Raw genomic sequence first — 55213 nt, forward strand, 5'->3', positions numbered from 1 at the left:
CCCCCCCCCCCCCCGCCCCGCCCCCCCCCCCCCCCCCCCCCCCCCCCCCCCCCCCCCCCCCCCCCCCCCCCCCCCCCCCCCCCCCCCCCCCCCCCCCCGCTGCGCCGTACGAGTGACGTGTACACGTACGCGACCAATCCGACGCGGGTGGCAGCGCCGAATACTCTTACGTCACCGTGCTGCACCCGGCGGTCCCGCGACCGCCACCGACCGGAGGATCACATGCGAGCTGCCGACCCGTCCCGACCGCCTCGTCCGGCCCGGCCGGAAAGCGGGCGTCGATGAGGCAACACATGGAACTGGCCGGAACACCGCAGGATCCCGGCCCCGATCTCTCCGAACTGCTGGGGCACGTGGCCCGCGGCGACCAGGAGGCGTTCGCGCGCGTCTACGAGTGCGTGGCCGGGCCCGTGCTGGGGCTGGTGAGGAGCATCCTCCGGGACCCGGCGCAGTCCGAGGAGGTCGCCCAGGAGGTCCTGGTGGAGGTGTGGCGCTGCGCCGCCCGCTACCAGCAGGACCGTGGCAGCGCCATGTCCTGGGTGATGACGCTGGCCCACCGTCGGGCCGTCGACCGCGTGCGGTCCGCGCAGGCGTCCAGCGACCGCGAGCAGCGGGCCGCCCTGCTGGACCGCACACCGGCCTACGACGAGGTCACCGAACAGGTCGAGGCACGGCTCGAACGGGAACAGGTGCGCCGCTGCATGCGCGGCCTGACCGAGGTCCAGCACCAGTCGATGACCTTGGCCTACTACCGCGGTCTGACCTACCGCGAGGTCGCCGAGCTGCTGTCTCTGCCGCTCGGGACCGTCAAGACCCGCCTGCGGGACGGGTTGATCCGACTGCGCGACTGCCTGGGGGTGAACGCATGACTACCGCGGACCTGCACACATTGACGGGCGCCTACAGCGTGCACGCGCTGCCGGAAGGAGAGCGCGAGGAGTTCGAGCGCCATCTCGACGAATGCTCGGCCTGCGCCCAGGAGGTGAAGGAGCTGACGGCGACCGCCTCCAAGCTGGGGCTGGCCGCCTCGGTGACACCGCCGCCCTCGCTGCGCGAGACGGTGTTCTCGGAGATCGCCAACACGCGGCAGGAGCCGCCGCAGGTGTCCCGCGTGCGGCGCTCCGGCCGTACGGGCGGTGTCGCACGCTCTCTGCCGCGCCTCGCCCTGGCCGCCTCGCTGGCCGCGGCAGCGGCGCTCGGTGGCGTCGCGGTGTGGCAGTACCAGATCGCCCAGGACGCGCAGCAGCGGGCCGATCGGGCGGAGCAGCGCGGCGCGACGATGGCGCAGCTGCTGGCGGCGCCGGACGCGAAGGTCACCGTCGGGGAACTGCCGGGCGGCGGACACGCCTCGGTCGTCGTGTCGCGGGGTGAGGACCGGGCCGCTTTCGTCGCGTCCGGTCTGCCCGAGGCTCCGCGCGGCAAGGTCTACCAGTTGTGGTTCAGCGAGAACGGCGCCATGCGTCCGGCCGGACTGCTCGACGGCGCGTCGCAGGGCAGTTCGGTACTGATGGACGGCCCGGTCGGCGATGCGTCGGCGATGGGGATCACGCTGGAGCCGGCGGGCGGTTCGCCGCAACCCACGTCGAAGCCGCTGGCGCTGATGAACCTGCCCGCCTGACGGAGGGGAGTGCCCCGCGCCGTGGAGCGCGGGACCCTCGAGGCGGCAGTGACGGGGCCGACGACCTCTCCGGGGGAGTCGTCGGCCCCGCGGGGCGGAAGGGGTGACGGATGGCACGTCCGTCACGCGGGAAGACTGCCCGGTTGCCCCTTCCTACTTTCTGACGGGTCGTGTGACCTGCTTCGCGACGCACGGCGGGATGCCCCCGGCTCCTCCCGCCGCGCTGCGCCGGTAGGAGCTGGGGGACTCGCCGACCAGCTCGGTGAAACGGGTGCTGAACGTGCCCAGCGAAGAGCAGCCCACCGTGAAGCAGATGTCGGTGACGCTGAGGTCGCTGCACCGCAGCAGGGCCTTCGCGCGCTCGATGCGGCGGGTCATCAGATAGGCGTACGGCGACTCTCCGTACGCCAGGCGGAACCGGCGGCTGAGATGTCCGGCGGACATGTGGACGCCGTGGGCGAGGGCTTCGACATCGAGCGGCTGCGCGTACTCGCGGTCCATGCGGTCACGGACGCGGCGCAGCCGGGCGAGGTCGCTCAGCCGCTGCGCCTCGGCATCGGCGCGGCTCGGTGCGCGGGGAGGGAGCTGCGGAGTCAGCGGAGTTCCTGGATGCGCACCATGTTGCCCGCCGGGTCGCGGAAGGCGCAGTCGCGGATTCCGTACGGCTGCTCGGTCGGTTCCTGGACGACCTCGGCGTTGCCGGCCTGCACCTTCTCGAAGGTGCCGTCGAGGTCGGGAGTGGCGAGCATGATCCAGCCGTAGGTGCCCTTGGCCATCATCCCGGTGAGGGTGCGGCGCTCCTCCTCGGTGACGCCGGGGTCGGCAGCGGGTGGCGCGAGCAGGATCGAGGTACCGGGCTGCCCGGCGGGGCCGACCGTGATCCAGCGCATCGTGCCCTGCCCCACGTCGGTGCGGACCTCGAAGCCGAGGGTGTCGCGGTAGAACGCCAGGGACTCCTCCGGATCGCTGTGCGGGAGGAAAGTCGCGTGAATGGTGATATCCATGCCCTCATTCTGGATCGGCTCCGTCTCCCGCGCTTCTCGATTCCTGACCGGTCGCGCCGGGTGCTGCGGCTCCGCCGACGGCGGACGGCTCCGTCAGCGCTCCGCGTCGAGGACCAGCAGCAGGTGGGTGTCCGCTCCGTGCCGCACGGTGCCCGCACGGCGGAAGCCGTGCCCGAGCAGCAGCCGCACCGAGCCGGTGTTCTCCTCGTGCGGATCGGCGTACAGCGGGCGGGTGGTCTCCCGCGCCAGGAAGAGGGTCAGGGCGCGGGTGCCGATACCTCGACCCCAGTACCGGCGGCCCAGCCAGTAGCCGAGGCAGCGCCGGTCCCCCTCCCACCATGCGACCAGGTTGCCCGCGGGGACCCCGCCGACCGTGACCGCCTGCACGAACACCGTGGGATCGCCGAGGACCCTGGTGTGCCAGTGGGCCAGGAAGGCCTCCCGCTCCCGAGGCGGGAAGCGGGAGCGGCGCACGGCCTCCGGATCGTGCTCGTGCGCGAGGAAGACCTCCAGATCGGCCGGCTCGACGTCCCGCAGCCGCACCTCTTCATCCATGCCCCGCACTGTGCCACCTCCCACCGACAGTCGGGGGCGGTGCGGGCCGTGCCGGCGCCGACGGGAGCCCCGCCGCTGTTCGTGGCGCGGCGGGGCTCCGGCGGCGTCTAGCGCCGGGGAGGGCGGGGGAAGAACCCGCTGGTGCGGGCGGTGTACTCCCGGTATCCGGGCCGGTCGGCCATGTGGCGTTCCAGCAGCCGCTTTCCACTGCCCCGGATGAGGAGGTAGCTCATCACCAGGGGGCTGACGACGCCGAGGGCCGCGACCGTCCAGTCGCCGGCGGCCACCAGGTACAGGCCCCACCAGACGCAGAAGTCCCCGAAATAGTTCGGGTGCCGCGTCCAGCTCCACAGTCCGCGGTCCATGACCCTGCCCTTGTTGGCCGGGTCGGACTTGAAGCGGTGCAGCTGCTGGTCCCCGACGGCTTCGAAGGTGAGGCCGACGGCCCACAGCAGCACACCGAGGGCCATCAGGGTCCGCGACCCGGCCGCCGTGTACTGGCCGGCCTGCACCGGCAGGGACACCAGCCAGACCAGGGCGGCCTGCAGCAGGTAGACCATGCGCAGCGCGTACAACGAGGGGTTTCCGCGCGCCTTGGCGAGCATCTTGGCGTACCGCGGGTCCTCGCCGTGGCCGGCGCCGCGGCGGGCGATGTGCACGGCCAGCCGCAGACCCCACACCGCGGTGAGTGCCGTCAGCAGCAGCCTGCGCGTGCCGTCGCCCTCCTCTCCGGTGGCCGCGGACACGCCGCAGACGGTCGCCGCGACCGCGGCGAACGCGACGCCCCAGGCCACGTCGACGATCCGGTGGACGCCCTTGACGAGGGCCAGTGCGAACGTGGCCAGGAGGACGGCGAGCGCGGCCCCGGCGGAGGCGCCGAGCGTGGCGCCGAAGGCTTCCCAGGGAAACGGGTTCATGGTGCGCGGCTCACCTCAGACCGTCCGGCGCGTACCAGGCGCCGGTGGTCGGGGGCATCTCCGAGGCGCCGTTGGCGGCCGGGCGGACGGCGAGCAGTTGGTCCACTCCCATCCGCCCCTCCTCGAAGGCCAGGGCGCCGCCGACGAGGTAGAGCCGCCAGACGCGGGCGGTGTGCTCTCCGACGAGTTCCAGGAACTCCGTCCAGTTCTTCTCCAGCGTCTCGTGCCAGGCGCGGATGGTGCGGACGTAGTGCTCCCGGAGGGACTCGGTGTGGCGCACCTCCAACCCGGCGCCCTCCAGCAGGGACAGGGTGTCGCCGAGGGGGCGCATGTGCATGTCGGGGGCGATGTAGGACTCGATGAACGCCCCGCCGCCGGGGGCGTTGGCGCCGCGGGACATCTGCTGGACGAGGGCGCGGCCGCCGGGGCGGAGCATGCGGTGCAGGATGCCGGCGAAGGCCGGGTACTCGGCGTCGCCGACGTGCTCGCCCATTTCGATGGTGGAGACGGCGTCGTAGCCGCCGCCTTCGATGTCGCGGTAGTCGCACAGCCGGACCTCGACCAGGTCCTCCAGTCCGCGTTCCGCCACGCGGGCGCGGACGAACTCGGCCTGCCGGCGGGCGAGGGTGACGGCGGTGACGCGTGTCCGGTGGACCTCGGCGGCGTGGAGGGTGAGCGAGCCCCAGCCGCAGCCGATGTCGAGCATGCGGGATCCGGGGCCGACACCCAGCTTGCGGCAGATGATCTCCAGCTTGTCGTACTGCGCGTCGGCGAGGTCGTAGCCGGCATCGTCGGGGCGGGTCCACACGCCGCACGAGTAGGCCATGGACGTGTCGAGCAGCCGTTCGTAGAACTCGTTGGACAGGTCGTAGTGGTGGCTGATCGCCGCCCGGTCGCGGTTGCGGCTGTGCAGTTTCCCGCCGAGCCGGGCCGAGGGCGCGGAGGGCTCCGGCGGGCGCGGCCCCACGGCGCCCAGTTTGAGGAGTACGGCCGCGGCACGCCCCCGGTCGGCGAGCCCGACGCGGGGTGGGCGGATACCGGTGTCGCGTGCGGCCTGCCACAGGGTGCGCAGCGCGTCGTCGAGGTCTCCCTCGATCTCCAGGTCACCGCCGATATAGGCCTGGGCGAGGCCCAGTTCGTCGGGCTGCCACAGTAGGCGGCGCAGCGCGCGGCGGGTACGCAGGTGGACGACGGGTGCGTCCTCGGGGCCGGCGAGGCTGCCGTCCCAGGCGCGGAGGCGTACCGGCAGGGGGCCGCCGAGCAGGTCGGTGGCCAGGTCGTTCAGCAGGGGTGCGGCCTGTCCGGTGGTCTTCACGCCGCGTCCTCCTCGGTCGTCGTGTGCTGCGGTGCGTCGCCCTTGGTGAGCAGGAGTTGCCGTACGTCCAGGTATCCGGAGCGGAAACCCGCCTCGGAGTAGGCGAGGTAGAAGGTCCACATGCGCCGGAACGTCTCGTCGAAGTCCAGGGCGGCGACCTCGTCGGCCCGCTCGGAGAAGCGTTCGCGCCAGAGGCGCAGCGTCTCCGCGTAGTGGGGCCCGAAGCAGTCGGAGCGGTCGAGGCGCAGGTCGGTGCGGTCAGCGGTGATGTCGGCAATGGCTTCCACCGACGGGAGCATGCCGCCGGGGAAGATGTACTTCTGGATCCAGGTGAAGGTGCGCCGGGTGGCGAGCATGCGGTCGTGCGGCATGGTGATGGCCTGCAGGGCGATGCGGCCGCCGTTCTCGAGCCGGTCGTCGAGGGTGGTGAAGAAGGTCGGCCAGAACTCGACGCCGACCGCTTCGATCATCTCGACGCTCACGATGGCGTCGTAGGTGCCCTCGACCTCGCGGTAGTCGCTGAGCCGGACCTCGACGCGGCCTTCGTGGCCGGCGTCCCGTATGCGCTGCCGGGCGAGTTGCTGCTGCTCGCGGGAGAGCGTGACGGAGTCGACGAGCGCGCCGCGTTCCGCGGCGCGGAGAGCGAGTTCGCCCCAGCCCGTGCCGATCTCCAGCAGTCGCGTGCCGGCGCCGACGCCGGCGAGGTCGAGCAGTCTGTCGATCTTGCGGCGCTGGGCGGCGGCCAGCTGGGGCCGTTGGGCAGGGAACCCTTGGAACACGCCGGAGGAGTAACTCATCGTCTCGTCGAGGAACAGCGCGAAGAGAGCGTTGGACAGGTCGTAGTGGCGGTGGATGTTCTCCTTGGAGCCCTTCAGGGTGTTGCGCTGTTCACCGGGCTGCCGCAGTGCCCACAGGCGGCGCATCCGCTGGAGGCCCGAGGGTACGAGGGTGCGTACTTCGCCCGCGAGGACGCTGAGGACGGCGACCAGGTCGGGAGCGGACCACTCCCCTGCCATGTAGGACTCGCCGAAGCCGACGAGTCCGCTGCGGCCTATGCGGGCGTGGAAGGCCCAGGGGTCGTGGATCTCGAGCTGCGGGCCGCCGAGGCCGAGGGACGAGCCGTCGGGGAAGGTGGCGCGCAGCGGCAGGCGGGCGAGGGCGTGGCGCACGAGCCGGGTGGCGAACGCGGTGCGGGCGCGGGAGGCGCGCGGCGGTTCGGCGACGTCGGGCCATCGCTGCGGGTCGACGGCGGAGCTCGGGGTAACGGTGGACACACTCACTTCACGCCCTCCTGGGGACGGTGTCGGGGACGGGGTTGCACCGGCAGTCCGCGCAGGTAGAGCAGGATGCCGTGCATCCGGATGGCGGCGGAGACGGCCGCGGTGGACCAGCGGTGGCGGATGGCTGCGCGCAGCAGTGTCGCGGGACGGGCGTCCCGGCGGCGGCCGCGCACGGTGGCGGTGAACGGGCGCCGGCCGTCGCGTTCCAGCTGGACGGTCAGGTCGAGGGCGTCGTCCGGTTCGGGGAGCCGCATGCGGTAGGCGCCGTCGACGGGGAAGAACGGCGAGACGTGGAACTCCTTGCGGACGCGTGCCGCACCTCGTGCGTCGGGGGCGAGGACGTAGGCGTGCCGTTCGCCGTAGGTGTTGTGCACCTCGGCGACGACGAGGACGAGGGTGTCGTCCTCGTCGTGGCACCAGTAGAGGGTGAGGGGGTTGAACACGTGCCCGAGGACGCGGGCGTGCGCGAGCATCACGACGCGTCCGGTGGGCGGCGTGATGCCCTGGCCGGACAGGAAGCGGTGCAGGCCGGTGCGCAGGTCCGCAGCGGTGCCGGCGAAGTGGTCGCGGGCGTCGAAGCGGGCCAGGGGCCGCAGCGGGCGCGGGAGCCGCGGCAGGTGGTCGAGGTCGACGAGCCACAGGTAGGTGCGGTGCCGGAACGCGTACCGGAAGGGCCGGGTGCGGGTGTGCCGGACAGTGCAGGGGTACAGCGCGGGCGCGGTGGGGGCGGTCACCACCGCACCCCCAGGGCGAGTGCGGCCTCCACCCCCGAACGGCAGCCGTCCTCGTGGAAGCCCCAGCCGTGGTAGGCCCCGGCGTAGGCGGTGACGGGTCCGGAGAGTTCGGGGAGCCGGTCCTGCGCGGTGACCGACTCGGGCGTGTAGACGGGGTGTTCGTAGACCATGCGGGCGAGGACGCGGCCGGGGTCGACGCGGTCCTCGGCGCCGAGGGTGACGACGTAGTCGTCGGCGGCGTCGAGACGCTGCAGGCGGTTCATGTGGTAGCTGACCTGTACCCGGTCGGCGGGGGTGCGGCAGGACGGCATGAGGTAGTTCCAGGAGGCGCGGGCGCCGCTGCTGCGGGGCAGCAGCGCGGTGTCGGTGTGCAGGAGCGTCTCGTTGCGGGAGTAGCGGAAAGCTCCGAGGACGGAGTGTTCGTCCTCGGTCGGGTCGCCGAGGAGGCGCAGCGCCTGGTCGGGGTGGGTGGCGATCACGATCTTGTCGTAGCGGGCGGTGGTGCCGTCCTCTGCGGTGAGCGCGACGCCGTCGGGGTGGCGGTGCACGGCCCGCACGGGTGTGCCGGTGTGCACGGCGCCGAGTTGTTTGACGACGCGTTCGACGTAGGAGCGGGACCCTCCGGTCACGGTGCGCCACACGGGTGATCCGGTGACCGACAGCATGCCGTGGTGGGCGAGGAAGCGGAACAGGTAGCGGGCGGGGTAGCGGAGGGCGGTTCCGGGGGCGCAGGACCAGACGGCGGAGACCACCGGGGTCATGAAATGGGTGACGAAGTACCTGGAGAACCGGCCTTCGGTGAGGAACTCCCCGAGCGTCTGCCGGGTGTGCTCCTGTTCGGCGGGCTCCTCGCGCGAGAGCAGCGCGGCCGCGCTGCGGTGGAAACGCCGGATCTCGGCGAGCATGCGCAGGTAGGACGGGTCGAGCAGGTTCCGCGGCTGCGCGAGGACGCCGCGGAGGCCGCGGGCGCCGGCGTACTCCAGGCCGCACCCTTCGCAGCGCACCGACATGCTCATCTCGGACTCCTGGGTGGGGACGTCCAGTTCGGCGAAGAGCCGCAGCAGGTGGGGGTAGGTGCGCCGGTTGTGCACGATGAAGCCGGAGTCCACGTGGTGCACGCGTCCGTCGCTGTCGGCGAGTTCGTGGGTGTGGGCGTGACCGCCGACCCGGTCGTCGGCCTCGTACAGCGTCACCTCGTGCTCCTTGTGCAGCACGTAGGCGGCGGTGAGTCCCGCCACGCCGCTGCCGATCACGGCCGTCCGCAGCCGTCGCTCCGGCATCTTGCTCCTTCCGTCACGGTGAGGATCGTTGCCCTCACCGTTGGTTCGTCGATCGAACCATTCACGGATGCATTCGATGCCGGCCTTGGAGCGGATTGGTCGCCCGCACGAATGTGTGGGCATGAAGATTTCCCCGGAGTTTTTTCGGCGTCGGACCAATCCGCCCGTGGGGCCGGACCGAATTGCCGACGTGAGCCAAGATCGAGAAGCGACGCGGACACTCCGCCCCGTGCTGGGTGCGGTGAGCGGCCTGTTGGCCGGCTTCACCGCATTGGCCGTGGCGCAGCTCGTCGCCGTACCCGTCCGCCCGGAGGCGGCCCCGCTGAACGCGGTGGGCGACGCGGTCATCGAGCTCGCGCCGCCGTCGGTCACCCAGTTCGCGGTGGACACCTTCCGCTCCAACAACAAGCTGGTGCTGGAGATCGGCACCCTTGCGCTGCTGGCGCTCTTCGCGCTGGTGCTCGGGGTGCTGGCGCTGCGGCACCGGCGGCCCGCTTCGGCGGGGGTGCTGGTGTTCGGTGCGGTCGGGACGGTCGCCGCGCTGAGTCGCGTCGGAGCGACGGCAGCGGATGCGCTGCCGTCTGTTCTGGGCGCCGTTGCGGGCGCGGGAGTGCTGTACGTGCTCGCGGGCCGGCTCGGTTCGGCCCCGCAGCCTTCCGCCCTGTCCGGGGCGGAGGCGGCGGACGCCGGTGAGCAGCCCTCCGTGATGCGGCCCACCGGGGCGGCGCAGCAGGGCTTCGATCGGCGCGGCTTCGTCGTCGCCGCGGCGACGGCGGCGGTCGCGTCGGCCGGTGCGGGCGCCGTCGGGCTGGAGCTGTCCGGCGGGTCGGGGGCGTCGGCCTCGCGCCGGGCCGTGCGGCTTCCGGGGCCGGCGGATCCGGCCGCACCGATCCCGGCCGGGGCGGGTCCCGACGTGCCCGGCCTGAGTCGTTTCACCACGCCCAACGGGGACTTCTACCGGGTGGACACCGCCCTGGTGGTGCCCAAGGTGGACGCCACGCAGTGGCGCCTGCGGCTGCACGGCCGGGGCGTGGCGGAACCGGTGGAGTTCACCTACCGGGACCTGCTGCGGCGGGACCTGGTGGAGCGCGACATCACGCTGACGTGCGTGTCCAATCCGGTCGGCGGCGGCTACGTCGGCAACGCCCGCTGGATCGGCGTTCCCCTGGTGTCGCTCCTGCGGGAGGCCGGAGTCCGTCCGCCGTCCGAGGGCGGGCCCGCGGACCAGTTGGTCTCGCGTTCGGTGGACGGCATGACCATCGGCACTCCGGTGGAGGCCGTGATGGACGGCCGGGACGCGATGCTGGCGGTTGGTATGAACGGGCAGCCGCTGCCGTTCGACCACGGTTTCCCCGTCCGCATGGTGGTGCCCGGCCTGTACGGCTACGTCTCCGCCTGCAAGTGGATCGAGGACATCGAACTCACCACGTTCGACGCGTACGACGCCTACTGGGTGCGCCGGAACTGGGCCCGGCAGGCGCCGATCAAGACGGAGTCCCGCATCGACACACCGAAGCCTTTCGGCTCGGTCGAGGCGGGGACGACGATCCCCGTCGCCGGTGTCGCCTGGGCTCAGCACCGCGGCATCCGCCGTGTGGAGGTGCGGGTCGACGGCGGCCCGTGGCAGGAGGCCCGGCTCGGGGCCGAGGCCACGGAGGACACCTGGCGGCAGTGGGTGTGGGAGTGGCCCGCCACCAAGGGCTCCCACACGCTCGAGGTGCGCGCCACCGACGGCGACGGCGTCACGCAGACCGCCGAGCGCGCGGACACCGTCCCGGACGGCGCGACCGGCTGGCACTCGGTGGTGGTCGATGTGAGCTGACGGCGGCCGGCTCCTCGCCGTCCCCGCCGCTTCCCCGCCGCACGCAATCCGTGCGGCCCCGCGGACCGAATTCTCCGGCACCTGCCAGTACGTAACGAAACAAGGAGTACCGAACATGAACGCCACCCGCATGCGCCGCGCCGCCATCGCCGCCGTTGCCGCCGCCGTCCTGCCGCTGACCGTCACCGCCTGCGGCAGCGACAACGGTGACAGCGGATCCGGCTCCTCCTCGTCCTCCTCGCAGGAGAAGAAGGAGAACCAGCAGGACGACATGCAGGAGAGCGACGACGCGATGGCGTCGGAGCCCTTCGGCGCGGCCTGCCAGTCGGTGCCGAAGGACGGCCCGGGCAGCTTCGACGGCATGGCGGAGGACCCGGTCGCGACGGCCGCCTCCAACAACCCGGCGCTGTCCACGCTGGTGACGGCGGTGAAGAAGGCCGGCCTGGTCGACACCCTCAACAATGCCGAGGACATCACGGTGTTCGCGCCGGCCAACTCCGCCTTCGAGAAGGTGCCGGAGAAGGACCTCAACGCGCTGCTGGCCGACAAGGAGAAGCTGACCGAGGTCCTCACCTACCACGTGGTGGGCGAGCGTCTGGCCCCCTCGGACCTGGAGGACGGCAGCTACAAGACCCTCGCCAAGAGCGAGGTCACCGTCTCCGGCTCCGGTGAGGACTACACCGTGAACGACGACTCGAACGTCGTGTGCGGCAACGTGCAGACGGCCAACGCGACGGTCTACATCGTCGACTCGGTGCTGATGCCGCAGAAGTGACGGCACCCGGTCCGGGCCGACGGTGAACGGCCGGCCCGGATCAGGTCGCCCCGTGGCCCGCCGCGATCCCCGCGATCCGGCGGGCCAGCGTCGTGTCGAGCTCGGTGATCCGCCCGCCGACGCTGTGCGTGTTCATCGTGATGCCGAGGCTGCGGTAGCCCAGCGTCATCTCCGAGTGGTGGTTCAGCTCGTCCTGGAGGGTGGCGACGTGCACGGCCATGGCCGCGACCGCCGTGTGCCGCGGCAGCGAGTAGGTCCGGGAGAGGTGGTCCCCGTCCGCCTGCCAGCCGGGAAGTTCGGCCAGTGCCTCGTCGAGCTGCTGCGGGGACAGGGGTTCGGGTGCCATGGGGGCGCCTTCCCTTCGATGTGCGGCAGGGTCGGCTCCCAGCCTGCCACGGCCCGTCAGCGGTGTGCGGGAGGCGCCGCGGCGTCCCGTGCGGGTCGCGGGGCCCGCCGGGAGACGGCGACGGCACGCTGCGCACCGGTGGCGCGGACCTCGCGCAGCCACCGGCGCAGGACCCGGTGCACCCGCTCCGCGCCGACGAGTTCGCGCGAGCCCGACGGGGCGGAGAGCACCAGCGGGGAGAGCAGGAACGGACGGCTCTGTTCGCCGCCGAGACCGCCGTGCGACCCCACCTGCTCCTCGAAGGCGTGCACCCGGCCGGTGTCCGGGTCGGCGGCGGAGTTCACCATGATGTCCGCGCAGTGCGGGAACCCGGAGGCACGCAGCACGATCTCCGGAGCATGCGGCCCGAACGGGGCGAGCGGGTCCCCTCCGACGATCTCCCCCGTCCGCAGCCGGTGTTCGCCGCCGCCCCTGCCGAGAACCACCGAACCGTGCTCCGCACTGTGGACCAGCAGGAAACCGATGCCGGGGTGGTCGGCCAGGGCGCGCAGCAGCGCCGGGTGGCGTTCCTCGATCTGTTCCCGCGTCATGCGCCCGGGCACGTCGGGGAAGGAGACGAGTCCCAGGTTGCCGGAGGCGAGGATGACCGGACCCGCTGCTTGCGGCACGTCCTCCTCGGACACCGGGTGGCGCCCGTCCTCGGGACGCCCCAGTGCGGCGCGGGCCGCGGCGCGGGCCTCGGCCCCGCTGCGGGTGGCCCGCGCCCTGCGGGAGACGGGCAGGCCGCACCCGGCCCGCACGAGGTCCTCCAGGGTGAGCCCGTAGGCGCTGCGGAACGGCTCGCCGGCGCTCTGCCCATGATCGGAGAGCAGCACCAGCCGGTACGGGCGCGGTGCGTGGTCGGCGACCTGGGCGATGAGCGCGACGGCGCGGTCCAGGCGCTGGAGTACCTGCCGGGTGTCGTTGCCGCGGGGCCCGCTGTGGTGCGCCACTTCGTCGTACGCGACGAGGTCGGCGTAGACGGCGGCGCGGCCGTTGAGGATGTCGCCCATCACGGCGGCGACCACGACGTCGCGCTGCACGACGGTGGCGAAGGCGCGGAGGAACGGGTAGAGGCCGCCGCGGCCGACGCGGGGGCTGTCGCCGCGGAACCTCGACCGGAGCGACTGGTACACCTCGCGGCAGACCTCCGCGACGAACGACAGCGCGGTGCGGGTGGCGTTGGTCGGGTCGGAGAAGTACGCGAAGTATCCGGCGCGGGACCGGGTGTCGCGGCCGCGGCGGGCGGTGACGGAGAGCACCAGGGCGAGCTGGCGGGCGCCGCCGGCGAACAGGTTGCCGCGGCTCGCGCCGTCGGAGGCCAGGAGTCCCGGATCGCCGGTGCGGTCCGCGGCGCGGCGCTGGAGCTCGGCGGCGGCGCTGGGCCGGTTGCTCACCATCACCTCGCACCGCTCCTTCTCGTACCAGCGGAACGCGGGCACATCGTGGTTGCTGCCGTGGAGGATGCCCAGTTGGCTGGCGCCGGTCTGGCTGGACCAGTCCGTGTGCCAGGCGGTGAGCCGGTGGGTGGTGCGGCGGAGCGCGGCGACCGTCGGCATGAGCGGTTCGGGCCCGGTCGTCGCCTCCCGGAGCACGTCGTGCCCCACTCCGTCGAGTTGCAGGAAGACGATGCCCGGGGTTCCGGGAGCGCGGGCTCCCTCGCGGCGGCGCCTCCGGTCGGCGAGGCGGGCGAGGCGGCGACGGTACGCGCCGTCGTCGCGCACCGCGAGGAATCCGCTGGTCGCGGAGGAGGCCGCGGACATCGCGGCAGCGACGACAACCGCCGTCCGCGGATCGGCGTCTCCCCGCTCGGGGATCAGGATCAGCGCGAGCCACAGGAGCGAGCCGTTGAGGAAGAACACGAGGGTGCCCAGGACCAGAGCGGGCACCAGCAGCAGTGCGCGCACCAGCACCGGCCACACCAGCGCGCTGAGCACACCGAACACGCCTGCGCCGAGCGCCGCGGTGACGGCGGTGCGGGTGGCGCTGTCGCCGCCGGGCTGCTGGAGGCTGAAGTCGGGCAGCCCCGCAGCGAGGACGAGCATCGTGAGGGTGCCCGCCGCCCACACGGCGAGGACGCGCAGGGCGGCGGCGCCCATTCCGCGCCACGGAGGCAGGAGTCGCACGCCGGTTCCTCCTCGTCGTCGCGTCGTGGGCCGCGCACGGATCGCGGGCAGTCCCGCCGCATGTGACCCGAGCGGAGCACACGACTTCCTCCACTTTTTCACAGTGGCGTCACCTTCGTGCGGTCCACGGCGAAGGAGACATACGCTCGAAGGGGTGCGGCGTGACCGGGACGGGTACCCGCCGCTCCCCCGAGCGAGAGGAGCCCTCGTGCCGGTGGAAGTGACGTGGTGGGGCCATGCCACCGCGACCGTGCGGGACTCCGGGGCGACCGTGCTCACCGATCCGGTGCTGGTGCGGCGGTTGGCGCATCTGCGCAGGCGGCGCGGGGCGCTTCCGCCGGCGTCGGTGACCACCGTCGACGTGGTGCTGGTCTCCCATCTGCACGCCGACCACCTGCACCTGGGGTCGCTGTCGCGGCTGCCCGCGGGCACGCGGGTCGTCGTGCCGCGCGGGGCGCCGAACGCGCTGGCGGGGCTGCGGCGGCTCGGGGGATGGCTGGACCTGGTCGAGGCGTCGGTGGGCGAGACGCTGCGGGTGGGGCCGCTGCGTATCCGCCCGGTGCCGGCGGCGCACGACGGCCGTCGCCTGCCGTACGGTCCGCGGCAGACCCGCGCCCTGGGCTATGTGGTCGAGGGCGAGAAGCGGACGTACTTCGCCGGGGACACCGGACTGTTCGCGGGCATGGCGGACGAGGTGGGGCCGGTGGACATGGCGCTGCTTCCGGTGGGCGGCTGGGGCCCGTTCCTCGGCGAGGGACACCTGGACGCCCGGCGCGCGGCGCAGCTGCTCGCCCGGCTCGCGCCGGGCGGCGCGGTGCCGGTGCACTACGGCACGTACTGGCCGATCGGCATGGACGCCGTACGGCCGCACGAATTCCACTCGCCGGGCGACGAGTTCGCCCGGCTCGCGCGCCGTCTGGCCCCGCAGGTCGCGGTGCACCGGTTGCGGCACGGCGAGACCGTGCGGTGGGGGGCGGCGGAATGATTGGTGATCTGGGAACCATAACCGTGGGGCAGCTCGCGGCGACGGCGGACGGCCTGCCCCTCGACACGCAGCGCGCGATCGGCTATCCCACCCTGTTCGTGCTGGTGGCCTTCGGCGCCCTGGTCCCGGTGCTGCCGACTGGGGCGCTGGTCAGCAGTGCCGCGGTGGTGGCGTTCCACCACGGGATTCCGGTGCTCTCGCTGTTCCTCGTGTTCGCGGTGGCGTCGCTGGCGGCGTTCACCGGGGACGTGACGCTGTACTGGCTGGGGCGCCGCGGCCTGGGGTCGCCCGGGGGTTCGCGCTGGCTGGAGCGGCTGGAGCAGAAGGCGCCCCCGGACCGGCTGGCGCAGGCGCAGCGCGGGCTGGAGCGGCACGGCATAGCGGTGCTGGTGGTGTCACGCCTGGTGCCCGCCGGACGTATACCGGTCATGGTGGCGTGCCTGCTGTCGCGGACGCGGACGCGGGACTTCACCAAGGGCGACATCCCCGCCTGCCTGGCCTGGGCGGCGACCTACCAGCTGGTGGGAGTGGCGGGCGGTTCGCTGTTCCCGGAGCCGTGGGAGGGCGTGGCGGCGGCTGTCGGCCTGGCGCTGCTGGTGAGTGTGGTGCCCTCGCTGTGGCGTCGCACGCACCGTCGGTCGGAGGCGGCCCGCGACGCGTAGCCGGGGCCGCCCCGCGGCGGTCGAAGCGGTTGCGGGAGGGGCGTCAGCCGGTGGTGAGATCGGCGAGGACGCTGCGGAGCGTGTCGAGGGCGTGGCGCACGTGGGGTGCCCGCAGCGGATCGGGGGCCCGGGGGAGGTCGGCGCCCGTCAGCAGCAGGGTGGACAGCCGTACGCGGAGGAGGCGCGGGGCGTCCCCGAAGTGTGCGCCGCTCACCGCGCCGGGCCCGATGCGGCGGGTCAGTTCGGCGGCCAGTTCGGCGGCGTCCTCGATGCCGTGGGCGGCGAGCGGGCGCCGCAGGGGTTCCAGGTCCGCATACACGGACCGGCCGGCCTGCGGCGGGAGGCACAGTCCACCGGCGGCGACGACGGCGTCGTGGAGCGCCGTGGCGAGTGCGCCCTGCATCCGGGCGTCGGCTGCGCGCCGCTCCCGTGCCTCGGCGGACTCGCCGAGCGCGTCGGTGGCGGCCCGGGCCGCGGTGGCGGGCAGGTGTGCGTGGAGTGCGGTCAGCACGCCCCGCACTTCCCGCGCCAGGGTGTGCCCGCGGGAGGTGTCGGGGAAGCGGGCGAGCGCGGCGGCGGGGGCGCCGTACCCGGTGGGCGTCCCGCCGGCACCGGCGAGGGCGGCCGAACCGGTCAGACCGGTCAGACCGGTGAGGACGACGACGGAGTCGATGTGCTCCGCCCGTTCGGCCCCGACGATCTCGGCGGGACTGACGGTGACCGTGCCGTGCGGGTCGTGGGGGGCGTCGCGGCCGCTCTCGTCGCTGACGACGAGGAGGCCCTCGTCCCATGCCGCCTCGCACACCTCGCGCAGCAGCTCGGGAGCGGCCGCCGTACCGGTCGGGTCGTCGGCGACGGACACCAGCACGATCCGGGGCGCGTCGCCGGCGGAGCGCGCCCGCCGCACGGTCTCCAGCAGCACGAACGGGTCGGGTACACCGCCGCAGTCGGCGGGTGCGGGGATGCGGTACGGGGTGCGGCCCAGCAGCCGCACGGGGTGCTCGTGCCACGGGGCGGAGGGCCGGGTCAGCAGGACGCCGCCGCCCGCCGGGTCGGCGGTGGCCAGCAGGCCGAGCAGCAGCAGCGGCGCGCTGGGCGCCGCCACGACCTGGCCGGGGCCGGTGTGGAGGCCGCGGCGGTGCCAGTAGCCGCCGGCGGCGCGCAGCAGCTCGCAGCGCCGCTCGCGGTGGCGGTCCTCCTCGCTGTGCCGCATGGGACTCCGTCTCGACCGGTGGATGCCTCCGGGGGCACACTCCGCGGCCCCGTCCGCAGGGCCACTCTGGCAGAAGCGTTCCGCTTCGGCGACGCAGTGGCGCTCCTCGCCGGGCGTGGGCCGTCCGGTCCGGTCAGGCGGGGGTGAGCGCCCCTTCGCGCGAAGCGGTCCGCCGCCCGTCCGGGACGCGTGGGGTGTTGTCGGAGACCTGTTCCTCGACGTGGTCGTGGATGCGGTGGCAGGAGCGGTTGATCAGCCGGGAGACGTGCATCTGGGAGATGCCGAGCCGGGAGGCGATGCGGCTCTGCGTCATGTCCTCGAAGAACCGCAGGTAGAGGATGTACCGCTCCCGCTCGGGGAGGCGTTCGAGTTCGGGCTTGACCGCTTCGCGGTACAGCACCAGGTCGAAGCCGGGTTCCGAGTCGCCGAGGGTGTCGACCAGGGCGTAGCCGTCCTCGGAGCCGGGCAGTTCGGCGTCCAGGGAGAGCGTGCGGTAGCTCTCCAGGGCCTCCAGGCCGGTGAGGACCTCCTCCTCGGTGAGGCCGCTGTGCTCCGCGACCTCCGCGACGGTCGGCGCGCGCCCCTCCTGCGCGAGGCCGAGTTCGCGTCGGCTGGAGCGCACCTTGTTGCGCAGTTCCTGCACGCGGCGCGGCACGTGCACGTCCCACATGTGGTCGCGGAAGTGACGCTTGATCTCACCGACGACGGTGGGCACGGCGAAGCTCTCGAAGGCGTGTCCGCGGTCCGGGTCGTAGCGGGTGACCGCCTTGAACAGTCCGAGGTCGGCGACCTGCCGCAGGTCCTCCAGGGCCTCGCCGCGGTTGCGGAACCGCCGCGCCAGCCGGTGCGCCACCGGCATCCAGGCGGTGACGATGCGGTCGCGGACGGCGTCCCGCTCCGGCCCCTCCGGGAGGGCGTGCATACGGCGGAAGTCGGCGTCGGTGTCCGGGGTGTCGTCGTGCGTGCGGCTGCGTCGGGTCTGCTGCGCGGACGTCATGGCTGCGAACTCCTGTGCGCGGTGTACGGCTGCGAGCGTTCACCGCGGAAGCAGGCACAGGCGGGACGGGCGGCTGCAGCCGCTCCCGCGGACGTGCCTTCAGGTCCGAAGCACACCAGTCGGGTGCCCGCGTCGTACAGGGCCAAACGGGTGACGGCGATCCGATGTGCCGCGCGTTCCCGCGAGGCCGGGGCCCGCCCCCGCAGCAGACGGGCCGCCATCAGCAGCCGCCGCGCTCCCGGGCGCCCTTGCGCGTGCGGCCGGCCGCGACGGGACGCTGCGGATTCCGCCGCAGGTACTCGCCCTCCAGCTCGGCCATGCGCGCGTTGTGCGCGGTCAGCGCGTCGGCGGAGCCGTGGAGCAGCGTGTCGTGACGGGTGCGGTGGATGGTCTCCAGCTCTTTGAGGAGCTGGGCGTCCGACAGCTCCCGCGGGTCGATCCCCATGGCGCCTCCCTGATGCCCCTGCCGGATCGCACCGGCCCGTGTCGGTCTGCCGGGGCCGGGTACCCGGCTCGCGCCGTTGCAAGGAGGGAGAAATGAACCTCGCATTCCTCGAGCCGCTGTACGACCGCCCGGGTCCGTGGGCCTCGGTGTACGTCGCAGGCCGCGCGGCACCGGAGGACGCGACGGCGCGGCAGCGGACCGGTGCACGGGCGCTGTCCGACCGCCTGCACGGGCAGGGCGCCGATGCCGCGACGTGCCGGGCCGTGTACGGCGCGCTCGACGCGCTCCCCCGCGCCTCCGGGCCCGCCGGGTACGCCGTGTTCGCCGCCGACGGCGAGGTCGTGCTCCGCACCCCTCTGGCGTCCGCGCCGTCCGGCGAACCGGGGGCCAGCTGGGGTGCACTCCCCCGTGTCGCGCCGCTGCCCCGGCTGACGGCGGGCCCGCCGTCGGCGCTGCGGCGGGCGGCGGAGGCGATGGAACACTTCCTCTCCGCACGGGTGCCGGACGACGAGGGGCGCACGAACGCCACCGAGGGCGTGCCGACCCTGGTGGAGGCGGCGCGGGAGCACCGCATCGACGCGCTGCTGGTCCGCCCCGACGGACCGGACCTGCACCGCGAGGTGTGGGTCGGTGACGATCCCGACCAGCTCGCCGTACGGCACTCCGAGCACCGGTACCTCGGCGCCCCGGAGCCCGCCGCCTCCCGCGCCGACGACGCGCTGCTGCGGTCCGCCGCGACCACCGGCGCCGACGTGGTGTACGTGCAGGCGGAACATCTGGCGCCCGGCACGCCCCGCGGCCTCCCGGCCGGCGGACTCGGGGCGCTGCTGCGGTGGCCGTACGGGGGCGCGAAGGAAGAACCCGGAGAGGCCGGAGAGGAAGGTGCATTCCGGTGACGGACGGCATGCAGCGCGGCAGCGACCGGTTGAGCGTGCACCGGGACGACGAGATGAAGCACGAGTTGCAGGGTCTGCTCCGCTCGGGGCACCCGACGCGTTCCGAGACGTGGTACGACCCGGAGCCGGAGGCCGACGACGACCCTCGCCTGACGACGGGCGGCCCGGTGCCGCCCGAGGGCAGCCCGGAGCGGGCCGAGGCGGAGGCCGAGGCGCTCCGCTCCGACCTGGCGCGGCATCTGGGGCGTTCCACCTTCCCGGCGGACCGGCGCACGGTGCTGCGCACCCTGCTCGCCGACCACGCTCCGGACGAACTGGTGGAGACGGCACGGGAACTGCCGACGGGCGGCCGCTACCGCAACGTACAGGATGTCGTGACGGCGCTCGGGAGGCGGCCGCGGGCGTGAGCAGGTGCCGTCGCCGCTGGTAACCAACTAGGCTGCCCGGCATGAAGATTCACGGGACCTCGCTCAGGATCTGCGTCGACGATCTGGACGCCGCCATTCCGGTGTACGAGAAGCTCACCGGGGACGAGGCCCACCGCTTCACCACGGGCCCGGTGTCCGTTGCCGCCGTGGGGCCCTTCTTCCTCATGAGCGGCCCGGAGGGCCACGTGGAGGTGCTGCGGAAGATCGCCGCGACGATCGCGGTGGAGGACATCGACGAAGCGCTCGCGGATCTGGGCGCCGTCGGCGCGGAGATCATCGCGGGTCCGAAGGCGACCCCGGGCGGCCGGAACGTCGTGGCGCGCCACCCCGACGGCGCGGTATTCGAGTACGTGGACCGGCGCGGCGACGGCGCCTGACACCCGCACCACGCTGCCGTACCTCGTGGGCGTGCCGTCCCGTCCGGTGGCGCGCTCGGTCGGGCTGTTCGGCGGCCCGTCGAGCGGCGGCAGTCCGTGACCGGACGGCCCGTCGGCCCCGGCCCCGTCGCCGCCGCACGCCGGTGGGGACGGAGAGGGGGGTGGTGTTCTTCTGCCGCACCGCGCAGGGGCCGCTTCGCCACTACGGAGACGAAACGTGCTGTGACCTAGCGTGCACCGCGCGCGGAGGTGCCTGCCGCGAAGTCCACGAAAGAAGCCCAGGCCAGAGCTTCCACGGCCACCTCCGAGCCACCGGTCGACTTGGAGTCCCGCACCCGGACCACCCCGGCGCCCTCCGCGACCTCGACGCAGTCGTCGCCCGAACTGCCGCTGTAGCTGCTCTTGACCCAGACCGATTCACTGCTGCTGCTCATGCCGCTCCTCGCATCCGCCGCATCAGGGACAGGGACTCCTCCAACGGGAGGGCCTGCGACCTGAGTCTGGCATAGCGCATCTGGAGCATGCTGACGAGTTTCCGGTCGGAGACGAACTGGCCGCTCTCCTGCCCCTCGCAGTAGCCGAACCACCGGGTGTCGGCGGTCTCCAGCAATCGCATCGGGCCGTCCATGCCCGCGTGCGACTCGCGGGACAGCGGCAGGATCTGCACCTCGATGTTCCGCAGCTCGGCCAGGTCGAGGATGTGGTCCAACTGCTGAGCGGCGGCCGCATCCCCGCCGGTGCGCCGCAGGAAGACGTGTTCCTCCACGATGAAGCTGAAGGCGGTGTGCGGCCGGGACCGCAGCAGCCGCTGCCGCTCGGTGCGGGCGGCGAGCCGGGCGTCGATCTCGGCATCGTCCAGCGGCGGCAGCCGGTCGGCGAACAGCCGCCGGGCGTACGCCTCGGTCTGCAGCAGCCCGGGGACGAGCCGGCACTCGTACGTGCAGAGCGTCACGGCCTCCGCCTCCAGCCGGGCCCACTGCAGAAACCACCGGGCCAGCCCCGGGCGCCTCGACAGGTGGCGGGCCGCACCCTCCAACGCACCGAAGGCGTCCAGGACTTCCTCGGCACGCCGCACCAGGTCCGCGGGCGGGAACCGTCGGCCCTGCTCCACGGAGGCCACCGTCGGCACCGAGTACCGCACCCGCGGCGCGAGCTCCTCCTGCGTCAACCGCGCCCGCTTGCGGAACGCCTTGAGGACCTCGCCGAACGCCTTGAGGCTGTCCGAGCCCTCCGGCTCCCCGCACACCGGCGGCGCCGCCCCGGCACCACCGCCACCGCTGCTCTGCCCGCCCGCCATCCCGGTCACCCTCCGCCCGTGCACACGCACTTCCCGGCCATACTCCCCGCCCGGACACCATTGCCACCACCCACGGCACCCGTACGCTCACCGAGCGTACGGGTCGGCACCGACAGGCGATCAGCGACAGGGGCGCCACCCCGTCCACAACCCCGGCGCCGCCGCCACCCAGCCGCCACTCGCGCCGACCACTTCCATCCTTACCTTGCACCACCTATCGATATTCGATAGATTCCCATCGTGATTCGATGGAAGGAAGAGCCGTGGGAAAACTGACGGTGGGGGCGCTGCGCGCCGTGCTCGTGCTCGTGCTGACCGGCACCGTCCTCGTGCAGACACTCCTGGTGTGGGCACTGGCCACCGACCAGCAGGAAGGATCGCTCCCGATCACCCCGATGCGCGTGATCGTCCTGCTGGGCATGGTGTCGGTCCAGGTCGCAGGCGTGTGCGTATGGCGGCTGGTGACGATGGTGCGGCGCGGAACCGTCTTCTCCCACGCCGCCTTCCGGTACGTGGACATCGTGATCGGCGCGATCGTGACCGCCGCGCTCCTGTGGTTCGCGATCACGGCCGTCAACGCGCCCGGCCAGCGGGAAGATCCGGGCGTCACCCTCATCATGGCCGGGATCGGCGTGGCCATCCTGGGCGTCGCACTGATCGTGCTCGTCCTGCGGATGCTGCTCGCACAGGCCGTCGCGCGCGACGTCGAAGCGGCCCGAATGCAGGCCGAGCTGGACGAGGTGATCTGATGCCGATCGCCGTCGACATCGACCTGATGCTGGCCCGGCGGAAGATGTCCGTGGGCGAGCTCGCGGACCGGGTGGGCATCACCCCCGCCAACCTGGCCGTGCTGAAGAACGGCCGCGCGAAGGCGGTGCGCTTCGCCACCCTCGCCGCTCTCTGCGAGGCACTCGACTGCCAACCGGGCGACCTGCTCCGCTGGGAGAAGGAGGGCCTCACGGACGAGTGACGCGGTCCCGCCGGCACCTCGCACACCCTGCATGGTCACGGGCTCTGCGACCTTTGCACTCACGGTCGGCGCAAACCAGTCGGAAGTGCTCACCGGGCTTGCAGCAGGTCATGCCTGCCCCCGAGCCCTGTCCGGAGCCGCGGCCCCGGACACCCCATCTGTTGCCTGCGGCCAGACCTTCTTCTCCCACAGCTCCACCACATCATCGTCCCGCTCGATCGCACGCCGGGACGGCTGCTGCCAGCTCCAGCCGTTCGACTTGAGCAGCAACCAGGTCTCACCGTGCAGAAGACGTGGAACAGTCAACCGATCAACTTCTCGATCCGAGCCAGTGTCCACCGCCGCCCCGCCCAACCATGCACCAGCGGCCCCCGCTGCAGCTCACGCTCCGAACGTGCCCTCTGGGCAGTTTCCCGCCTCGACCGGCCACGCCTGTTTTCGACAGGGTGAATGGGAGCCACAGGAGCAACGAGGACGAGGACCACATTGCTCCGTCTGTGGTGAGCTCGGACCGTGCGCTAGGCCATGATCGGCAATGGGAACGAGAGCCAACTCTTCCGGGTGACTCCCGGGGGCGTGCTGGCTTCGGGGTGTCTGCCCCTTCTCGAGAGGGGAAGGCGATAGGTTCGAGTTCCGGGGCTCTCGGAGCTGTGTCCCTGACAGACTTGGCACCGGGGCCCCGGTCTATTGTCGAGGTCCAAACAGAGGGTGCGGCCGCCGCAGTGGGCGACCGCACCCGAAAGCTCCGAGGGCGTCACGGGGCCAGTTGCCCCGCTATGGAGCTTGTGTTGCCTCTTCCTTGGGTGCCTTGGGGCTGTCGCTTCCGGTGCCGGTGGTGAAGCCGCTAACTACTAGCACCAGTCCCACGACCAGCGTGATGGCCCCCGCTACGACGAAGAGCAGTGCCTGCTTGACGGCCTGCTCCTGCCGACGCTGGTAGATGCCGATCAGCAGAGCGACCGCTCCGGCCAGAATTGTTCCTTCTGGGGCGAACATGGCCGCGATCGCCAAGAGCGCGATCAGCAGCACTGCGTTCGCTATGCTCCGGTTCAACAGTTGCCCCCTCATCCTGGCCCGTCGCGTAGCCGGTCAGGCTACTCGTAGTAGAGTTCCCCGTCTCCCTGGGCCTGCATCATGATGCGTGGATCCTGGGTCTGGGCGCAGCCGACGTTGTCGACGTCGAGGTAGCAGAAGTGCCCCTGCGAGCTGACTTCCCAGATGTTCCAGCCCACGCCGTAGGACTTCTCCAGGGTGTCACGGCCAGTGTAGGTCCAGCCGGGCCAGTGCGTTGTGCCCCAAGCGGAGGCCTTCGGCGTCGCGGTGATCCACTTGCCGTCACCGCACCAGCCGAGCTTCTGATGGTACTTCCACAAGTAGGAACCGAACACGTTCTTGCCCCACTTGGTGACCTTGGATTCCCAGCAACCGGACGCCTGAACTGCTGCCTGGAGCTCCTGTTTCGTGGCCGGGTCGCCGCTCTTGCGCGCGATCTCGGCGTACTTCTTGGCGGTGATGGCCTCCGGCTCCGGTGCAACGGTTACTCCGACCGTCGCGACCTTCGCGGCTTCCGGAACCTCCCCGCCGGGACTCACCGACTCCGCAGCCGCCGGCGCTGTAAGGGCGGTGACCCCCAGCAGCGCGGTGACGGCGACCATCACGCCTCTGCCAACCAGTGATCTTCTTGACTGCACGTACTCTCCTTCGGGTTCCTGACTGTCGTGGTGCAGGAGTAGCGCGGGAAGCCCTGCGCTCCCTGATGCGTGCAAAGGAGAGACTGGCAAGAGGGGATAAATGTTCGATGAACGCCCTGTTCGGGTGGCTATCGGCCCCGGGCAAGACGCCTGCGCGGACGAGTCATCGACGCGGAGCCGTTCGGTGTTCGGACTCTGTGGTTTGGAAGCGGTAGGAGTCGGTGCCGGTCTGGAGCAGGGTGCAGCGGAAGGTGATGCGGTCGGCGATGGCCGCGCAGAGCCGGGGTTCGTTGAAGATCCTGTCCCACTCGGCGAACGGTGAGTTCGTGGCGACGGCGGTGGCCTTGCGCTCTTCCCGTTCGGTGAAGATCTGGAACAGGAGTTTGGCGCCCTTGCGGTCGAGGTTGAGGTAGCCGAATTCGTCCAGGCAGAGCAGGTCGACTTTGCTGTAGCGGGCGATGACGGGTGACAGGCGCTTGGCGGCATCCGCTTCAGCGAGTTCGTTCACCAGGGCGGAGGTGGTGGTGTAGCGGACGGTCAGGCCCGCTTCGGCGATCGCGGTTCCCACTCCGATGAGTAGGTGGCTCTTGCCGGTGCCGCTGTCGCCGATCAGTACCAGCGGGCGGCCGCCTCGCACCCAGGAGGGGTTCTTCAGCTCGCCGATGATCTCGGGTGAGACGTTGGGGTTCTTCTCGTATTCGAAGTCTTCCCGTCGTTTGGGGCGGGGGAACTTCGCGGCTCGCACGAGTCGCTGCTGGCGGCGGACTTCCCGGTCGGCGACCTCGATCTGCAGCAGCTCGAGCAGGAACCGCTTGTAGGACGCCTGTTCGCGCCGGGCCGTGGCGGCGATCTCGACGAACCGTTCCCGGAACGCAGGCAGTCTCAGGTCCCGGCATGCCTCGTCGATCAGGGCGTCCTCGGGGTCGCCGGGCAGCGGCATCCGCATCCGTGTGGTCGGCACCTGCTCCACGGGTGGTTCTGTGGCGGTGGTCTTGGTGGAGGTCATGCGGTTGTGTCCTTCGTCGTCGCGGTCTTCACTGGCCCCAGCAGCCGGTCGTACTTGGTCATTCCGGGAGAGATGAGCGTGGGTCAGCTGGCAGCCGACGCGTATGCAGAGAGATCACCTTGGCTCCGCTGGCCTGCTCGGCCCAGCCGTCGGGGAGATCGTCGATCTCATCGGTTTCGACGACCGGTTCCACGTCGCTGATGTCCTGGCATGACTCCAGGTGCTTGCGGGCCTCGATGGCCACCAGGTCGGTGCTGACCGAGCCGACCTTCGGTCTGCATTCCCGGTGACCACGGCTCGGGCGGGCAACTGGCGGTGTAGCAGCAGTACCTCGATCAGCATCCGGGTGCCCTCCCGGTCGCCGGCCTTCTGCTTCGCCGCGGCCCAGAACGCCTCGTGCGTCCGGGTGAACCCGCCTTCGGCCCGGGCCTGCGCGAGCGCGGCTGCCCCAGCGAACGCACCGGGCTTGACCAGGAGAACTTCCAGGTAGTGGTCGAGGATGTCGTGGTAGGTGTAGCGGCGGGTCAGCCGCGGATGCCGGGCGATGACCTCCCGGCCTTCGAACACCCAGACCTCGTTTGCCTTCAACCTCACCTGCACCTTCGTGCCGATGAACCGGGCGGGCACGAGTAGTAGCACTGCCGCACCGTGATGCGGCCGTTGCGGTGCACCACCGGCGTCAGGTCGATCCCGGTGTCGTACTTGTCGGCCGGAAGCGGCCGCAACAGATACCGCTCCTGTTCGAAATCGAAGCCGATCGAGGTGGGCCGACCGTGGATGTGGCGGGCGTCTTCGGCGGCGTCGATCGCCGCCAGGCGATCGTTGAGGTCGGCCAGCGTCTCCACTTCGGGCGGCGGGACCAGGTGCTTACGGCGGAACCGGCCGCCCTCGTGCTCGACCCCGCCCTTCTCGTGGTTGCCTTCCTCGCCGGGGAGGCAGTAGAAGGCGGAGAACCCGTACCAGGAGCGGAATGCGACCCACCGCGCGGATTCCGTGCGTGAGCGGCCGAAGAGCACCAGCCGGACGGCGGGCTTGAGGTTGTCGTACCGGATGTGGACCGTAGGCACCCCGCCCAGCGCGGTGAATGCCTCCACATGCCCTTCGAGGAACGCCTCCTGCGAAGCGGTGGCGAACACGCGGTGCACGGCCTTGCCGAGTAGGACAGCCGCAGCGTGAACAGCACGCACTTTCTTCGCTGCCCTGCCAGGTCCAGCCACACGTCCGCGAAGTCGACCTCGGCCTCCTCGCCCGGCCGCTTCTCCTGCGGGACTGTGCCGTCCAGGTGCCGGCGCCCTTGCTTGACCTCCAGCTCGAGCTGCGGACGACGCTTGCGCATGTAGTCCCGCACCGTCGAATACGAGGCGTGCTCAACGTCGTGCTCCGCTGCCAGCCGCTGCAAGACCCGGTCGACGGTGTGCTTCTGCTTCTTCGGCGCTTGAAGGTCCTCGCGGAGTATCGCGTCGATGAAGCCCTTCACCGGCTCCAGCACACTCTCCCGCGGCGGTGGCTTCTTCCGCTTCAACGGCACCGGATGCCGAAGAGCCTTCGCCACCGTGTTCCGCGACACTCGGTACTTCAGGGCCAGCGCCCGCCCCGAGATCTCCGGGTTCCGCCGCTCCCGCCGGATCCGCTCATACAACAACTCACGCGATCGGTACACCCACAGTCTCCTGACACGACCGTGATCAACCCGCACAGCGTGACCGGCCAAACAGCCTAACCCACTCATTACGCCGAAAGCGGCATGTCACACACCATCACACAGGGTGGCTCCCATTCTCGTTGCCGAAACCGTGGCTCCCGGTCTGGCCGCCCCTCCCCTGGCTCTACTTCACCCTGTCGAAAACACCACGCCCATCGGAAGGTGGGCTGAACTCCCACCCCAACCTGCTGATGCCCGGCCCACAGCGGTTCGCGGACCCGGCAACAGCATGGATTCAATCGCCCCAGAGCGGCGCTGCGTCAGGCCACCGCAGCGCCACAGATCCCCAGGTCAACCCGCCGCCGAACGCCGTCAGCACTCCCGGCGCCCCCGGCTCCACATCCGCCGCAGCCTTGTCACACATCACGAGCGGAATCGAGGCCCCCGCCGTGTTCCCCACCCGCTCGATGTTCCCCACCTGCGCCCCGGCCGGCACACCCAGCCGATCCGACACGGCATCCAGAATTCGCTGATTCGCCTGGTGTCCCACGAATGCCCCCAGTTCCTCCGGCGCCCAGCCCGCCAACTGCATCACCCGGCGCGCCGACTCGACCATGCACCGCACAGCCTCCCGGTACACCGACGGCCCCTGCATGCGGAAGAACCGCTCACCGGCCGGAACCGTGATGAGGTCCCGCCCCGAACCGTCGGACCCTGCATCGAGCGCGACAACAGCTCCGGGCTCGTCCATCCCGCCCGGCATCACCAACGCCGCCCCGGCCCCATCACCGAAGATCATGCCGGTACCCCGATCCGTGCGGTCCAAGATGCTCGAATAGCGCTCCGCTGCCGCCACCAGCACCCCTCGCGCCCCCGACGCGACAAGTCCCGACGCCACCCACAGCCCATACACGAACCCCGAGCACACCGCCGACACGTCGAACCCCGCCGCTCCGTCCAGTCCCAGACGCCAAGCCACCTCGGGCCCCAGCCCCGGACACGAGCGGTCCGGCGTCGTCGTCGCCACCACCACCGCATCCACCGGGCCAGCCCCACCGGAAGACTCCAACGCCCCCCGCCCAGCGGCCACCGCCAAGTCCGCGGTCGACACACCCTCGCCGCACCAGCGGCGCTCCACAATGCCCGTCCGCGACCGGACCCACTCGTCACTGGTGTCCAGCCCACCGGCCACGAGAGCATCGTTCGTCACCACCCGCGGCGGCAGACACCCGCCCAGTCCCCGAACCACACCCGCGACCGTCAAAGCACCCTCCTGCTCGCTTCCAAGACGCCCGTTACGAATTCTGGGCCGGCGCCAGCGGCCCCCGTACGCTCAGGCGGAACGTCCAACTCCTCAACCAGTCGAGGCACCCGCGAATGCACCGCGTCGACCGCCTCTCGCCATGCAGACCGCATCGACTGCGCCGCACTCCGCGACAACACGCCCTTCTCCAGAAACCAGCCCATGTGCGACCGCACGCTCCACAGCCCGTACAGGTGCAGCAGCGCCCGCTGACCCGCGGACCCGTCACACGCCTCGGTCGCCGCCCGAAGAACCTTCCGCACCGTGTGCGCGTCCGCGATCTCCACCAGCATCGGCAGCAGCGGATTCCACGTCTCCAGCGTCTCCCGCTGCTCCTCGGGCGCCATGTCCAGTCGCCACCGCACCTCCTGCAGCAGGCTCTGGCTCCGCACGTCCGCGAGGTGCACGGCCGTCGAGGTCTGCGACCAGTCGTCCGACGGGACCTTCTCCAGCTGCACCCGGAACGTGTCGTCCTCAACGAGCTGCCGAGCCGCGTCCAGCCGCACCAGCAGTGTGTCCCCGGCCGCCGCCTGCGCGGCCTGCCCCAGCGACTCCCACACACCGATCCGGTTGACGCCCGCGAACCCCAGCGCCCCCGAACGCTCACGGGTCGCCGCACAGGCCACACCGAGCACGTCCGCTGCCGCGGCCTTCGCCAACGCCCCGTCCCGGGACACCGACGCCCACGGCGCCCACGTCGCACTGCTCCCCCCGGCGGTGGCCTCGGCCACCCGCCCACCGGGGTGCGTGAACTCGCCCACCGCCTGGTCCACGAACGCGCCCACGGCCCACACTCGCGCCAATGCCCCGTACAGCGCGTCCCGCTGCGTGGAGAACTCCAGCACCGGCACGTCCCGCCCGAACCGGCCCCGCGTCATCCTCTCGGACGAGAACCGCAGCCCCGTCGCCACCGCGGCCCGCGACGCGGCCGCGCACGCGGCCGCCGTGACTGCCGACGCGTTCGCCGACACCGACAGCGACCGCACAGTGCGCCCTGGCACGTCCAGGTCGTCCAGCACCATCCGCTGGTTCTTCGCCAACGCGGCCGTGTCCCGAAGCCAGCCCTCGACCGGCACAGGCATCCCGTCGAACGTGACAAGCGCATAGTCCAGCGGCATACCTGCCGTTTCCGGCATGGCCCGCACCCGCAGTCCCTCCGGCGCATCCACGCCATGCCGCAGCCGCACCGCGAACGGGAACACCCCGCCCAGCCCCGACGCGTCCTCCACCCGCGCATACACCACGGCGTTCCGCCCACCGCCCGCCAAGCCGGCCACGTTCGCCATCACCTTCGCCGCACCCGGTTCCGGCGTGAACAAGCGGAACAAGCGCTCGGCCGGGCACCAGCGGGCCACCGTCCCGCACCCCAGGTGCGAGTTCCCGTACCCCACCTCGGTCACCAGGATCGACCCGTGCGCCTCCCCACGGTCGATCTCGTCCATGACCGCATCCAGATATCGCGACCTGTGGCCCAGCGACGCCATCGCCTCGTAGCACACCGCGTGCTGCACCAGGCCCGCGAGGAACACAGGAGGATCCACGACCCCGGCCCACGCCAGCATCTCCACGAGTCTGGCCCGGTCCTTCCGCAACGCGGCCGCCCCGCCCGCGAACCGCGACAACATCTCCAGCCGCCGGTACGTCACCTCATGCCGCTCCGCGCCCCCCAGCGGCGCTTCGCGGGCGAACAGCGGATGCGTCAGCAGCTCATCGAATTCACTCACGCCGCGTCCTCCACAGCCCGCTCCAGCGCCCCACGGACCTGCCCCTCCTCGACGGCGAACACCATCCGCGGAGCGAACGCGTGCAGCCGCACCCGCGCCGTCGAACACTCGCGGCCGGCTTGCCACACCGACACCTCGGACACCAGCGGCACCTTCCCCTCGTGCACCTCCCCCGCAGGCTTCAACTCCCCCGACAGGCGCGCCGCGATCGGGAACACGAACTTGCGGAAATCCAGATCCACGCCATGCATCACCGCATACGGCGCCTCGCCACGCTCCCCCGGCGGGACGTGCTCTCCCACCGCCCACGTCACGAGCTGCAACACGGCCTCGATCACGAGCATCCCCGGCACGTGCTGCTGGTCCGCCGTGTGGTCCCGCAGCATCTCGGTGTCGTTCGCCACCGACAGCCACCCCGTGAACGCGCCCCCCGCGTCGATACGCGCATCACCCACGAGGACGTTGCCCGCCTGGTGCTTGAGGACGCCGTGCCGCGACACCGGACGCGGCGGCTCCCCCACCGGCAGCACCCCCGCACCGTGCTCCTTCACCAACTGCTGGCACAACGTGGACCACTCCACCTCATCCACGCCCAGCCCCGGCCGCATGGTCACCGGCCGCCGCCCATCCGGCGGCGTCTCCCGCAGCGACCGCATCAGGCCCGCGGCCGTCTCCAGCTCCGGCTGCACCGTCGCCCTCGCGAACGACTCACCCACGACCCATATGTCACTACCCACCACAGAACTCCCTTCCGTACGGTTCACGACAGTCTCCGGGTCACGCCGCGAACGGAGAGGCAGGTTTCGGCCGCCCCGACAGGCCCCCTTCTGCGATCGACACGCCCCCATCGGCCACGAGCGCATGCCCCGTCACCGCCGACGACGCCCCCGACGCGAGGAACACCGCCAACGGCGCCACCTCCTCGCACGACAACCAGCGGCCCTGCGGCACGTGCGACAACAGCCAGTCCGACACTCCCGCCGCCTGCATCGGCCCCGTCATGTCCGTTGCGACCCACCCGGGGCACAGCGCGTTCACCCGCACCCCGTCCGACGCCCACGCCACTGCCAGTGACCGCACCACCGAAATCTGTGCGGCCTTCGTCGCCGCGTACGACTCCATGCCCGGCGTGCCCATCACCCCCGCGACCGACGACATCACCACCGCCGACGCCCGCTGCGACTTCACCAGAAACGGATGCGCCGCCCGCAGCACCTCCACCGTGCCGTGCACGTTCACGTCGACCACGGGCCGCCAATCACCCGACCCGCTGTGCTCCAGCGGCACCACCCTGGACGTGCCCTGTTCGTCCACCGCGATGACGCCCGCGTTGTGCACCAGGACGTCCAGCCCGCCCAGACCTTCCACGGCCTCGGCCACCAGGCCGGCGCCCGCGCCCTCGTGCGAGAGGTCCGCCACGCACGGAACCGCCGAACCGCCGGCCGCGCGCACCGCTTTCACCGTGTCGTTCAGCGCCTCACCCGTGCGCGCCGACACCGCCACGTCCGCACCCGCATCCGCGAGCGCCACCGCCACGGCCTTCCCGATTCCGCGTGACGCCCCGGTCACCAGCGCCCGCGCACCATCCACTCGAAACACCACAGCAAACCCCTTCTCCGCCCGCGTCAGGCGAGCGTGTAACCGATTTCCATCGTGGTGGCGACGTGTCCGCCGCCCACTGCCTCGCACCGCGCCAGGCGGCGCCCGGACACCTCCTGCGACCGTGCCGACAACTCGATGCGCTCGCCCGCAGGCGGCAGGTGGTCGGCCGCCAGCCGCAGCGTGTGGAACACCCACCGCCCCTCCGGGTCGTCATGCGTCACGATCGCGTCCAGCAGCCGCACCAGCGCGCCGCCCGTGATCGCCACGGGCATTGCCGGGAACCCCTCGAAATGGCCCCGGCACGCCTCCGGACCCACCCGCACGGACCCGACCGCGTTCGTACCGGTGGCCTTCAGCCCTTCGACCTCCGGCAGCCGCGTATACGGATTGCCCCGGCGGCCCCGCTGCTCCGGCACCCGCTGCTCCGGCACGTCGAACATGCGCCGGAAGACCCGCTCCGACAGCACGTCGTACTCCACGTGCATCTCCAGCAGAGGCGTCCCATCCATGTGCAGCAGCTCCGTGTGGGCCCGCGCTCGCCGCTTCGACCCGAACTCCGCCCCGGCGCGCGCCCGCAGCCACCGCGCGTCCTCGTCACAGCCAGAATCGGGCACCACCGACCGACCCACGACTTCCCGCGCGAGGTAGTAGTGCCGGCCCCTCAGTGGGTGAGCCGTCGCCGCCGCGCACAGGCCCGCGATCGCCAAGTGCCGCCCCGCCTCCGACAGCCCGATCGGCGACACCTGCCGCCCCGGCGGACACTGCACCGGCACCGACGCCCGCACCAGCCCCGGGCCAGCCGACGTCACGTTCTCCAGCGCGTAGTAGGGCGCCGATACACCTATCCGCTCCAGCACATCCACCGGATCCACAACGGCACTCACGCCACGACCTCCTCGTCCCGGGCCCAGGTGAGGACCGTGCTGCCCCACGTGACACCCGCGCCGAAACCCACCAGCAGCAGTCGGCCCCCCGGCCGCACCCGGCCCGACGCGACCGCCCGCGTCAACGCGTACGGCAGCGACGCCGCGCCGATGTTGCCCACTTCGTCCCCCGTGACCACGACCTGCTCGTCACGGAACCCCGCGTCGGCCGCGGCCTTCCGCAGCAGCGCCGGATTCGGCTGATGCGTCACCACCAGGTCCACTCCGCTCCGCTGCAGCCCCGCACGCCGCAGTGCCTCACCGGCCGCCACGTCGAAGATGTCGAGGATGAAGTCCCGCACCGCGCGCCCGTCCATGTGCACCGTGTGCTCCAGGCCGGCCAGCGTGTCTTGGGACGCAGGTCGCCGTGACCCCCCGGCCGGAATCAATACATCTCCGGCCGCATTTCCGTCGGAACCCAGCCAGATCGGCTGGAAACCACCACTAGATGGGCCGAGCACTGTCGCAGCGGCCCCGTCCGCGAACAGCACCGACGTGGCCCGGTCGGACGGGTTGAGGAACCGTGAGTACACCTCCACACCCACGACCACCGCATACCGGGCCCCCTCCCGCCACACCGCGTCCGCCGCCAGATAGTCGTGCGCCACTCGCGCTCCGAACAGCCAACCCGTGCAGGCCGCGGCCACATCGAACGCCACCGCCCGCTCCGCCCCGAGCAACGCCTGTACCCGGCACGCCGTCGACGGGCCCAACTCGTCCGGCGTGGACGTCGCCAGCACCAGCAGCCCCACATCCTCAACGCTGATCCCGGCATCCTTCACAGCACGCCGAACCGCCTCGGCCGCCAGATCCGAGGCCGCTTCTCCCCCAGCCGCCTGGTGCCGCTCCCGCACTCCCGTGCGAGCCTCGATCCACGCCGCGCTCACCCCGCACCGCGCGGCCACTTCAGCATTCGACACCACCCGCTCTGGCACACAAGCCCCGGTCCCGACCACACCGATACCGCCTGCCGCGTCCACACCCAGCCCCTTTCACAGCTCTCGCCCGGGAACGACGCATCCACACAACCGCGGACCCAGACGCGGCGGCAGACCCCTCAGCCAGCAGAGTCGTTGAAACCGTTGAACCCGCGGACCAGGGCCGAATTCGCACCCCAGGCCCGCCCAAGTCGCCACGGCGACGGTCTCGAGGCCGCACAGTGCGGCGAGTGAAGCAGCCGCACCTCGATTGCCCCTGGGCGGCGAAACGCAACGGCCACCTCGGTCACTGAACGACCGCGACCGCCTCTGGCACCAAGACCCGCCCCGGAGTCCGCCGCCACACCGGAGACCACCTTGTGTCCTGCGACGGTCACTGACCGAGGCGCGACTCCCGTACCTGACCGTGCAACTCGTCCCGTATCACCTGAAACACGAGACCTCGCGTTGCCCCCGCACGGCACTCTGGTGAAGGCTGCGGAATCCTCTGGTGGATGTCGGGATGCTGCGGACCGAGCCAGGCGTATTCGACCCGGCGCTTCCACCCCACGGTCTCCCGTCTGGACGAGCACCTTGCCGACTCCGGACCGAAGGGCGCTGGCCCGCGCCCATGACCATCAGCTGCCCATATCAGACATGTACGACATCGCCGACCGGATGACATGCCCTCGAACGATGCGGTATACACCCCGGGTTCGGCGCGCCCTCCGGGGCGCACGGCACGGAATCGGCGATCAGGATCAGGCAACCGGGAGTTCGGCCATGGGCAGTACGGAAGGCTCGCAGAACGCGGAAGAAGGCGAGAGCACCGGGACCCGCTCCGTACCGGGCGCCGCGGAATCCGCACCCCCGGCGGACACGGCGGCCGACGCCGCGGAAGCGGACTCCCCGGACGGACGGACCGGCGGACAGGACGGAACGCAGGCCTCCGCTGCGGGCGGAACGGTTGCCGTGCTGTGGCGCGACCACCGGCCGAAGGTCCTCGCCGGGGCGGCCGCCCTGGTCGCCGCTGCCGCGGCCGGGACGGCGCTGACCGTCGGACTGTCGGACGATCAGGAACCCGCGGACGCCCCGTACTCCGTGGCGGTGACCTACCGGGTGACCGGCGACGGCCCCGCCACCATCAGCTGGAACGGCGGCGACCCCGACAAGCCCCGCCGGCAGCGGCAGTCCGTCGAACTGCCCTGGACCAAGAAACTCACCGTCCAGCCGGCCAGCGGTTCGGCCCGCGTCTCCCTCACCCTCGGGAAGGACGGCGGCACGGCCCAGTGCACCGTGGCCGTCGACGGGCAGCACCGTCAGCGCGCCACCGCCTTCGGCGACTTCGGCCGCGCCACGTGTGCCGCCGACGTCCCGGAGAAGAACGACGCCGGGAACTGACCCGTGCGGCAGCGGCCCCACGGACCGCGCGTGGGGCCGCTCACACTCTTCCGTCGCAGGTCGGGGACGAGTTGACGCCCGTTGGGGTGCGTGATGGACTTCCCGTGCCAAGCGGCGGCAGGAGAGGAAGCCGGTGAGAATCCGGCGCGGTCCCGCCACTGTCACCGGGGAGCGCTCCCCACCGCACGCCACGGCCCGCACGGGCTGGAAGGCACGGGGAGAGGCCGATCCGGGAGCCAGGAGACTCTCGTCGCCGGTCACGTCGAACCAGGGCGAGGACCCTGAGTGAGGACACCGCCATGCGTGGCTTCCGCGCCGCTCCCCCGGGCCTGTCGTGCCCGCCCCTCCCCCGTTCCTGCGAGGCGCCGCCGCACGTCGTCTGATGGCCCGCCCACGTGCGTACGCGTACGGGGTGACGCTCGGCTTCCTCGCCGATCGCGCACTGGGGGATCCCCGGCGCGGCCACCCCGTTGCCCTTTTCGGCCGTGCCGCCACCCGCGCGGAACGCCTGCTCTGGCAGGACAGCCGTGCCGCCGGAGCGGTGTGCACCGCCCTCTGCGTGGGAGGCCCGGCCCTCATGGCCGCTGCCCTCGACCGTGCGGCGCGGCGGGCCCGTTCGCCCCTGCCGCACCTCGCCCTCACCGCCGTCGCCGCCTGGGCCGCGCTCGGCGGGACCTCGCTGACGCGTGAAGCCCGCGCCGTCGGCGCGGCACTCGCGGCAGGGGACCTCCCGGCCGCACGCGCCGGGCTGCCGCACCTGTGCGGACGCGACTCGGACGCCCTGGACGCGGACGGCCTGGCCCGCGCGGTGCTGGAGTCCGTCGCGGAGAACACCTCGGACGCCGTCGTCGGCGCGCTGGTGTGGGGCGCCGCGGCGGGCGTTCCCGGACTGGTGGCGTTCCGCGCCGTGAACACGCTCGACGCCATGCACGGCCACCGGTCCCCGCGCTACCGCCGGTTCGGCTGGGCCGCCGCGCGGCTGGACGACGTCGCGGGGTGGCCGGGGGCCCGGCTCACCGCGGGTCTGGCCGCCCTGGCGGGGCCGGACCCGCGCGGGGCGCTGCGGGCCTGGCGCCGGGACGCCTTCCGGCATCCCAGTCCCAACGCCGGGCCTGTCGAGGCGGCGTTCGCCGGGGCGTTGGGTGTGCGGCTGGGCGGAACCCTCGCCTACGGCGGCAGGGTCGAGCACCGTCCGGTGCTCAACGCTTCCGGTGCGCGCGCGACCGCATGCGACATCGAGCGGGCCTCGGGCCTGTCGCGGCGCGTCGGGTTGCTGACACTGGTGGCGACGACAGGTGTGCGGGCAGCGGTGTCCGCGAGCAGGAGGAGGCGGAAGCGGTGAGCGGACTGCTGGTGGCGGGCACCACCTCGGACGCGGGGAAGAGCGTGGTGACGGCGGGCATCTGCCGGTGGCTGACCCGCAAGGGCCTGTCGGTGGCGCCCTTCAAGGCGCAGAACATGTCGCTCAACTCCTACGTGACCCGCGAGGGGGCGGAGATCGGCCGTGCCCAGGCCATGCAGGCCGCCGCGGCGCGAGTCGAGCCGAGTGCGCACATGAACCCGGTGCTGCTGAAACCGGGAGGTGACCGCAGCAGCCAGGTCGTCCTCATGGGGCGGCCCGTCGGCGAACTCAGCGCTCGCGGCTACCACGAGGACCGGCAGCGGACGCTGCTGACGACGGTCACGGACTGCCTGCGGGAACTGCGGGCGACGCACGACGCCGTGATCTGCGAGGGCGCCGGCAGTCCGGCGGAGATCAATCTGCGGCGCAACGACATCGTCAACATGGGCCTGGCCCGGTCCGCCCGGCTGCCGGTGGTGGTGGTCGGCGACATCGACCGCGGTGGAGTGTTCGCCTCGTTCTTCGGCACCACCGCGCTGCTGTCCGAGGAGGACCAGGCGCTGGTGTCCGGCTATCTGGTGAACAAGTTCCGCGGCGACGTCTCCTTGCTGGAGCCCGGGCTGCGGAGCCTGTACGCGCTGACGGGACGGCCCTCGCTGGGGGTGCTGCCGTACCGGCACGGCCTCGGTATCGACGAGGAGGACGGGCTGCGGGTCTCGCTGCGCGGCACGGTGCGGGAGACGGCCTCGGCGCCGCCGCACGGAGCCGACGTGCTGCGGGTGGCGGTGCTGCCGGTGCCGCTGATGTCGAACTTCACGGACGTGGACGCCCTCGCCGCCGAGCCGGGCGTGGTGGTCCGCTTCAGCGACCGTCCCGAGGAGCTGGCCGACGCCGACCTGGTGGTGGTGCCGGGAACGCGCGGCACCGTGCGGGCCCTGGCGTGGCTGCGGGCCCGCGGGCTCGCGGACGCGCTGGCACGGCGGGCGGCCGAGGGCCGTCCCGTGCTGGGCATCTGCGGCGGGTACCAGCTGCTCGGCACCCGCATCGAGGACGACGTCGAGTCCCGCGTAGGAGTCGTCGACGGGCTCGGTCTGCTCCCGGTCCGGGTGCGGTTCGCCGCGGAGAAGACCCTGGCCCGGCCGTCCGGCCGCGCATTGGGCGAAGCCGTCGAGGGCTACGAGATCCACCACGGCGTCGCGCAGGTCGACGGCGGCGACGCCTTCGTCACCGACTCCGCCGGCGTCCCGCTGGACGGCTGCCGGGTCGGTCCGGTCCGCGGCACCCACTGGCACGGCGCGTTGGAGAGCGACGGCTTCCGCCGCGCCTTCCTCCGCCACGTCGCCGCCGACGCCGGCCGCGACTTCACCCCCGCCCCCGACACCTGCTTCGCCGCACTGCGGGAGGAGCAACTCGACCTGCTCGGCGACCTCGTCGAGGAACACGCCGACACCGCCGCCCTGCTGCGGCTGATCGAGGACGGCCCACCCGGCGGGCTGCCGTTCCTGCCGCCGGGGGCGCCGTGAGACCGCGCCGCACGAAGCAGGTACGGCACCAAGACCGGCGGTCGGCACCCCGGACCGCCCCGACCATCCACACATCTCCTGGAGGGACCACCACATGAGTACGCCCTTCCCCTTCTCGGCCATCGTGGGGATGCGGGACCTGCAACTCGGCCTGGTCCTCAACGCCGTGAACCCCGGCATCGGCGGAGTGCTGGTGCGGGGCGAAAAAGGGACCGCGAAGAGCACCGCCGTCCGGGGCGTGGCATCGCTCCTCCCCCGGCAGACGGTCGTCACCGGATGCCGCTTCGGCTGTGCGCCCGAAGCCCCCGACCCCGGCTGCCCCGACGGCCCGCACTCCGCAGGGTCCTCGGGCACCCGGCGCCCCGCCGAACTGGTGGAGCTGCCGATCGGCACCTCCGAGGACCGGCTCATCGGCTCGCTCGACATCGAACGCGCCCTGTCGGAGGGCGTGAAGGCGTACGAGCCGGGGCTGCTGGCAAAGGCGCACCGCGGCGTGCTGTACGTCGACGAGGTGAACCTGCTGCAGGACTACCTCGTGGACTCGCTGCTCGATGCCGCCGCCATGGGCGTCGTGCACGTCGAACGCGAAGGGGTGTCCGTGCGGCACGCGGCGCGCTTCCTGCTCGTCGGCACCATGAACCCCGAAGAGGGCGAACTGCGTCCCCAGTTGCTGGACCGCTTCGGTCTCACGGTGGAAGTGACGGCGTCCCGGGACACCGAGGAGCGGGTGGAGGTCGTGCGCCGGCGACTCGCCTACGACGAGGACCCGGCGGGATTCGCCGCGGGCTGGGACGAGTCCGAGGAGGAACTGCGCACCCGCATCGCCTCCGCCCGCGCGCTGCTCCCGGAGGTGACGCTGGGCGACACGGCGCTGCGCCAGATCGCCGCCACCTGCGCCGCGTTCGAGGTCGACGGCATGCGCGCCGACATCGTCATGGCACGCACCGCCACGGCCCTCGCGGCGTGGGCGGGGCGCACCGAGGTGCGGCAGGAGGACGTGCGGCAGGCGGCGCTGCTGGCGCTGCCGCACCGGCGGCGCCGCAATCCGTTCGACGCGCCCGGGCTGGACGAGGACACCCTCGACGACACGCTGCGGGAGCATGCCGGTCCGGACGGCGACGACCCCGGTGACGGGCCCGGGACCGACGGGCCGGGAGACGGCGGTCCCGGGGACGGCGGCGGAAACGACCCCGACGGCGGGGGCGGGGGCGGCGCGGCGCCGGACGGCAGCGACGCGCCCGTTCCGGAGCAGCGTGCCGGTGACGCCCCGTCCGCTCCCGAGGTGCCTTCGGAACAGCAGTCCGAGGAATCCGCCCGGTCGGAGCACGGCGACACCCCGGGGCCCCGTCCGGAGGGCGAGAACCCGGCGGGCAGTGCACCGGCCGGGGAACGTCCCCCGGCGCGGGCGGCGGAGCCGTACCGCACCCGGACGCTGACCGTCCCCGGCCTGGGCGAGGGCGCGGCGGGCCGGCGCTCTCGTGCCCGGACGGCGCACGGCCGCACGGCCGGGGCCCGCCGCCCGCAGGGGACGGTGCGCAGGCTGCACCTGCCGGGCACCGTGCAGGCCGCGGCGCCGCACCAGCGGGCCCGGGGGCGGAGCGGGCCCGGACTGCTGCTGCGCCGGGGAGACCTGCGGGAGGCCGTGCGGGAGGGGCGCGAGTCGAACCTCGTGCTGTTCGTCGTCGACGCCTCCGGTTCGATGGCGGCGCGGAAACGGATGGGTGCCGTCAAGGGAGCGGTGCTCTCGCTGCTGCTGGACGCCTACCAGCGCCGTGACAAGGTCGGCATGGTGACGTTCCGCCGGTCCGCTGCGGAGGTGGCGCTGCCGCCCACCTCGTCCGTCGATGTCGCGGCCGCCCGGCTGGAGTCGCTGCCGACCGGTGGCCGCACGCCGCTCGCGGAGGGACTGTTGCGGGCACGTGAGGTGCTGCGGGTGGAGCGGCTGCGCGATCCGGCCCACCGGCCGCTGCTGGTCGCCGTCACGGACGGGCGGGCCACCGGCGGCTCGGAGCCGGTGGCCCGCGCGCAGCGCGCGGCCGGTCTGCTGGCGTCCGAGGGCACCGCCTCGGTGGTGCTGGACTGCGAGGCCGGTCCGGTGCGGCTGGGGCTGGCCGGGGAGTTGGCGGCGGCGCTGGGCGGGAGTGCCGTGCCGCTCGACGACCTGCGCGCCGACGCCGTCACCGGTGCGGTGCGCGCCCACCGGGACGGGCCCGCCGGCCGCGACCGGCGCACGGCAGGGGCTGCGGGGGTCACGGGGGCCCCAGGGACGACCAGGACGAGGAGGGCCGCGTAGTGCCGAAGGGACAACCGAGCGTCGTGCCCGACGACGGGCTCACCACCCGGCAGCGCCGCAACCGGCCGCTGCTGGCGGTGCACACCGGCACCGGCAAGGGGAAGTCGACCGCGGCGTTCGGGATGGCGCTGCGGGCCTGGAACCAGGGATGGCCGATCGGGGTGTTCCAGTTTGTGAAGTCGGCCAAGTGGCGGGTCGGCGAGGAGCGGGCGCTGCGCGTGCTGGGCGGCACCGGCGAGGGCGGCACCGTGGACTGGCACAAGATGGGCGAGGGCTGGTCGTGGATCCGGCGCGACGCGTCGCTCAGCAACGAGGAGGCCGCGCGGGAGGGCTGGGCACAGGTCCGGCGGGATCTGGCCGCCGAGACGTACCGGCTGTACGTGCTCGACGAGTTCGCCTACCCGCTGCACTGGGGGTGGATCGACGTGCGGGACGTGGTGGAGGCGCTGCGGGAGCGGCCCGGCTTCCAGCACGTGGTCGTCACCGGCCGGAACGCGCCGCAGCCACTGCTGGACGCGGCCGACCTGGTCACCGACATGACGAAGGTGAAGCACCCGATGGACGCGGGGCAGAAGGGCCAGAAGGGCATCGAGTGGTGAGCCGTCCGTTCCGTCCCACCGCACCGGGCGCCGAGGGGCCACGATGACGCACGTGCCGCGGCTGGTCGTCGCCGCTCCCTCCTCGGGCGCCGGGAAGACGACGTTCGCCACCGGGCTGATGGCCGCGCTGCGCGGGCGGGGCCTGGACGTGTCGCCGCACAAGGTCGGGCCGGACTACATCGACCCCGGCTACCACGGGCTGGCCGCCGGCCGGCCCGGCCGGAACCTGGACGCGTTCCTGTGCGGCACCGACCGGATCGGCCCGCTGTTCGCGCACGGCGCGGCGGGCGCGGACGTCGCGGTCGTCGAGGGCGTGATGGGCCTGTACGACGGGGTGTCCGGTCAGGGGGAACTGGCGTCCACCGCGCAGGTGGCGAAGGTGCTGCGGGCACCGGTGGTACTGGTGGTGGACGCGTCGTCGCAGTCGCGTTCGGTGGCCGCGCTGGTCCACGGTTTCGCGTCCTGGGACCCGGAGGTGCGGGTCGGCGGCGTGGTGCTCAACCGTGTCGGCTCCGACCGGCACGAGGCCCTGCTGCGGGAGGCCCTGGACCACGCCGGTGTACCGGTGCTCGGGGCCCTGCGGCGGTCGGACGCGGTGGGGACGCCGAGCCGCCACCTGGGCCTGGTACCGGTGGCGGAGCGCCACCGCGACGCGACGGACTCGGTGGCGGCCATGGCCGCGCAGGTCCGCGAGGGCTGCGACCTGGACGCGCTGCTGGCACTGGCGCGCAGCGCCCCGCCGGCGGCCGGCGAGCCCTGGTCGGCGCAGACGGCGGCCGGCGAACCCGCCGTGGGCGGGGCGGACCGCCCGGTGATCGCGGTCGCGGGCGGTGCGGCGTTCACGTTCTCCTACGCCGAGCACGCCGAACTGCTGCGTGCGGCGGGTGCGGAGGTGGTGCCCTTCGATCCGCTGCGCGACGAGACCCTGCCGGACGCGGCGCGCGGCCTGGTGATCGGCGGCGGCTTTCCCGAGATGCACGCCGGAGAGCTCGCGTCGAACACGAGGCTGCGCAAGGAGGTCGGGGCGTTCACCGGGCCGATCGCCGCCGAGTGCGCCGGACTGCTCTACTTGACACAGGAGTTGGACGGCCGTGAGATGTGCGGCGTGCTCGACGCCACTGCCGCCATGACCTCACGACTCACCCTCGGCTACCGCGAAGCGGTGGCTCTCGGCGACAGTGCGCTGCTGCCCGCGGGAACCCGGGTGCGTGCCCACGAGTTCCACCGCACCGCGCTCGATCCCGGCGCCGGGCCGGACCCGGCCTGGGGCGTGGTGCGGCCCGCCGACCAGGCACGCCGGACGGAGGGCTTCGTCCGGGGCGGCGTCCACGCGTCGTACCTCCATCTGCACTGGGCGGGTGTGCCGGGCCTGGCCCGGCGGTTCACCGAGCGGTGCGCGGCGTGGTGAGTGCGGCGGAGGGCCCCTCCTCCGGCGCGGAGCTGTGCGTCGGGGTCGGCACGCGCCGCGGAGTGCCGGCGGCGGAGGTGTACGGAGCGGTGGTGGCGGCCCTGCGGGCCGCGGACCTCTCGCCCCGGCAGGTGGCGCGGCTCGCCACGGTGACCTCGCGTGCGACGGAGCCCTGTATCGTCGCCGCGGCGCGGCGCCTGCGCGTGCCGCTCTGCTCCTACGCCCCCGGCACGCTGTCCGCGGTCGAGGTCCCGAACCCCTCCCCGCGAACGCTGCGTTCGACCGGTACCCCGTCGGTGGCGGAGGCCTCCGCACTGCTGGCGGCCGGGAAGGGCGGGCAGTTGCTGCTCGCCAAGCACACGCCCGCGCCGGAGGGACGGCAGGGGCGTCCGCCGCCCGTGACGGTGGCGGTCGCCCGGCCCGCCCGGCCCGCCCGGCACAGCCGCTTACGGCCCGTGGGGCCGGAGCGGAACTGCGCAGGCCGCGCCGGGGCCGAGCGCATCCCATCCATCCAGCCCTGGGCGACGAACAACCTGCAGCAGTGAGTAACGTCGCACCAGCGCTTCCCCGCTCCCGTGACCGCAACACCCCGAGGAGACCCCGTGACAACCCCGCCCGCCCTGCTCCTGGTCGGCCACGGAAACCACGACGACAGCGCCGACGCCCTCCAGTCGCTGATCGCCGAGCTCGGGAGGCGCAATCCGGAACTCCCGGTCGCCGGTGGTCTCGGCAAACAGTCGCCGCCACCCCTGACCGACGTCGTGGCCAGATTGACGGACACCGGAGCCTCGCAGGTGGTGGCGCTGCCGCTGACGCTGGGCGTGCCCGGCGGCACGGTGCAGGACCTCAGGAACGCCCTGGAACGGGAGGCGGAGCAGCACGAGGACGTGTCCTACGCCTGCGCCCGTCCTCTCGGCACCGAACCCGCCCTGCTGCGGCTGCTGGAACAGCGGCTGGACGAGGCGCTGGGCAGCGGCGGGCGCACACCCGCCGACCGGGCCGCGACGACGGTGCTGCTCGTGGGCCGGGGCACCAGCGACCCCGCGGCGAACGCGGAACTGCACCGCGCGGCCCGTCTGCTGTGGGAGGGCAGCGGATACGGCGGAGTGGAGACGGCTTTCGTGAACCAGGCGGCCCCGGACGTCGCGTCCGGACTGGACCGGTGCGTGGCGCTGGGCGCCCGCAGGGTGATCGTGCTGCCGTACTTCCTCTTCCCCGGGGCGCTGCCGGAACGGGTGAGGCTGCAGACCGACGGGTGGGCGGCGGTCCACCCCGACACCGACGTGGTCACCGCCGACGTGGTCGGGCCGGGTGAGGCACTGGCCGAACTCGTCGAGGAGCGCTACCGGGAGGCCGTCGCCGAGAGTTCCACGCGCCGGTGTTCCCGCTGCGGGACCGTGGCCGGGCCGGGGACCGCCGCCGGCCGCTCCGCGGCCGACGCTGCCGGCACCGCCGAGGACGGCTCTCCGGCGGAGCGGCACTCCTGCGGCGCGGACGATCCTCGTGCCGACGACTGACACCGCCGAACAGGAGCTTCGCCACCACGGCGACGCGGAACTCCGGGACCTGGGCGCGGGAACCGCCGACTTCGCGGTGAACGTGCGCTCCGGCACGCCTCCGGCCTGGCTCGCCTCCCGGATCGCCGCCTCCCTCGGCGACCTGGCGGCGTACCCGGACGGGCGGGCGGCCCGGCGCGCGGTCGCGCTGCGGCACGGGCTTCCGGAGGAGTGCGTACTGCTGACGGCCGGAGCCGCGGAGGCGTTCGTTCTGGTGGCGCGGGTTCTCGCCGGGGCGGAGCCGACCGTGGTCCACCCGCAGTTCACCGAGCCGGAGGCCGCGCTGCGGGACGCGGGGCACCGGGTGGCGCGCGTCGTGCTGCGCCCGGAACACGGCTTCCGGCTGGCGCCGGAGGACGTGCCCGTGAGTGCCGACACCGTCGTGGTGGGCAACCCGACCAATCCGACCTCCGTCCTGCACCCGGCGTCCGTGCTGCGCTCCTTGGTCCGGCCGGGGCGCACCCTGGTCGTGGACGAGGCCTTCATGGACGCGGTGCCCGGGGAATCCGCCTCGCTGGCAAGCTCCGTGAACGCGGGCCTGCCGGGGCGGGTGGTGGTGCTGCGCAGCCTGACGAAGACCTGGGGGCTGGCCGGTCTCCGCGTCGGCTACGTGCTGTCCGACCCCGGAACGGTGCGCGCGCTGGCCCGGGCGCAGCCGCTGTGGCCCGTCTCCACTCCGGCCCTTGCGGCGGCCGAGGCGGTGTGCGAGCCCGGTGCGCTGGCGGAGGCGGAACAGGCGGCGAAGACCTTCACGGTCGACCGCGACTATCTGCTCGACCGGCTGGCGGCCCTTCCGCCGGCGTCCCGCCTGCGTGCCGTGGAGCCCGCGGCGGGCCCGTTCCTGCTGGTGCGTCACCCGCGGGCGGCGGGGCTGCGGGAGCGGCTGCGCCGCGCGGGTCTCGCGCTGCGGCGGGGTGACACCTTCCCCGGTCTGGGTCCGGAGTGGCTGCGCCTCGCGGTCCGGGACCGGTCGATGACGGACCGGCTGGTCCGGGCGCTCGTCGACTGCGAGGCCTGACACCGCCGCGCCCACTGCCCGGAGAGGACGTGGACGCGGCGGTCGCGGATGCGTCACCGTCGCGCGGCGCTCCGCCTCCGCAGTGCGAGCGCCGTGCTACCGCCGCCGGCCGCCAGCAGGGCGGCACCGCCGACGAGGTAGGGCGTGACCGATCCGCCTCCCGTGGCGGCGAGTTCGGTCTCGGTCGCCGGTTCCACGGGATGCTCGGACTCGGTGACGGTCTGCGGGGTCACCTGTTCCTCGCCGCTCTCCTCCTCCGGCGGGTCCTGCTGCGCGGGCGCTTCGCAGGTGGCCTCCGCCAGCGTCACCGCACCCGACACCTCGGCCACGCCGAGGTCCAGCGGATCGACGGAGACGTCCAGTTCGAGCGCGGTGGCCGCGGCAGTGCGCGAGGTCGTGGCGGTGCGGGACACCTCCAGGCGGACTTCGCCGACTTCCGGGACCTCCACCGAGGTCGGCCCCTCGGCGTTCAGCGTGACCCGCTTGCCCAGGACCCGCACCGTGCCGGGCACCGCCGTCTCCGCCTCGGGCTGCTCGCCCGTCCGGCACTCCACCTGGGCGGTCACGGCGTCCAGTTCGACGACTGGGAGCAGCGGCAGTCCGGGCAGGTGGACCTTTGCGTCGGCCAGTGTCACGGACCCGCGGGTGACGTCCGCTTCCCGGGAGGTCTCGGCGTCGGCCACCCGGGCGGCGAGCACCTCGAAGGGCTTGCCGTTCTTCACGCCGTCCAGGTGCGCGGTGAGCGCGGTCCTGCGTGCGACGCCGGCCCCGTCCCGGGTGCGGACCGCGTTGAGTGTGGTCCTGAGCGGCACGCGGACGGTGTCGTCGACGAGCCGCACGTCGAGGTCCGTCCTCAGGACGGTGGCACTCGCCGCACCCTCGCCGCCGTCGTCCGCCGACGCCTGTGCGGGTGCGGCGGCGGCCCCCACCAGAACGGCGGCGGCGAGCATGCTGCGTACAGAGTTGTTCACGTGTGAAACCCCCACGGATGTTCCGGTGTCAACGGCACACCCGCTCCACGGGTCGCTCGTGCCGGTGACGAATACCGATCCATCGTTGACGCCACGCAGCGTCACCCGCCAGGCGCAGGGGGTAGGTTCACCCACACGTGGCGTTTCTGTACGTGTGCGCGATTTCTCTCTGCTCTGCCCCTGCCCCTGCCCTGTTCCTGCCGGGCCTACTGGACGATGCGCCCCCGCAGCACCACCCGGTGCGGCTGCGCCAGGACGCGCACGTCCTCCCGGGGGTCGGTGTCGTAGACGACGAGATCGCCGGGCGCACCCTCCTCGAGCCCGGGACGCCCCAGCCACTGCCGGGCGCCCCAGGTGGTAGCGGACAGCGCCTCGATCGGAGGGATACCCGCCTTCGTCAGCTCCTCCACCTCCCGGGCGACCAGACCGTGCGGCAGCGAGCCCCCGGCATCGGTGCCCACGAACACCGGGATCCCGGCGTCGTAGGCGGCGCGGACGGTGTCGTAGCGGCGCGCGTGGAGCTGCCGCATGTGGTCGGACCAGCGGGGGAACTTCGCCTGCCCGCCGTCCGCCAGACGCGGGAAGGTGGCGATGTTGACCAGCGTGGGGACGATGGCGACACCGCGCTCGGCGAACAGCGGGACGGTGTCCTCGGTCAGCCCGGTGGCGTGCTCGATGCAGTCGATCCCCGCTTCGACCAGATCCCGCAGCGAATCCTCGGCGAAGCAGTGGGCCGTCATCCGTGCGCCTTCCGCGTGAGCCGCGGCGACGGCCTCCTCGATCGCCCAGCGCGGCCAGCAGGAGCTGAGGTCTCCCTCGTTCCGGTCGATCCAGTCACCGACGATCTTGACCCAGCCGTCACCCCGCCGCGCCTCCTGACGGACGTAGGCCGCCAGGTCGCCGGGCTCGATCTCGTGGGCGTAGTTGCGGATGTAGCGGCGCGTGCGCGCGATGTGACGGCCGGCGCGGATGATCCGGGGCAGGTCCTCGCGGTCGTCGACCCAGCGCGTGTCGGAGGGCGAGCCGGCGTCCCGGATCAGGAGCGTTCCCGCCTCACGGTCGGAGAGCGCCTGCTTCTCGGACGTGCCGTCGTCCACCGGCCCGTGGGCGTCGAGGCCGACATGGCAGTGCGCATCGACGAGTCCGGGCAGCACCCAGCCCTGCACTACCGTGGTGTCGTGATCCGGCGCCGCGGCCGGCGGCTCGTAGGTGACGCGCCCGTCCACGACCCACAGTTCGTCGCGTACGTCCTCGGGGCCCGCCAGGACACGTCCCTTGATGTGGAGAGTTCCGCGGTGACTCATGCCCGCACCCTACGAGGGTCCTGGTACGCTCCAGCACCCGCCCGAGGTAAGGAAAACGACAACACTCGGTTCCCATAAGGTCACGATATTCACTCGAGCCGCTTTGCGGATCAGTTATCGAGCGTAGCCATCCATATTCTTCTTCCCGTTTTTTGCATTCTCAAACATTGAGATTTCTCGCTCTGTCGGAACGCAAATCGGAGCGATCCCGGGCAGTCGTTACGTCAATGTGACCGAATCCACAGGTAGCCCGTTCTGCCCGGTAATACCCGACATCACCTGGCAAAACAGCGCTCAGATGAGCGCAGCTTCACGCGCGCGCGATACCACAAGTGACCCCTTGCATGTAACCCCTGCAAGCGATGCGATTTTCGATTCTCCTCGGTAAATTTGGACCCCATGACCGCCGCACAAGCAGACCATGCACGTGCCCCCAGTGATTTCCTGGAAATACCGGAGGGACTGAAGCTCGACACTCCTCGTCTCGAGGACGGAGCCGCGATATGGCGCATTGCCCGCGACTCGGGGACGCTCGACCTCAACTCCTCCTACAGCTACCTGCTGTGGTGCCGCGACTTCGCCGACACCTCGGTGGTGGCCCGGGACTCGGGAGGCAACCCGGTCGGCTTCGTCACCGGCTATCTCCGCCCCCGGCACCCGAAGGCCCTCGTGGTCTGGCAGGTCGCCGTCGACGAGGCGCAGCGCGGGCGCGGGCTCGCAGCCGCGATGCTCGACGGCCTGACCGCCCGGGTGGCCCAGAGGCTGGGCATCGACGGGATCGAAACGACGATCACGCCGGACAACACCGCTTCCAATCGACTCTTCAGCCGGTACGCCGAGCGACACAGCGCGCCACTGGAGCGAGAGGTGCTCTTCGACGCAGGGGTCTTCCCCGAAGAGGGCCACGAGCCGGAGGTGCTGTACCGCATCGGGCCCGCCCCCTCCCTGGTGGCGCTGAGCCCGTCGGCCGGCGACCGCCCCTGACCTCGGGGCGGCGGCGCGCCGCACCGGCGACCCGCAAGCCCGACACAGACTTCCAGACTTCTCTCCACGCGACACACCCCAGGAGCATGCTGTGACCATCACCCAGCCCGACCTCAGTGTCTTCGAGACCGTCGAGTCGGAGGTGCGCAGCTACTGCCGTGGCTGGCCCACCATCTTCGACCGCGCGCAGGGCGCGCACATGTACGACGAGGACGGCCACACCTACCTCGACTTCTTCGCCGGGGCCGGCACGCTGAACTACGGCCACAACAACCCCGTCCTCAAACGCGCCCTGCTCGACTACATCGAGCGGGACGGCGTCACCCACGGCCTCGACATGTCGACGACCGCCAAGCGGGCGTTCCTCGAGGCGTTCTCCGAGACGATCCTCAAGCCGCGGGGCCTGGACCACAAGGTCATGTTCCCGGGCCCGACGGGCACCAACGCCGTCGAGGCCGCGCTGAAGCTGGCCCGCAAGGTCAAGGGCCGCGAGTCGATCGTCTCCTTCACCAATGCCTTCCACGGCATGTCGCTCGGCTCCCTCGCCGTCACCGGCAACGCCTTCAAGCGCGCCGGCGCCGGCATCCCGCTGGTGCACGGCACCCCGATGCCGTTCGACTCGTACCTGGACGGCGAGTACCCGGACTTCATCTGGTTCGAGCGCCTCCTGGAGGACCAGGGCTCGGGCCTGAACAAGCCGGCCGCGGTCATCGTCGAGACCGTGCAGGGCGAGGGCGGCATCAACGTCGCCAACGCACACTGGCTGCGGGCCCTGTCCGAGCTGTGCCAGCGGCACGACATGCTGCTCATCGTCGACGACATCCAGATGGGCTGCGGCCGCACCGGCGGCTTCTTCTCCTTCGAGGAAGCGGGCATCAAGCCGGACATCATCACGCTGTCCAAGTCCATCGGCGGCTACGGCATGCCGCTGGCCCTCACGCTGTTCAAGCCCGAGCTGGACGTGTGGGAGCCGGGTGAGCACAACGGCACCTTCCGCGGCAACAACCCCGCGTTCGTGACGGCCACCGCCGCCATCGAGGCGTACTGGAACGACGCCCAGATGGAGAAGCAGACCCTCGCCCGCGGCGAGCAGGCCGAAGCGGCCCTGAAGACCATCGCCGAGGAGCACCGCGACGCCATCGCCGACGTCCGCGGCCGCGGCCTGGTCTGGGGCGTCGAGTTCGCCGACAAGCCGAAGGCCGACGCCGTCGCCAAGCGCTGCTTCGAACTGGGTCTGCTCATCGAGACCTCCGGTCCGGAGAGCGAGGTCGTGAAACTGCTGCCTTCGCTGACCATCACCGCCGAGGAGCTGGACGAGGGGCTGCGCATCCTCGCGCGTGCCGTTCGAGAGACCGTCTAGCACATAAGCTCACGGCCCGCCCCGCGATCCCGCGGGGCGGGCCGCCCCGTTGCGAGAGACACCCAGAAAGGCACCACCGACGTGATCGTTCGTTCGTTCAAGGACATCGAGGGCACCGACCGGGACGTGAAGTCCGCCTCCGGCACCTGGCGCAGCAAGCGCATCGTGCTGGCGAAGGAGCGGGTCGGGTTCTCGCTGCACGAAACAGTGCTCTACGCGGGCACGGAGACCTCGATGTGGTACGCGAACCACATCGAGGCCGTGCTCTGCGTGGAGGGCGAAGCCGAGCTCACCAACGACGAGACCGGCGAGAAGCACATGATCACTCCCGGCACGATGTACCTGCTGGACGGACACGAGAAGCACACGGTGCGTCCGAAGACGGACTTCCGCGTGGTCTGCGTGTTCAACCCGCCGGTCACCGGCCGCGAGGACCACGACGAGAACGGCGTGTACCCGCTTCTCACCGAGCCTGCCGAGGACTGAGACCAGAATCCGTACGGGCCGGGGATGTGTGCTCCGGCCCGTACGGGTCACTCGGTATATCCGCCCGACTGAAAGGGCCGTACGAGAGGAGAGGAAGGCAACACCATGACCACCGCACCCGAGCGCATCGCCGACCTGTACCCGACCCGTGGCTCCACCGAAGTGGCAACTCCGCGGATGGACCCCGTGGTGTGGTCCGAACCGGGTACGCCGGGGCCGATCCGGGCCACGGAGATGGCGGACTACGAGCGGGACGGGTTCCTGGTGAACGACCGCCTCATCACTCCCGATGAGGTCGACATGTACCGCCGGGAACTGGAACGGCTCACCTCGGATCCGGTAATGCGTGCCGACGACCGCTCGATCGTCGAGCCGAAGTCGCAGGAGATCCGGACCGTGTTCGAGGTGCACAAGATCAGCGAGGTCTTCGCCGACCTGGTGCGGGACCCGCGCGTGGTGGGCCGGGCACGGCAGATCCTGGGCTCGGACGTCTACGTCCACCAGTCCCGGATCAACGTCAAGCCGGGCTTCGGTGCCACGGGCTTCTACTGGCACTCCGACTTCGAGACCTGGCATGCGGAGGACGGTCTGCCGAACATGCGGACCGTGTCGGTCTCGATCGCCCTGACCCGGAACTACGACACCAACGGCGGTCTCATGATCATGCCGGGGTCGCACAAGACGTTCCTCGGCTGCTCGGGCGAGACACCGAAGGACAACTACAAGAAGTCGCTGCAGATGCAGGACGCGGGGACGCCCTCGGACGAGTCCCTCGCCAAGTTCGCCGACGCACACGGAATCAAGCTCTTCACCGGCGAAGCCGGTTCGGCGACCTGGTTCGACTGCAACTGCATGCACGGGAGCGGCGACAACATCACGCCCTACCCCCGGAGCAACGTGTTCATCGTCTTCAACAGCGTCGAGAACACGGCGGTGGAACCGTTCGCCGCTCCGGTGCCGCGTCCCGCATTCCTCGGTGCCCGGGACTTCACGCCGGTGAAGTAACCCCGGCAGTCCGGCTCCACGGGTGTGCCACACGGGCGCGGGACGAGGGCGCGGCGGCCCTCGTCCCGCGCCCGTCGCGCGCCGTACCGCACACGAACCGCCCCCAGAGGCCTAGCATGCGTGCATGCCCGCAGCCGCCCGCACCGTTCTCCTGACCGGCGCCGCCGGCCGGATCGGCACGGCGATGCGTACGCTGCTGCCGGAGTTCGGCCACCGCCTGCGGCTGTTCGACGTCCGCCCGGTGGACGGCGCGCCCGACGCGGTGACGGCCGACCTGCACGACACCGCGGCGCTCGACCGTGCCGTCCGGGGCGTCGACGCGATCGTGCACCTCGCGGGCATCTCCGCCGAGGACTCGTTCGCACGGATTCTCCGGGCGAACGTCGAAGGCACCTGGCGGCTCTACGAAGCCGCCCGGAGAGCGGGCGTACGGCGCGTGGTGTTCGCCTCCTCGAACCATGCCGTCGGCTTCACCCCGCTGCCGGGGCAGGACGAGCCGCCCATCGGCACCGGCACCCCGCACCGCCCCGACACCTACTACGGCCTCTCGAAGGCCTTCGGCGAGGATCTGGCACAGCTCTACTGGGACCGGCACGGCATGGAGACGGTCTCCCTGCGGATCGGGACGTTCGGCGACCGGCCGCGCAGCGTACGGGCGTTGGGGATCTGGCTGAGCCCCGGCGACTGTGCCCGGCTCCTCCACGCGTCACTCACCGCCGACCGCGTGGGACACACCGTGGTCCACGGCTCCTCGGCCAACACCAGGGCGGTCTGGGATCTTTCACGTGCCCGTGCATTGGGGTACATGCCTGAGGACGACTCGGAACGGTACGCTCCCGAACTCCTCGCCCCCCGGAGGGAACCGGACCCGGACACGCCTGCCGCGCACCTGCTGGGCGGCGCGTTCTGCTCCGCGGACCCACCGCGCGGCGGAGGGGACCGCACGGCCTGAGTCGCACGCACCGCACCATCTACGGGGAGGACCACCCGATGAAGAGCGCACTTCTCACCACGGCAGCTGTCACGGCGGCGGACGAGGGCTCCCTCGACCTCGCGGAGCTCCTGGACTCCGGTATCGTGAGCTGGCTGATACTCGGACTGATCGCGGGCACCGTCGCCAAGATCCTGCTGCCGGGCCGTGACCCGGGAGGAATTCTCGGGACCGCCCTGATCGGTGTCGCGGGGGCCTTCCTCGGTGGCTGGCTCTCGGCGACCTTCCTCGACCGGCCGATCCGGCACAATGTGGTCGACCCGTCGTTGTGGGTCGCCGCCGTCGCGGGCGCGCTGGTCCTGCTGATCGTCTACCGGCTGCTGTTCGGACACTCGCGCGAACGCCACTGAGCTGCGGTCCGCCCGGCGCACCACCCCCAATGAGCAGCGAGGAACCGCGCACCGCACCCGTTCGTTAGCCCGGGCATGACTGCAATGACGCCTGGCTCGAACCTTCCCCTGACGAGTGCACGGGTGGCGGTGGACGTCACCGCTCCGGTACGGCTCGACGTGTCGGGCCTGCTGGTCGCCGCCGACGGCAAGGTGCGCTCCGACGACGACTTCGTCTTCTACAACCAGCCCCAAGGGCCGGGCGTCACGCACAGCAGCGGCGGTTCGGTGGACACCATCGCGGTGGACACGGCGACCGTACCGGCGGAGATCGAGAAGGTCGTGGTGACCGCCAGCCTCGACTCCCCCGGTGGGACGTTCGCGGGGACGGAGCCCACGGCGACCGTGCGGGACGCCGACACGCAAGCGGTCGTCGCGACGTTCACGCCGCCGGGGCTGGGGCAGGAGACGGCGCTCGTCGTCATGGAGGTCTACCGGCGCGGCGGTACCTGGAAGGTGCGGGCCGTCGGGCAGGGGTATGCGAACGGCTTGGCGGGGATCGCGACGGACTTCGGGGTGACCGTGGAGGAGCCCGCCGCCTCCGCCCAGCAGACGCCGCCCCCGGCCGCGCAGACGCCGCGGGCACCGGCGCCTGCGGCTCCCGCCCCGGCCCCGGGCACCGGGAAGATCAACCTCGACAAGGGCCGCGTCGATCTGCGGAAGAACCAGACCGTGTCCCTGGTGAAGGGCGGACGCCCCGTCCTCACGTCCGTGCGCATGGGCCTCGGCTGGGAGCCCGCCTTCCGTGCGAAGGACATCGACCTCGACGCCTCGGTCATCGCCTACGACGCCAACCGCAAGAAGGTCGACGCCTGCTACTTCGGGAAGCTGGCCATCCTGAACGGCGTCATCCAGCACTCCGGGGACAACCTCACCGGTGAGGGCGCCGGGGACGACGAAGCCATCACGGTCCACCTGGGTGACCTGCCTCCGCAGGTCACCGGGCTCGTCTTCACCGTGAACTCCTTCTCCGGTCAGAAGTTCACCGATGTCGCGAAGGCGTACTGCCGCCTGCTGGACGGCTCGGGCGCGGAGCTGGTGCGCTACGACCTCACCAACGCCGAGCCGCGCACCGGGGTCCTGATGTGCAAGATGGTCCGTCAGTTCTCCGGCGAGTGGGACATGACGGCCCTCGGCGAGTACGTCGACTCCCGCACCGTCCGCGGCATGGTGAAGCCGGGCGGCGCGGCGCTCTGACATCCGGTCCTTCCCCGGCTTCCCCCCGGGGTGCCCCGCTCGCGCGGCGTACCAGCAGCAACGGCCCCGGCCGACCGCTTCCGCGGTGGCCGGGGCCGTTTCGCGAAGCCGGCAGGGCGCCCGGGCGGCCTGTCAGCCTTCGTGCTGCGCGAGAGGCGCGGGCGACGGCTGGAGACCGTGCCGGATGGCGTGCGCGCTGTCGATGCCGTGTGCCATCTCCCGGATGACCCGCAGGACCTGAGTGAAGAACCGACGCATATCTCCTCCTTCGGTGTCCTCCGATCATGCGCGTCACCGACGTCCACCCACCAGTGGCGCTTATGCCATACATCGATAAGATACCGCCATGACTCCTGACGACGATGTTCCAGCGCGGCGGCACAGGGTGACAGTCCTCGCCACGCGCAGCGGTGCGATGCTGGAGACCGGCAACGTCCACGCGGTGTTCGGTCCCTACTTCCCGGGACTCACGGAGAAGTTCTACGAACTGCGGGTGTGCCTGGAGGAACCGGGCCTCATGGAACTCGCAGGCGGTGCGACGCTCACCACGCCGCACGGGCTCGACGCCATGACGGACTCGGACACGGTCATCGTGCCCAGCTCCCCGGACTCCGAGCTGGAGCCGTCCCCCCGGCTCGTGGAAGCACTGCGGCTGGCCCACCGGAGGGGCGCGCGCATGGTCTCCACCTGCACCGGGGCGTTCGCACTTGCCGCGACGGGACTCCTGGACGGCCGCAGGGCCACCACGCACTGGCGGTACGCGGAACTGCTGCAGACCCGCCACCCCCGGGTGGACGTGGACCCGTCCCCGCTCTACATCGACGAGGGTGACGTGCTGACCAGCGCCGGCAGTGCTGCCGCCCTGGACCTGTGCCTCCATCTGCTCCGCAAGGACCACGGCGCGGAGCTGGCGAACACGGTGGCCCGCCGCCTGGTGACGCAACCTCATCGCGACGGCGGCCAGGCACAGTACATCGAGTCCCCCGTCGTGACCCCCACGGGTGATCACGGAGTGGCCGACAGCATGGCCTGGGCCATGGACAACCTGCGCCGCCCCATGACCGTCGCCGCTCTGGCGGGCGTGGCCCGGATGTCGGAACGCAGCTACCTGCGGCACTTCGCCCGTACGACCGGCCAGACCCCGATGCGCTGGCTCATCTCACGGCGTGTGGGTGCGAGCCTGCAGATGTTGGAGACCACCTCCGCGTCCATCGAACAGGTGGCGGCAGCGGTCGGTTTCGAATCCGTGGTGACCTATCGCCACCACTTCCAGCACCTCATGCGCACCTCACCGTCGTCCTACCGGAAGGCATTCAGGCCGGCGCCCGACCGGGAAGCGGTCTGACGCCGGCGGCACGTCGTGCCTCCCCGAACTGCGGCGCGCCCCGGGGCAGGGCGCGCCCCGCGGTCAGGAGAGGAACTCCAGCAGGGCCGCCACCAGTTCCGCAGGGGCGTCCTCCTGCACCAGGTGACCGGCCTCGGGAATCTCCCGCAACGACGCTCCCGGGATGAGCGCCGCCAGTTCCTTCCCCTTGGCGAGGGGGATCCACTCGTCCTGCGTGCCCCAGCAGACCGTCACCGGCATGCCGACGGAAGCGTAGCGGTCCTGCACCTCGTCCGTGTACCGCTGGTCCGCCTGTGCGATCTGACGGTAGAACGCGGCCTGCCCCCGCTCACCGAGCCAGGGCTCAACCAGCCGCTCCGCCACGTCCGCCGGCAGTGGTCGATGACTCGCGGTACCCACATAGGCGTGGACGACGGCTTCGTGCATCGCCGGCGGCAGCTCCTCGAACACCGACGTGTGCCGACCGACAAGACGGAAGAAGGGCGATCCCCAGGGGGCGAGAGCGACCACGTCGACGAGCGCCATGCGGCTGTAGCGGGCGCCGTGCAGCAGGTGTGCGCGGAGCGCCACCGCGCCACCGAAGTCGTGCGCCACGACACCCGGTTCGTGCAGTTCCCAGTGGTCGAGGAGCTCGGTGAACACCTCCGCCTGCCGCGCCAGCGACACGTCCTGTCCCTCGCGCATCTCCGAACTGCCGTAGCCGGGCATGTCCCAGACGAATACCCGATACCTGCCGGCCAGCGCATGGACGACGTGCCGCCAGACGAAGGAGGAGAAGGGCGTGCCGTGCAGGAGCACGAGAGGCGGCGCGTCCGCGTCCCCGAAACTCTCCCAACGGACGTCGCCTTCCCCGCTCCGGTAGGAGCGGCTCAACTTCCATTCCATCAAAACCAGTGATTCCTTCACACATTGTTGCTCTTGCCGTGAACGGCGACGCATCCACCACGAGAAAACGCCTGGCACACGAGAAATGAACTCTCGCCGCGACTCCGCTCAGTGACGAGAAGAGAACGGGATGACCCCGCCCGTCGTCACGCCCGCTCACCGGCTCTTCCGGCCATGGCCGCAACAGGCCGTGCGCGAGCGGCGCCGACATCGGGCGCGTCACGCACCTTCGAGACATGTATCTCGTTCACCTTCACCTTGTCCCGC

At 72.0% G+C, this 55213-nt stretch carries 60 protein-coding genes and 1 riboswitch (1 of these 61 cut by a window edge); of the genes, 29 read left to right on the forward strand and 31 right to left on the reverse strand.

The window, feature by feature from the left end; all coding sequences use genetic code 11:
• Positions 1–293: 293 nt before the first annotated feature.
• Complete coding sequence (locus ACL06G_RS19170) at positions 294–869, forward strand: sigma-70 family RNA polymerase sigma factor (RefSeq protein ID WP_412836396.1); 576 nt, start codon at positions 294–296, stop codon at positions 867–869.
• Positions 866–1618 (forward strand): anti-sigma factor, encoded by a 753-nt coding sequence (locus ACL06G_RS19175; protein ID WP_412787735.1) that lies wholly within the window; start codon positions 866–868, stop codon positions 1616–1618. Before ACL06G_RS19170 ends, ACL06G_RS19175 begins: the two co-directional genes overlap by 4 nt.
• Before the next feature lie 153 nt (positions 1619–1771).
• On the opposite strand, the gene ACL06G_RS19180 is transcribed toward ACL06G_RS19175, so the two are convergent.
• From ACL06G_RS19180 to ACL06G_RS19215, 8 genes are all read right to left on the reverse strand, one after another.
• Positions 1772–2119: a helix-turn-helix transcriptional regulator gene (locus tag ACL06G_RS19180; RefSeq protein WP_412787734.1), complete on the reverse strand. Its 348-nt coding sequence runs from the start codon at positions 2117–2119 to the stop codon at positions 1772–1774.
• A 92-nt stretch (positions 2120–2211) separates the two neighbouring features.
• The gene (locus tag ACL06G_RS19185) at positions 2212–2622 is read right to left on the reverse strand and encodes a VOC family protein (RefSeq protein WP_412787733.1); all 411 of its coding nucleotides are present in this window, start codon (positions 2620–2622) and stop codon (positions 2212–2214) included.
• 93 nt (positions 2623–2715) lie between these two features.
• Positions 2716–3177, reverse strand: coding sequence for a GNAT family N-acetyltransferase (locus ACL06G_RS19190; RefSeq protein ID WP_412787732.1), 462 nt, complete (start codon positions 3175–3177; stop codon positions 2716–2718).
• A 107-nt stretch (positions 3178–3284) separates the two neighbouring features.
• Complete coding sequence (locus ACL06G_RS19195) at positions 3285–4094, reverse strand: DUF1295 domain-containing protein (protein WP_412836397.1); 810 nt, start codon at positions 4092–4094, stop codon at positions 3285–3287.
• Between the two features lie 10 nt (positions 4095–4104).
• On the reverse strand, positions 4105–5409 hold the full coding sequence (locus ACL06G_RS19200) for a class I SAM-dependent methyltransferase (protein ID WP_412787730.1): 1305 nt from the start codon (positions 5407–5409) through the stop codon (positions 4105–4107).
• Positions 5406–6689: a class I SAM-dependent methyltransferase gene (locus tag ACL06G_RS19205; RefSeq protein WP_412787729.1), complete on the reverse strand. Its 1284-nt coding sequence runs from the start codon at positions 6687–6689 to the stop codon at positions 5406–5408. Before ACL06G_RS19205 ends, ACL06G_RS19200 begins: the two co-directional genes overlap by 4 nt.
• Positions 6686–7426, reverse strand: coding sequence for a DUF1365 domain-containing protein (locus tag ACL06G_RS19210; RefSeq protein WP_412836398.1), 741 nt, complete (start codon positions 7424–7426; stop codon positions 6686–6688). The genes ACL06G_RS19205 and ACL06G_RS19210 overlap by 4 nt, the downstream gene beginning before the upstream one ends.
• Positions 7420–8703 (reverse strand): NAD(P)/FAD-dependent oxidoreductase, encoded by a 1284-nt coding sequence (locus ACL06G_RS19215; protein WP_412787727.1) that lies wholly within the window; start codon positions 8701–8703, stop codon positions 7420–7422. The genes ACL06G_RS19210 and ACL06G_RS19215 overlap by 7 nt, the downstream gene beginning before the upstream one ends.
• 121 nt (positions 8704–8824) lie before the next feature.
• Here ACL06G_RS19215 and ACL06G_RS19220 point away from each other — a divergent pair, with 121 nt between their 5' ends.
• Positions 8825–10525: a molybdopterin-dependent oxidoreductase gene (locus ACL06G_RS19220; RefSeq protein ID WP_412836399.1), complete on the forward strand. Its 1701-nt coding sequence runs from the start codon at positions 8825–8827 to the stop codon at positions 10523–10525.
• Positions 10526–10640: 115 nt separating this feature from the next.
• Positions 10641–11300 (forward strand): fasciclin domain-containing protein, encoded by a 660-nt coding sequence (locus ACL06G_RS19225; protein ID WP_412836400.1) that lies wholly within the window; start codon positions 10641–10643, stop codon positions 11298–11300.
• Between the two features lie 40 nt (positions 11301–11340).
• Here ACL06G_RS19225 and ACL06G_RS19230 read toward each other — a convergent pair whose 3' ends face one another.
• A complete protein-coding gene (locus ACL06G_RS19230) occupies positions 11341–11646 on the reverse strand; it encodes a 4a-hydroxytetrahydrobiopterin dehydratase (RefSeq protein ID WP_412787724.1) in 306 nt (101 codons plus the stop codon).
• A gap of 56 nt (positions 11647–11702) precedes the next feature.
• Positions 11703–13784 carry a phage holin family protein gene (locus ACL06G_RS19235; protein ID WP_412787742.1) on the reverse strand — a complete coding sequence of 694 codons (2082 nt, stop codon included), beginning with the start codon at positions 13782–13784 and terminating at the stop codon, positions 11703–11705.
• Positions 13785–14019: 235 nt separating this feature from the next.
• Between ACL06G_RS19235 and ACL06G_RS19240 the strand changes: the two genes are divergently transcribed.
• Both ACL06G_RS19240 and ACL06G_RS19245 read left to right on the forward strand, forming a co-directional pair.
• Positions 14020–14796 carry an MBL fold metallo-hydrolase gene (locus ACL06G_RS19240; RefSeq protein ID WP_412787723.1) on the forward strand — a complete coding sequence of 259 codons (777 nt, stop codon included), beginning with the start codon at positions 14020–14022 and terminating at the stop codon, positions 14794–14796.
• Positions 14793–15458 (forward strand): DedA family protein, encoded by a 666-nt coding sequence (locus tag ACL06G_RS19245; RefSeq protein ID WP_412787722.1) that lies wholly within the window; start codon positions 14793–14795, stop codon positions 15456–15458. Before ACL06G_RS19240 ends, ACL06G_RS19245 begins: the two co-directional genes overlap by 4 nt.
• A gap of 43 nt (positions 15459–15501) precedes the next feature.
• Here the strand turns inward: ACL06G_RS19245 and ACL06G_RS19250 are convergent, their stop codons facing one another.
• From ACL06G_RS19250 to ACL06G_RS19260, 3 genes are all read right to left on the reverse strand, one after another.
• Positions 15502–16671 carry an aminotransferase class I/II-fold pyridoxal phosphate-dependent enzyme gene (locus tag ACL06G_RS19250; RefSeq protein WP_412787721.1) on the reverse strand — a complete coding sequence of 390 codons (1170 nt, stop codon included), beginning with the start codon at positions 16669–16671 and terminating at the stop codon, positions 15502–15504.
• Positions 16672–16804: 133 nt separating this feature from the next.
• Positions 16805–17668 carry a SigB/SigF/SigG family RNA polymerase sigma factor gene (locus tag ACL06G_RS19255; protein WP_412836401.1) on the reverse strand — a complete coding sequence of 288 codons (864 nt, stop codon included), beginning with the start codon at positions 17666–17668 and terminating at the stop codon, positions 16805–16807.
• Between the two features lie 220 nt (positions 17669–17888).
• The gene (locus ACL06G_RS19260; protein ID WP_412787719.1) at positions 17889–18113 is read right to left on the reverse strand and encodes a DUF6158 family protein; all 225 of its coding nucleotides are present in this window, start codon (positions 18111–18113) and stop codon (positions 17889–17891) included.
• A gap of 92 nt (positions 18114–18205) precedes the next feature.
• Between ACL06G_RS19260 and ACL06G_RS19265 the strand changes: the two genes are divergently transcribed.
• Genes ACL06G_RS19265 through ACL06G_RS19275 form a run of 3 tightly spaced genes read left to right on the forward strand, consistent with a single transcriptional unit; the run spans position 18206 to position 19814 of the window.
• Positions 18206–19009 carry a hypothetical protein gene (locus tag ACL06G_RS19265; protein ID WP_412836402.1) on the forward strand — a complete coding sequence of 268 codons (804 nt, stop codon included), beginning with the start codon at positions 18206–18208 and terminating at the stop codon, positions 19007–19009.
• 8 nt (positions 19010–19017) lie between these two features.
• On the forward strand, positions 19018–19416 hold the full coding sequence (locus ACL06G_RS19270) for a DUF2795 domain-containing protein (RefSeq protein ID WP_412787741.1): 399 nt from the start codon (positions 19018–19020) through the stop codon (positions 19414–19416).
• 41 nt (positions 19417–19457) lie between these two features.
• Positions 19458–19814: a VOC family protein gene (locus ACL06G_RS19275; protein WP_412787717.1), complete on the forward strand. Its 357-nt coding sequence runs from the start codon at positions 19458–19460 to the stop codon at positions 19812–19814.
• Positions 19815–20041: 227 nt separating this feature from the next.
• Here the strand turns inward: ACL06G_RS19275 and ACL06G_RS19280 are convergent, their stop codons facing one another.
• The gene (locus tag ACL06G_RS19280) at positions 20042–20248 is read right to left on the reverse strand and encodes a DUF397 domain-containing protein (protein ID WP_412836403.1); all 207 of its coding nucleotides are present in this window, start codon (positions 20246–20248) and stop codon (positions 20042–20044) included.
• Entirely contained in the window at positions 20245–21111 is an 867-nt protein-coding gene (locus ACL06G_RS19285) for a helix-turn-helix domain-containing protein (protein WP_412836404.1), read from the reverse strand. Before ACL06G_RS19285 ends, ACL06G_RS19280 begins: the two co-directional genes overlap by 4 nt.
• 263 nt (positions 21112–21374) lie before the next feature.
• On the opposite strand from ACL06G_RS19285, the gene ACL06G_RS19290 reads away from it, so the two are divergent.
• Both ACL06G_RS19290 and ACL06G_RS19295 read left to right on the forward strand, forming a co-directional pair.
• On the forward strand, positions 21375–21860 hold the full coding sequence (locus ACL06G_RS19290; protein ID WP_412836405.1) for a DUF2975 domain-containing protein: 486 nt from the start codon (positions 21375–21377) through the stop codon (positions 21858–21860).
• Positions 21860–22081: a helix-turn-helix domain-containing protein gene (locus ACL06G_RS19295; protein WP_412836406.1), complete on the forward strand. Its 222-nt coding sequence runs from the start codon at positions 21860–21862 to the stop codon at positions 22079–22081. The genes ACL06G_RS19290 and ACL06G_RS19295 overlap by 1 nt, the downstream gene beginning before the upstream one ends.
• Positions 22082–22189: 108 nt before the next feature.
• Here ACL06G_RS19295 and ACL06G_RS19300 read toward each other — a convergent pair whose 3' ends face one another.
• From ACL06G_RS19300 to ACL06G_RS19355, 12 genes are all read right to left on the reverse strand, one after another.
• Positions 22190–22387, reverse strand: a complete 198-nt coding sequence (locus ACL06G_RS19300) for a winged helix-turn-helix domain-containing protein (RefSeq protein WP_412836407.1) — start codon at positions 22385–22387, stop codon at positions 22190–22192.
• Positions 22388–22855: 468 nt separating this feature from the next.
• Positions 22856–23110, reverse strand: a complete 255-nt coding sequence (locus tag ACL06G_RS19305) for a hypothetical protein (RefSeq protein ID WP_412787713.1) — start codon at positions 23108–23110, stop codon at positions 22856–22858.
• Positions 23111–23175: 65 nt separating this feature from the next.
• Positions 23176–23772 carry a hypothetical protein gene (locus ACL06G_RS19310; RefSeq protein WP_412787712.1) on the reverse strand — a complete coding sequence of 199 codons (597 nt, stop codon included), beginning with the start codon at positions 23770–23772 and terminating at the stop codon, positions 23176–23178.
• A gap of 163 nt (positions 23773–23935) precedes the next feature.
• Entirely contained in the window at positions 23936–24712 is a 777-nt protein-coding gene (gene istB / locus ACL06G_RS19315; protein ID WP_503167838.1) for an IS21-like element helper ATPase IstB, read from the reverse strand.
• 124 nt (positions 24713–24836) lie between these two features.
• Complete coding sequence (locus tag ACL06G_RS19320; protein WP_412787743.1) at positions 24837–25022, reverse strand: hypothetical protein; 186 nt, start codon at positions 25020–25022, stop codon at positions 24837–24839.
• 346 nt (positions 25023–25368) lie between these two features.
• Positions 25369–25914, reverse strand: coding sequence for a hypothetical protein (locus ACL06G_RS19325; RefSeq protein ID WP_412787710.1), 546 nt, complete (start codon positions 25912–25914; stop codon positions 25369–25371).
• An 801-nt stretch (positions 25915–26715) separates the two neighbouring features.
• Positions 26716–27669, reverse strand: a complete 954-nt coding sequence (locus ACL06G_RS19330) for a beta-ketoacyl-ACP synthase 3 (protein WP_412787739.1) — start codon at positions 27667–27669, stop codon at positions 26716–26718.
• An 11-nt stretch (positions 27670–27680) separates the two neighbouring features.
• On the reverse strand, positions 27681–29447 hold the full coding sequence (locus ACL06G_RS19335; protein ID WP_412836408.1) for an acyl-CoA dehydrogenase: 1767 nt from the start codon (positions 29445–29447) through the stop codon (positions 27681–27683).
• Positions 29444–30184 carry an AfsA-related hotdog domain-containing protein gene (locus ACL06G_RS19340; RefSeq protein WP_412787708.1) on the reverse strand — a complete coding sequence of 247 codons (741 nt, stop codon included), beginning with the start codon at positions 30182–30184 and terminating at the stop codon, positions 29444–29446. The genes ACL06G_RS19335 and ACL06G_RS19340 overlap by 4 nt, the downstream gene beginning before the upstream one ends.
• A gap of 40 nt (positions 30185–30224) precedes the next feature.
• Positions 30225–31049: an SDR family NAD(P)-dependent oxidoreductase gene (locus tag ACL06G_RS19345; RefSeq protein WP_412836418.1), complete on the reverse strand. Its 825-nt coding sequence runs from the start codon at positions 31047–31049 to the stop codon at positions 30225–30227.
• A 23-nt stretch (positions 31050–31072) separates the two neighbouring features.
• On the reverse strand, positions 31073–31933 hold the full coding sequence (locus ACL06G_RS19350) for a hypothetical protein (protein ID WP_412787706.1): 861 nt from the start codon (positions 31931–31933) through the stop codon (positions 31073–31075).
• Entirely contained in the window at positions 31930–32952 is a 1023-nt protein-coding gene (locus tag ACL06G_RS19355) for a 3-oxoacyl-ACP synthase III family protein (RefSeq protein ID WP_412836409.1), read from the reverse strand. The genes ACL06G_RS19350 and ACL06G_RS19355 overlap by 4 nt, the downstream gene beginning before the upstream one ends.
• A gap of 720 nt (positions 32953–33672) precedes the next feature.
• On the opposite strand from ACL06G_RS19355, the gene ACL06G_RS19360 reads away from it, so the two are divergent.
• The 9 genes from ACL06G_RS19360 (at position 33673) to cobC (ending at position 44029) form a co-directional block, all read left to right on the forward strand.
• Positions 33673–34290 carry a hypothetical protein gene (locus ACL06G_RS19360; protein ID WP_412787705.1) on the forward strand — a complete coding sequence of 206 codons (618 nt, stop codon included), beginning with the start codon at positions 33673–33675 and terminating at the stop codon, positions 34288–34290.
• Positions 34291–34387: 97 nt separating this feature from the next.
• A riboswitch (cobalamin riboswitch) is annotated at positions 34388–34557 on the forward strand.
• A 115-nt stretch (positions 34558–34672) separates the two neighbouring features.
• A complete protein-coding gene (locus ACL06G_RS19365) occupies positions 34673–35632 on the forward strand; it encodes a cobalamin biosynthesis protein (protein ID WP_412836410.1) in 960 nt (319 codons plus the stop codon).
• Positions 35629–37155, forward strand: coding sequence for a cobyric acid synthase (locus tag ACL06G_RS19370; protein ID WP_412787703.1), 1527 nt, complete (start codon positions 35629–35631; stop codon positions 37153–37155). The genes ACL06G_RS19365 and ACL06G_RS19370 overlap by 4 nt, the downstream gene beginning before the upstream one ends.
• A gap of 94 nt (positions 37156–37249) precedes the next feature.
• The gene (locus ACL06G_RS19375) at positions 37250–39448 is read left to right on the forward strand and encodes a putative cobaltochelatase (RefSeq protein ID WP_412836411.1); all 2199 of its coding nucleotides are present in this window, start codon (positions 37250–37252) and stop codon (positions 39446–39448) included.
• Positions 39448–40047: a cob(I)yrinic acid a,c-diamide adenosyltransferase gene (cobO, locus tag ACL06G_RS19380; protein ID WP_412836412.1), complete on the forward strand. Its 600-nt coding sequence runs from the start codon at positions 39448–39450 to the stop codon at positions 40045–40047. The genes ACL06G_RS19375 and cobO overlap by 1 nt, the downstream gene beginning before the upstream one ends.
• A 43-nt stretch (positions 40048–40090) precedes the next feature.
• Entirely contained in the window at positions 40091–41455 is a 1365-nt protein-coding gene (locus ACL06G_RS19385) for a cobyrinic acid a,c-diamide synthase CobB (RefSeq protein WP_412836413.1), read from the forward strand.
• Entirely contained in the window at positions 41452–42000 is a 549-nt protein-coding gene (locus ACL06G_RS19390; RefSeq protein ID WP_412787699.1) for a cobalamin biosynthesis protein, read from the forward strand. The genes ACL06G_RS19385 and ACL06G_RS19390 overlap by 4 nt, the downstream gene beginning before the upstream one ends.
• Positions 42001–42057: 57 nt before the next feature.
• Positions 42058–42972: a sirohydrochlorin chelatase gene (locus ACL06G_RS19395; RefSeq protein ID WP_412836414.1), complete on the forward strand. Its 915-nt coding sequence runs from the start codon at positions 42058–42060 to the stop codon at positions 42970–42972.
• Entirely contained in the window at positions 42953–44029 is a 1077-nt protein-coding gene (gene cobC, locus ACL06G_RS19400) for an Rv2231c family histidinol phosphate aminotransferase CobC (RefSeq protein ID WP_412836419.1), read from the forward strand. Before ACL06G_RS19395 ends, cobC begins: the two co-directional genes overlap by 20 nt.
• A 53-nt stretch (positions 44030–44082) precedes the next feature.
• Here the strand turns inward: cobC and ACL06G_RS19405 are convergent, their stop codons facing one another.
• Both ACL06G_RS19405 and ACL06G_RS19410 read right to left on the reverse strand, forming a co-directional pair.
• Entirely contained in the window at positions 44083–45000 is a 918-nt protein-coding gene (locus tag ACL06G_RS19405) for an SCO1860 family LAETG-anchored protein (RefSeq protein WP_412836415.1), read from the reverse strand.
• A gap of 206 nt (positions 45001–45206) precedes the next feature.
• Positions 45207–46304: an amidohydrolase family protein gene (locus ACL06G_RS19410; protein ID WP_412787695.1), complete on the reverse strand. Its 1098-nt coding sequence runs from the start codon at positions 46302–46304 to the stop codon at positions 45207–45209.
• 399 nt (positions 46305–46703) lie between these two features.
• On the opposite strand from ACL06G_RS19410, the gene ectA reads away from it, so the two are divergent.
• The 7 genes from ectA (at position 46704) to ACL06G_RS19445 (ending at position 52716) form a co-directional block, all read left to right on the forward strand.
• Positions 46704–47288 carry a diaminobutyrate acetyltransferase gene (gene ectA, locus ACL06G_RS19415; protein WP_412787694.1) on the forward strand — a complete coding sequence of 195 codons (585 nt, stop codon included), beginning with the start codon at positions 46704–46706 and terminating at the stop codon, positions 47286–47288.
• Positions 47289–47379: 91 nt separating this feature from the next.
• Positions 47380–48648, forward strand: coding sequence for a diaminobutyrate--2-oxoglutarate transaminase (gene ectB, locus ACL06G_RS19420; protein WP_412787693.1), 1269 nt, complete (start codon positions 47380–47382; stop codon positions 48646–48648).
• Positions 48649–48729: 81 nt separating this feature from the next.
• Complete coding sequence (locus ACL06G_RS19425) at positions 48730–49134, forward strand: ectoine synthase (protein WP_412787692.1); 405 nt, start codon at positions 48730–48732, stop codon at positions 49132–49134.
• A gap of 105 nt (positions 49135–49239) precedes the next feature.
• A complete protein-coding gene (gene thpD / locus ACL06G_RS19430) occupies positions 49240–50139 on the forward strand; it encodes an ectoine hydroxylase (protein WP_412787691.1) in 900 nt (299 codons plus the stop codon).
• Between the two features lie 124 nt (positions 50140–50263).
• Positions 50264–51091, forward strand: a complete 828-nt coding sequence (locus ACL06G_RS19435) for an NAD-dependent epimerase/dehydratase family protein (protein ID WP_412787690.1) — start codon at positions 50264–50266, stop codon at positions 51089–51091.
• Positions 51092–51129: 38 nt separating this feature from the next.
• Entirely contained in the window at positions 51130–51480 is a 351-nt protein-coding gene (locus tag ACL06G_RS19440; RefSeq protein ID WP_412787689.1) for a GlsB/YeaQ/YmgE family stress response membrane protein, read from the forward strand.
• 84 nt (positions 51481–51564) lie between these two features.
• Positions 51565–52716, forward strand: a complete 1152-nt coding sequence (locus ACL06G_RS19445; RefSeq protein ID WP_412787737.1) for a TerD family protein — start codon at positions 51565–51567, stop codon at positions 52714–52716.
• A 132-nt stretch (positions 52717–52848) separates the two neighbouring features.
• Here ACL06G_RS19445 and ACL06G_RS19450 read toward each other — a convergent pair whose 3' ends face one another.
• Entirely contained in the window at positions 52849–52974 is a 126-nt protein-coding gene (locus ACL06G_RS19450; RefSeq protein WP_412787688.1) for a hypothetical protein, read from the reverse strand.
• 88 nt (positions 52975–53062) lie between these two features.
• Between ACL06G_RS19450 and ACL06G_RS19455 the strand changes: the two genes are divergently transcribed.
• Positions 53063–54061, forward strand: a complete 999-nt coding sequence (locus tag ACL06G_RS19455; protein WP_412787687.1) for a helix-turn-helix domain-containing protein — start codon at positions 53063–53065, stop codon at positions 54059–54061.
• A gap of 63 nt (positions 54062–54124) precedes the next feature.
• Here ACL06G_RS19455 and ACL06G_RS19460 read toward each other — a convergent pair whose 3' ends face one another.
• Entirely contained in the window at positions 54125–54949 is an 825-nt protein-coding gene (locus tag ACL06G_RS19460) for an alpha/beta fold hydrolase (protein WP_412836416.1), read from the reverse strand.
• A 233-nt stretch (positions 54950–55182) separates the two neighbouring features.
• On the opposite strand from ACL06G_RS19460, the gene ACL06G_RS19465 reads away from it, so the two are divergent.
• Positions 55183–55213, forward strand: the start of a protein-coding gene (locus ACL06G_RS19465) for a hypothetical protein (RefSeq protein ID WP_412787685.1). Its footprint extends 284 nt past the window's final position; only the first 31 of its 315 coding nucleotides appear in the window; its start codon is at positions 55183–55185; its stop codon lies beyond the right edge, outside the window.

Origin of the sequence: Streptomyces callyspongiae (assembly GCF_047200695.1) — a bacterium.
Taxonomy (GTDB): Bacteria; Actinomycetota; Actinomycetes; order Streptomycetales; family Streptomycetaceae; genus Streptomyces.

What these genes read in the sequence shown, in the direction of transcription:
- ACL06G_RS19170 (WP_412836396.1), top strand. Translation starts at nt 294, where the DNA reads ATGGAACTGGCCGGAACACCGCAGGATCCCGGCCCCGATCTCTCCGAA.
- ACL06G_RS19175 (WP_412787735.1), top strand. Translation starts at nt 866, where the DNA reads ATGACTACCGCGGACCTGCACACATTGACGGGCGCCTACAGCGTGCAC.
- ACL06G_RS19180 (WP_412787734.1), bottom strand. Translation starts at nt 2,119, where the DNA reads ATGGACCGCGAGTACGCGCAGCCGCTCGATGTCGAAGCCCTCGCCCAC.
- ACL06G_RS19185 (WP_412787733.1), bottom strand. Translation starts at nt 2,622, where the DNA reads ATGGATATCACCATTCACGCGACTTTCCTCCCGCACAGCGATCCGGAG.
- ACL06G_RS19190 (WP_412787732.1), bottom strand. Translation starts at nt 3,177, where the DNA reads ATGGATGAAGAGGTGCGGCTGCGGGACGTCGAGCCGGCCGATCTGGAG.
- ACL06G_RS19195 (WP_412836397.1), bottom strand. Translation starts at nt 4,094, where the DNA reads ATGAACCCGTTTCCCTGGGAAGCCTTCGGCGCCACGCTCGGCGCCTCC.
- ACL06G_RS19215 (WP_412787727.1), bottom strand. Translation starts at nt 8,703, where the DNA reads ATGCCGGAGCGACGGCTGCGGACGGCCGTGATCGGCAGCGGCGTGGCG.
- ACL06G_RS19220 (WP_412836399.1), top strand. Translation starts at nt 8,825, where the DNA reads ATGAAGATTTCCCCGGAGTTTTTTCGGCGTCGGACCAATCCGCCCGTG.
- ACL06G_RS19225 (WP_412836400.1), top strand. Translation starts at nt 10,641, where the DNA reads ATGAACGCCACCCGCATGCGCCGCGCCGCCATCGCCGCCGTTGCCGCC.
- ACL06G_RS19230 (WP_412787724.1), bottom strand. Translation starts at nt 11,646, where the DNA reads ATGGCACCCGAACCCCTGTCCCCGCAGCAGCTCGACGAGGCACTGGCC.
- ACL06G_RS19235 (WP_412787742.1), bottom strand. Translation starts at nt 13,784, where the DNA reads ATGGGCGCCGCCGCCCTGCGCGTCCTCGCCGTGTGGGCGGCGGGCACC.
- ACL06G_RS19245 (WP_412787722.1), top strand. Translation starts at nt 14,793, where the DNA reads ATGATTGGTGATCTGGGAACCATAACCGTGGGGCAGCTCGCGGCGACG.
- ACL06G_RS19250 (WP_412787721.1), bottom strand. Translation starts at nt 16,671, where the DNA reads ATGCGGCACAGCGAGGAGGACCGCCACCGCGAGCGGCGCTGCGAGCTG.
- ACL06G_RS19255 (WP_412836401.1), bottom strand. Translation starts at nt 17,668, where the DNA reads ATGACGTCCGCGCAGCAGACCCGACGCAGCCGCACGCACGACGACACC.
- ACL06G_RS19260 (WP_412787719.1), bottom strand. Translation starts at nt 18,113, where the DNA reads ATGGGGATCGACCCGCGGGAGCTGTCGGACGCCCAGCTCCTCAAAGAG.
- ACL06G_RS19265 (WP_412836402.1), top strand. Translation starts at nt 18,206, where the DNA reads ATGAACCTCGCATTCCTCGAGCCGCTGTACGACCGCCCGGGTCCGTGG.
- ACL06G_RS19270 (WP_412787741.1), top strand. Translation starts at nt 19,018, where the DNA reads ATGCAGCGCGGCAGCGACCGGTTGAGCGTGCACCGGGACGACGAGATG.
- ACL06G_RS19275 (WP_412787717.1), top strand. Translation starts at nt 19,458, where the DNA reads ATGAAGATTCACGGGACCTCGCTCAGGATCTGCGTCGACGATCTGGAC.
- ACL06G_RS19280 (WP_412836403.1), bottom strand. Translation starts at nt 20,248, where the DNA reads ATGAGCAGCAGCAGTGAATCGGTCTGGGTCAAGAGCAGCTACAGCGGC.
- ACL06G_RS19285 (WP_412836404.1), bottom strand. Translation starts at nt 21,111, where the DNA reads ATGGCGGGCGGGCAGAGCAGCGGTGGCGGTGGTGCCGGGGCGGCGCCG.
- ACL06G_RS19295 (WP_412836406.1), top strand. Translation starts at nt 21,860, where the DNA reads ATGCCGATCGCCGTCGACATCGACCTGATGCTGGCCCGGCGGAAGATG.
- istB (WP_503167838.1), bottom strand. Translation starts at nt 24,712, where the DNA reads ATGCCGCTGCCCGGCGACCCCGAGGACGCCCTGATCGACGAGGCATGC.
- ACL06G_RS19360 (WP_412787705.1), top strand. Translation starts at nt 33,673, where the DNA reads ATGGGCAGTACGGAAGGCTCGCAGAACGCGGAAGAAGGCGAGAGCACC.
- ACL06G_RS19365 (WP_412836410.1), top strand. Translation starts at nt 34,673, where the DNA reads ATGGCCCGCCCACGTGCGTACGCGTACGGGGTGACGCTCGGCTTCCTC.
- ACL06G_RS19375 (WP_412836411.1), top strand. Translation starts at nt 37,250, where the DNA reads ATGAGTACGCCCTTCCCCTTCTCGGCCATCGTGGGGATGCGGGACCTG.
- ACL06G_RS19385 (WP_412836413.1), top strand. Translation starts at nt 40,091, where the DNA reads ATGACGCACGTGCCGCGGCTGGTCGTCGCCGCTCCCTCCTCGGGCGCC.
- ACL06G_RS19410 (WP_412787695.1), bottom strand. Translation starts at nt 46,304, where the DNA reads ATGAGTCACCGCGGAACTCTCCACATCAAGGGACGTGTCCTGGCGGGC.
- ectA (WP_412787694.1), top strand. Translation starts at nt 46,704, where the DNA reads ATGACCGCCGCACAAGCAGACCATGCACGTGCCCCCAGTGATTTCCTG.
- thpD (WP_412787691.1), top strand. Translation starts at nt 49,240, where the DNA reads ATGACCACCGCACCCGAGCGCATCGCCGACCTGTACCCGACCCGTGGC.
- ACL06G_RS19435 (WP_412787690.1), top strand. Translation starts at nt 50,264, where the DNA reads ATGCCCGCAGCCGCCCGCACCGTTCTCCTGACCGGCGCCGCCGGCCGG.
- ACL06G_RS19440 (WP_412787689.1), top strand. Translation starts at nt 51,130, where the DNA reads ATGAAGAGCGCACTTCTCACCACGGCAGCTGTCACGGCGGCGGACGAG.
- ACL06G_RS19445 (WP_412787737.1), top strand. Translation starts at nt 51,565, where the DNA reads ATGACGCCTGGCTCGAACCTTCCCCTGACGAGTGCACGGGTGGCGGTG.
- ACL06G_RS19450 (WP_412787688.1), bottom strand. Translation starts at nt 52,974, where the DNA reads ATGCGTCGGTTCTTCACTCAGGTCCTGCGGGTCATCCGGGAGATGGCA.
- ACL06G_RS19455 (WP_412787687.1), top strand. Translation starts at nt 53,063, where the DNA reads ATGACTCCTGACGACGATGTTCCAGCGCGGCGGCACAGGGTGACAGTC.